Origin of the sequence: Parahaliea maris, assembly GCF_008064665.1 — a bacterium.
Lineage (GTDB): Bacteria > Pseudomonadota > Gammaproteobacteria > Pseudomonadales > Halieaceae > Parahaliea > Parahaliea maris.
This window is the reverse complement of the sequence record NZ_VRZA01000001.1, coordinates 746,629-803,819: the sequence shown is the minus strand read 5'-3', so window position 1 is coordinate 803,819 and position 57,191 is coordinate 746,629. Positions and strand designations below refer to the sequence as shown.

Annotated in this window: 53 protein-coding genes and 2 tRNA genes (1 of these 55 running past the window's edge); 34 read left to right on the top strand and 21 right to left on the bottom strand. The window is 61.9% G+C overall.

Annotated features, from left to right (window positions below; all coding sequences use genetic code 11):
- The first annotated feature begins 273 nt into the window (after window positions 1-273).
- The 16 genes from FV139_RS03565 to queC all read left to right on the top strand — a co-directional run bounded on the left by FV139_RS03565 (window position 274) and on the right by queC (window position 12,839).
- Complete coding sequence (locus FV139_RS03565) at window positions 274-738, top strand: HU family DNA-binding protein (RefSeq protein WP_148066839.1); 465 nt, start codon at window positions 274-276, stop codon at window positions 736-738.
- A gap of 203 nt (window positions 739-941) precedes the next feature.
- Window positions 942-1,229 carry an FmdB family zinc ribbon protein gene (locus FV139_RS03560; protein ID WP_148066838.1) on the top strand — a complete coding sequence of 96 codons (288 nt, stop codon included), beginning with the start codon at window positions 942-944 and terminating at the stop codon, window positions 1,227-1,229.
- Window positions 1,230-1,334: 105 nt separating this feature from the next.
- Window positions 1,335-3,113, top strand: a complete 1,779-nt coding sequence (aspS, locus tag FV139_RS03555; RefSeq protein WP_148066837.1) for an aspartate--tRNA ligase — start codon at window positions 1,335-1,337, stop codon at window positions 3,111-3,113.
- A 76-nt stretch (window positions 3,114-3,189) separates the two neighbouring features.
- Window positions 3,190-3,933: a YebC/PmpR family DNA-binding transcriptional regulator gene (locus tag FV139_RS03550; protein WP_148066836.1), complete on the top strand. Its 744-nt coding sequence runs from the start codon at window positions 3,190-3,192 to the stop codon at window positions 3,931-3,933.
- Between the two features lie 102 nt (window positions 3,934-4,035).
- Window positions 4,036-4,554 (top strand): crossover junction endodeoxyribonuclease RuvC, encoded by a 519-nt coding sequence (gene ruvC, locus FV139_RS03545; RefSeq protein ID WP_148066835.1) that lies wholly within the window; start codon window positions 4,036-4,038, stop codon window positions 4,552-4,554.
- Window positions 4,555-4,589: 35 nt separating this feature from the next.
- Window positions 4,590-5,204, top strand: a complete 615-nt coding sequence (ruvA, locus tag FV139_RS03540; protein WP_148066834.1) for a Holliday junction branch migration protein RuvA — start codon at window positions 4,590-4,592, stop codon at window positions 5,202-5,204.
- A gap of 12 nt (window positions 5,205-5,216) precedes the next feature.
- Window positions 5,217-6,284: a Holliday junction branch migration DNA helicase RuvB gene (gene ruvB / locus FV139_RS03535; protein ID WP_148066833.1), complete on the top strand. Its 1,068-nt coding sequence runs from the start codon at window positions 5,217-5,219 to the stop codon at window positions 6,282-6,284.
- Complete coding sequence (gene ybgC / locus FV139_RS03530) at window positions 6,281-6,712, top strand: tol-pal system-associated acyl-CoA thioesterase (RefSeq protein ID WP_148066832.1); 432 nt, start codon at window positions 6,281-6,283, stop codon at window positions 6,710-6,712. The genes ruvB and ybgC overlap by 4 nt, the downstream gene beginning before the upstream one ends.
- Window positions 6,713-7,423 (top strand): protein TolQ, encoded by a 711-nt coding sequence (gene tolQ, locus FV139_RS03525; protein WP_148066831.1) that lies wholly within the window; start codon window positions 6,713-6,715, stop codon window positions 7,421-7,423. It begins immediately after the preceding gene.
- A 39-nt stretch (window positions 7,424-7,462) separates the two neighbouring features.
- Window positions 7,463-7,861: a protein TolR gene (tolR, locus tag FV139_RS03520; RefSeq protein WP_148067070.1), complete on the top strand. Its 399-nt coding sequence runs from the start codon at window positions 7,463-7,465 to the stop codon at window positions 7,859-7,861.
- Window positions 7,858-8,619: an energy transducer TonB gene (locus FV139_RS03515; RefSeq protein WP_148066830.1), complete on the top strand. Its 762-nt coding sequence runs from the start codon at window positions 7,858-7,860 to the stop codon at window positions 8,617-8,619. The genes tolR and FV139_RS03515 overlap by 4 nt, the downstream gene beginning before the upstream one ends.
- Entirely contained in the window at window positions 8,619-9,905 is a 1,287-nt protein-coding gene (gene tolB / locus FV139_RS03510; RefSeq protein ID WP_148066829.1) for a Tol-Pal system beta propeller repeat protein TolB, read from the top strand. Before FV139_RS03515 ends, tolB begins: the two co-directional genes overlap by 1 nt.
- A gap of 54 nt (window positions 9,906-9,959) precedes the next feature.
- Complete coding sequence (gene pal / locus FV139_RS03505; protein ID WP_148066828.1) at window positions 9,960-10,484, top strand: peptidoglycan-associated lipoprotein Pal; 525 nt, start codon at window positions 9,960-9,962, stop codon at window positions 10,482-10,484.
- Between the two features lie 14 nt (window positions 10,485-10,498).
- Window positions 10,499-11,446 carry a tol-pal system protein YbgF gene (ybgF, locus tag FV139_RS03500; RefSeq protein WP_148066827.1) on the top strand — a complete coding sequence of 316 codons (948 nt, stop codon included), beginning with the start codon at window positions 10,499-10,501 and terminating at the stop codon, window positions 11,444-11,446.
- Window positions 11,447-11,466: 20 nt separating this feature from the next.
- Complete coding sequence (gene queE, locus FV139_RS03495; RefSeq protein WP_187276379.1) at window positions 11,467-12,159, top strand: 7-carboxy-7-deazaguanine synthase QueE; 693 nt, start codon at window positions 11,467-11,469, stop codon at window positions 12,157-12,159.
- Window positions 12,160-12,161: 2 nt separating this feature from the next.
- The gene (gene queC / locus FV139_RS03490) at window positions 12,162-12,839 is read left to right on the top strand and encodes a 7-cyano-7-deazaguanine synthase QueC (protein ID WP_148066826.1); all 678 of its coding nucleotides are present in this window, start codon (window positions 12,162-12,164) and stop codon (window positions 12,837-12,839) included.
- Between the two features lie 34 nt (window positions 12,840-12,873).
- Here the strand turns inward: queC and FV139_RS03485 are convergent, their stop codons facing one another.
- The gene (locus FV139_RS03485) at window positions 12,874-13,428 is read right to left on the bottom strand and encodes a PilZ domain-containing protein (protein ID WP_187276378.1); all 555 of its coding nucleotides are present in this window, start codon (window positions 13,426-13,428) and stop codon (window positions 12,874-12,876) included.
- A 397-nt stretch (window positions 13,429-13,825) separates the two neighbouring features.
- On the opposite strand from FV139_RS03485, the gene FV139_RS03480 reads away from it, so the two are divergent.
- Window positions 13,826-13,901: transfer RNA gene (locus FV139_RS03480), tRNA-Lys, on the top strand.
- A gap of 62 nt (window positions 13,902-13,963) precedes the next feature.
- On the opposite strand, the gene rbsK is transcribed toward FV139_RS03480, so the two are convergent.
- Window positions 13,964-14,896, bottom strand: a complete 933-nt coding sequence (rbsK, locus tag FV139_RS03475) for a ribokinase (RefSeq protein ID WP_235898508.1) — start codon at window positions 14,894-14,896, stop codon at window positions 13,964-13,966.
- Window positions 14,897-14,966: 70 nt separating this feature from the next.
- Between rbsK and deoC the strand changes: the two genes are divergently transcribed.
- Window positions 14,967-15,650, top strand: coding sequence for a deoxyribose-phosphate aldolase (deoC, locus tag FV139_RS03470; RefSeq protein WP_148066823.1), 684 nt, complete (start codon window positions 14,967-14,969; stop codon window positions 15,648-15,650).
- A 54-nt stretch (window positions 15,651-15,704) separates the two neighbouring features.
- Here deoC and FV139_RS03465 read toward each other — a convergent pair whose 3' ends face one another.
- The 8 genes from FV139_RS03465 to FV139_RS03430 form a co-directional block, all read right to left on the bottom strand.
- A complete protein-coding gene (locus FV139_RS03465) occupies window positions 15,705-16,229 on the bottom strand; it encodes a PilZ domain-containing protein (RefSeq protein WP_235898534.1) in 525 nt (174 codons plus the stop codon).
- A gap of 312 nt (window positions 16,230-16,541) precedes the next feature.
- On the bottom strand, window positions 16,542-16,991 hold the full coding sequence (locus FV139_RS03460) for a nuclear transport factor 2 family protein (protein WP_148066821.1): 450 nt from the start codon (window positions 16,989-16,991) through the stop codon (window positions 16,542-16,544).
- Window positions 16,992-17,064: 73 nt separating this feature from the next.
- Window positions 17,065-17,625, bottom strand: a complete 561-nt coding sequence (locus FV139_RS03455) for a lipid-binding SYLF domain-containing protein (RefSeq protein ID WP_148066820.1) — start codon at window positions 17,623-17,625, stop codon at window positions 17,065-17,067.
- Window positions 17,626-17,639: 14 nt separating this feature from the next.
- Window positions 17,640-18,566: an alpha/beta hydrolase family protein gene (locus FV139_RS03450; RefSeq protein ID WP_148066819.1), complete on the bottom strand. Its 927-nt coding sequence runs from the start codon at window positions 18,564-18,566 to the stop codon at window positions 17,640-17,642.
- Window positions 18,567-18,664: 98 nt separating this feature from the next.
- Window positions 18,665-19,117 (bottom strand): RidA family protein, encoded by a 453-nt coding sequence (locus FV139_RS03445; protein ID WP_187276377.1) that lies wholly within the window; start codon window positions 19,115-19,117, stop codon window positions 18,665-18,667.
- A gap of 13 nt (window positions 19,118-19,130) precedes the next feature.
- The gene (locus FV139_RS03440) at window positions 19,131-20,789 is read right to left on the bottom strand and encodes a GMC family oxidoreductase (RefSeq protein ID WP_187276376.1); all 1,659 of its coding nucleotides are present in this window, start codon (window positions 20,787-20,789) and stop codon (window positions 19,131-19,133) included.
- Window positions 20,782-21,366 (bottom strand): gluconate 2-dehydrogenase subunit 3 family protein, encoded by a 585-nt coding sequence (locus FV139_RS03435; RefSeq protein ID WP_148066817.1) that lies wholly within the window; start codon window positions 21,364-21,366, stop codon window positions 20,782-20,784. Before FV139_RS03435 ends, FV139_RS03440 begins: the two co-directional genes overlap by 8 nt.
- A gap of 137 nt (window positions 21,367-21,503) precedes the next feature.
- Window positions 21,504-26,237 (bottom strand): hypothetical protein, encoded by a 4,734-nt coding sequence (locus tag FV139_RS03430; RefSeq protein WP_148066816.1) that lies wholly within the window; start codon window positions 26,235-26,237, stop codon window positions 21,504-21,506.
- A gap of 307 nt (window positions 26,238-26,544) precedes the next feature.
- On the opposite strand from FV139_RS03430, the gene FV139_RS03425 reads away from it, so the two are divergent.
- Window positions 26,545-30,147, top strand: a complete 3,603-nt coding sequence (locus FV139_RS03425; protein WP_148066815.1) for a S8 family serine peptidase — start codon at window positions 26,545-26,547, stop codon at window positions 30,145-30,147.
- Window positions 30,148-30,207: 60 nt separating this feature from the next.
- A complete protein-coding gene (locus FV139_RS03420; RefSeq protein ID WP_148066814.1) occupies window positions 30,208-32,730 on the top strand; it encodes a cation:proton antiporter domain-containing protein in 2,523 nt (840 codons plus the stop codon).
- Here FV139_RS03420 and FV139_RS03415 read toward each other — a convergent pair.
- Window positions 32,727-33,701 carry an AraC family transcriptional regulator gene (locus FV139_RS03415; RefSeq protein ID WP_187276375.1) on the bottom strand — a complete coding sequence of 325 codons (975 nt, stop codon included), beginning with the start codon at window positions 33,699-33,701 and terminating at the stop codon, window positions 32,727-32,729. The two genes, FV139_RS03420 and FV139_RS03415, sit on opposite strands and share 4 nt — an antisense overlap.
- A 231-nt stretch (window positions 33,702-33,932) precedes the next feature.
- Between FV139_RS03415 and FV139_RS03410 the strand changes: the two genes are divergently transcribed.
- On the top strand, window positions 33,933-36,233 hold the full coding sequence (locus tag FV139_RS03410; RefSeq protein ID WP_187276374.1) for a TonB-dependent receptor: 2,301 nt from the start codon (window positions 33,933-33,935) through the stop codon (window positions 36,231-36,233).
- Window positions 36,234-36,294: 61 nt separating this feature from the next.
- Window positions 36,295-37,461, top strand: coding sequence for a dipeptidase (locus FV139_RS03405; RefSeq protein WP_148066811.1), 1,167 nt, complete (start codon window positions 36,295-36,297; stop codon window positions 37,459-37,461).
- 46 nt (window positions 37,462-37,507) lie between these two features.
- On the opposite strand, the gene FV139_RS03400 is transcribed toward FV139_RS03405, so the two are convergent.
- Window positions 37,508-38,878 carry a hypothetical protein gene (locus FV139_RS03400; protein ID WP_148066810.1) on the bottom strand — a complete coding sequence of 457 codons (1,371 nt, stop codon included), beginning with the start codon at window positions 38,876-38,878 and terminating at the stop codon, window positions 37,508-37,510.
- A gap of 165 nt (window positions 38,879-39,043) precedes the next feature.
- On the opposite strand from FV139_RS03400, the gene FV139_RS03395 reads away from it, so the two are divergent.
- Both FV139_RS03395 and fnr read left to right on the top strand, forming a co-directional pair.
- Window positions 39,044-39,772, top strand: a complete 729-nt coding sequence (locus tag FV139_RS03395; RefSeq protein WP_148066809.1) for a hypothetical protein — start codon at window positions 39,044-39,046, stop codon at window positions 39,770-39,772.
- Between the two features lie 83 nt (window positions 39,773-39,855).
- Window positions 39,856-40,599 carry a fumarate/nitrate reduction transcriptional regulator Fnr gene (gene fnr, locus FV139_RS03390; protein WP_148066808.1) on the top strand — a complete coding sequence of 248 codons (744 nt, stop codon included), beginning with the start codon at window positions 39,856-39,858 and terminating at the stop codon, window positions 40,597-40,599.
- A gap of 32 nt (window positions 40,600-40,631) precedes the next feature.
- On the opposite strand, the gene FV139_RS03385 is transcribed toward fnr, so the two are convergent.
- Window positions 40,632-41,318, bottom strand: coding sequence for an OmpW/AlkL family protein (locus tag FV139_RS03385; protein WP_148066807.1), 687 nt, complete (start codon window positions 41,316-41,318; stop codon window positions 40,632-40,634).
- A gap of 202 nt (window positions 41,319-41,520) precedes the next feature.
- Between FV139_RS03385 and FV139_RS03380 the strand changes: the two genes are divergently transcribed.
- Window positions 41,521-43,335 carry a DEAD/DEAH box helicase gene (locus tag FV139_RS03380; protein WP_148066806.1) on the top strand — a complete coding sequence of 605 codons (1,815 nt, stop codon included), beginning with the start codon at window positions 41,521-41,523 and terminating at the stop codon, window positions 43,333-43,335.
- 29 nt (window positions 43,336-43,364) lie between these two features.
- Here FV139_RS03380 and FV139_RS03375 read toward each other — a convergent pair whose 3' ends face one another.
- The 3 genes from FV139_RS03375 to FV139_RS03365 all read right to left on the bottom strand — a co-directional run bounded on the left by FV139_RS03375 (window position 43,365) and on the right by FV139_RS03365 (window position 45,347).
- Complete coding sequence (locus FV139_RS03375; RefSeq protein WP_148066805.1) at window positions 43,365-44,150, bottom strand: cyclase family protein; 786 nt, start codon at window positions 44,148-44,150, stop codon at window positions 43,365-43,367.
- A gap of 69 nt (window positions 44,151-44,219) precedes the next feature.
- Window positions 44,220-44,849, bottom strand: a complete 630-nt coding sequence (locus tag FV139_RS03370; RefSeq protein WP_148066804.1) for a GDSL-type esterase/lipase family protein — start codon at window positions 44,847-44,849, stop codon at window positions 44,220-44,222.
- A gap of 75 nt (window positions 44,850-44,924) precedes the next feature.
- Entirely contained in the window at window positions 44,925-45,347 is a 423-nt protein-coding gene (locus FV139_RS03365) for a YqaA family protein (RefSeq protein WP_148066803.1), read from the bottom strand.
- A 205-nt stretch (window positions 45,348-45,552) separates the two neighbouring features.
- Between FV139_RS03365 and FV139_RS03360 the strand changes: the two genes are divergently transcribed.
- Both FV139_RS03360 and FV139_RS03355 read left to right on the top strand, forming a co-directional pair.
- The gene (locus FV139_RS03360) at window positions 45,553-46,002 is read left to right on the top strand and encodes a 2,4'-dihydroxyacetophenone dioxygenase family protein (RefSeq protein WP_148066802.1); all 450 of its coding nucleotides are present in this window, start codon (window positions 45,553-45,555) and stop codon (window positions 46,000-46,002) included.
- 2 nt (window positions 46,003-46,004) lie between these two features.
- Entirely contained in the window at window positions 46,005-47,207 is a 1,203-nt protein-coding gene (locus FV139_RS03355; RefSeq protein WP_148066801.1) for a cytochrome P450, read from the top strand.
- Window positions 47,208-47,290: 83 nt separating this feature from the next.
- On the opposite strand, the gene FV139_RS03350 is transcribed toward FV139_RS03355, so the two are convergent.
- Complete coding sequence (locus FV139_RS03350) at window positions 47,291-47,761, bottom strand: YbjN domain-containing protein (RefSeq protein WP_148066800.1); 471 nt, start codon at window positions 47,759-47,761, stop codon at window positions 47,291-47,293.
- Window positions 47,762-47,906: 145 nt separating this feature from the next.
- On the opposite strand from FV139_RS03350, the gene FV139_RS03345 reads away from it, so the two are divergent.
- The 5 genes from FV139_RS03345 to FV139_RS03325 all read left to right on the top strand — a co-directional run bounded on the left by FV139_RS03345 (window position 47,907) and on the right by FV139_RS03325 (window position 51,184).
- Window positions 47,907-49,115, top strand: coding sequence for a hypothetical protein (locus FV139_RS03345; RefSeq protein WP_213004009.1), 1,209 nt, complete (start codon window positions 47,907-47,909; stop codon window positions 49,113-49,115).
- Window positions 49,115-49,963, top strand: a complete 849-nt coding sequence (locus FV139_RS03340; protein ID WP_148066798.1) for an oxidoreductase — start codon at window positions 49,115-49,117, stop codon at window positions 49,961-49,963. Before FV139_RS03345 ends, FV139_RS03340 begins: the two co-directional genes overlap by 1 nt.
- 28 nt (window positions 49,964-49,991) lie before the next feature.
- A complete protein-coding gene (locus tag FV139_RS03335) occupies window positions 49,992-50,450 on the top strand; it encodes a nuclear transport factor 2 family protein (RefSeq protein WP_148066797.1) in 459 nt (152 codons plus the stop codon).
- A gap of 92 nt (window positions 50,451-50,542) precedes the next feature.
- Window positions 50,543-50,616 (top strand) — tRNA-Gly (locus tag FV139_RS03330).
- 67 nt (window positions 50,617-50,683) lie between these two features.
- Window positions 50,684-51,184 carry an SRPBCC family protein gene (locus tag FV139_RS03325; protein ID WP_148066796.1) on the top strand — a complete coding sequence of 167 codons (501 nt, stop codon included), beginning with the start codon at window positions 50,684-50,686 and terminating at the stop codon, window positions 51,182-51,184.
- A gap of 40 nt (window positions 51,185-51,224) precedes the next feature.
- Here the strand turns inward: FV139_RS03325 and pepF are convergent, their stop codons facing one another.
- From pepF to FV139_RS03310, 3 genes are read right to left on the bottom strand one after another with little or no spacing between them, the layout of a single operon-like run.
- Window positions 51,225-53,102, bottom strand: coding sequence for an oligoendopeptidase F (pepF, locus tag FV139_RS03320; RefSeq protein WP_148066795.1), 1,878 nt, complete (start codon window positions 53,100-53,102; stop codon window positions 51,225-51,227).
- Window positions 53,103-53,133: 31 nt separating this feature from the next.
- Entirely contained in the window at window positions 53,134-53,994 is an 861-nt protein-coding gene (locus FV139_RS03315; protein WP_148066794.1) for an SDR family NAD(P)-dependent oxidoreductase, read from the bottom strand.
- A 24-nt stretch (window positions 53,995-54,018) separates the two neighbouring features.
- Complete coding sequence (locus FV139_RS03310) at window positions 54,019-54,348, bottom strand: type 1 pili tip component (protein WP_148066793.1); 330 nt, start codon at window positions 54,346-54,348, stop codon at window positions 54,019-54,021.
- Window positions 54,349-54,541: 193 nt separating this feature from the next.
- Here FV139_RS03310 and FV139_RS03305 point away from each other — a divergent pair, with 193 nt between their 5' ends.
- Entirely contained in the window at window positions 54,542-55,453 is a 912-nt protein-coding gene (locus tag FV139_RS03305) for a DUF3014 domain-containing protein (protein ID WP_148066792.1), read from the top strand.
- Window positions 55,454-55,516: 63 nt separating this feature from the next.
- Here the strand turns inward: FV139_RS03305 and FV139_RS03300 are convergent, their stop codons facing one another.
- Complete coding sequence (locus tag FV139_RS03300) at window positions 55,517-56,428, bottom strand: NAD-dependent epimerase/dehydratase family protein (RefSeq protein WP_148066791.1); 912 nt, start codon at window positions 56,426-56,428, stop codon at window positions 55,517-55,519.
- 212 nt (window positions 56,429-56,640) lie between these two features.
- Here FV139_RS03300 and FV139_RS03295 point away from each other — a divergent pair, with 212 nt between their 5' ends.
- On the top strand, window positions 56,641-57,191 hold the 5' end (the start) of the coding sequence (locus FV139_RS03295; protein WP_148066790.1) for a cation:proton antiporter. Its footprint extends 1,255 nt past the window's final position; 551 of the gene's 1,806 nt are visible here — the first part of the coding sequence; it begins with the start codon at window positions 56,641-56,643; its stop codon lies beyond the right edge, outside the window.

The window sequence follows — 57,191 nt, the reverse complement described above, 5'->3', positions numbered from 1 at the left end:
GGGGCGTGTATTCTACGTCTGAACGCGATTTCGGTACAGCGCGGCCAGGTTGGAGTCTGCCGCTGCAGAGGAGTGGTGAGCAATTGAGAAGGTGAAACGGCTCTCACACCTGAAAAAATAGGGTTTATTTACGCAGATTGCTTCTAAAACGCTTGTATTGCAGCTTTTCATGTTTTATACATTTGTGCGTGCCTGGCGTTGGCGCTGTTTCCGCAGTACGGGGGGCGGGGCAGGCATAACACTCACTCTTAACGAAGGAAGGTTGCATACAACATGGCTACCAAGAAAGCAGCAGCTAAGAAAAAGGCTCCGGCCAAAAAAGCAGCGGCCAAAAAAGCTCCGGCCAAGAAGGCAGCAGTGAAAAAAGCTCCGGCTAAAAAAGCCGTAGCCAAGAAAGCCGCGCCGGCTAAAAAGGCCGCTACTGCGCTCAAGGACAAAATGACCAAGAGCCAGATCGTTGCCAATATTGCCGAAACCACCGGGCTGTCCAAGAAGCAGGTGGGCGATGTGTTTGGTGAACTGGAATTGCTGATCGAGCGCAGCATCAAGAAGCGTTCCGTGGGTGAGTTCACTCTGCCTGGCCTGATGAAAATCACCACTGTGAAGAAGCCCGCTCGCAAAGCGCGCAAGGGCATCAACCCCTTCACTGGTGAAGAAACCACCTTCAAGGCCAAGCCGGCCAGCGTCGCGGTTAAAGTGCGTCCGCTGAAGAAAATGAAGGAATTCGCCGCCTCCTGAGGCGCGTTCCCCCCCCCGTTTCCCCGCGGCCCTTGCCCGCGGGGGAGCGAACTCCGGCCCCGCGCAGGTCTCTGGCAGCGCGGCGGGCTGACTCCCCCCTGAAATTCCCTTTCTGCACACTTCTTGGCCTGTTTCCCTCCATGGGGTAAAATCCGCGCCTCGATTTTTCTCTGTTGTCATCGTTCCAGCGGCGAGCAAACCACATGCCTATTTACGAATACCAGTGCCAAGCCTGTGGCAAACCCCACGAGGCGCTGCAAAAAATCAGTGATGCGCCACTGCAGGACTGCCCTGCCTGTGGCAAAGCGGAGCTCAAGAAGAAGATTTCCGCGGCCGGATTCCGGCTCAAGGGCGGTGGCTGGTACGAGACCGACTTCAAGACCGGCAGCAAGAAGAACCTGGCTGGCGGTGGCAGCGACGGGGCGGCCCCTGCCGCCAAGAGCGACAGTGGTAGCAGCAAAAGCAGTGGCGGCGAGAGCAGCCCGGCCTGACGTGGCCCGGCTCGGCTCGGCCTGAAACGGCCAAAAGTGGCCAATCCCGATGATCCTGGGCCTGCAATGACGGGCCTCACCTGACAAGCAATGGAATCCTGAGTTATGCGCAGTCATTATTGTGGCGCCCTTGGCACCGGCAACATCGACGAAACCGTTACCCTCTGCGGGTGGGTGGACCGTCGCCGCGACCACGGGGGTGTCATTTTCCTCGATCTGCGCGACCGTGAAGGTATTGTCCAGGTGGTTTTCGACCCGGACACCGAAGAGCACTTCCAGCGGGCCGACCGTGTTCGCAGTGAATATGTGTTGAAGGTGACCGGCCGGGTGCGTGCCCGCGGCGAGGGTACCGTCAACCCGAATATGGCTACCGGTGAGATCGAGGTGCTCGGCAAAGAGCTGGAAATCCTCAATTCTGCCGCCACACCTCCCTTCCAGCTCGACGAGCACACTGCCGTGGGCGAGGATGTCCGCCTCAAGCATCGCTACATGGACCTGCGCCGCCCGGAGATGCAGAACAAACTGATGCTGCGGGCGCGTATCACCTCCGCGGTACGCCAATTCCTGGACCGTGAGGGTTTCCTCGACATCGAAACCCCGATCCTGACCCGGGCCACTCCGGAAGGCGCCCGCGATTACCTGGTGCCGAGCCGGACCCATCCCGGGCACTTTTTCGCACTGCCCCAGTCGCCCCAGCTGTTCAAGCAGCTGCTGATGGTGTCGGGCTTCGACCGCTACTACCAGGTGGCCAAGTGTTTCCGGGATGAGGACCTGCGTGCCGATCGCCAGCCGGAATTTACCCAGATCGACATCGAGACCTCCTTCCTCGGCGAGGAAGAGATCATGGGGATTACCGAGCGCATGATCCGGGAGCTGTTCCAGAATGTGCTGGACGTCGAACTGGGTGAGTTCCCGCACATGACCTATGCCGAGGCCATGGAGCGCTTTGGTTCCGACAAGCCGGACCTGCGCATCGCAATGGAGCTGGTCAGTATCGACGACCTGATGCAACAAGTGGACTTCAAGGTCTTCCGCGGACCCGCCGACGACCCCAACGGCCGGGTCGCTGCGCTAAAAGTACCGGGCGGTGCCAGCATCAGCCGCAAGGAAATCGACGATTACACCAAGTACGTCTCCATCTTTGGCGCCCGGGGCTTGGCCTGGATCAAGGTCAACGACCTGGCGGCCGGTATCGAGGGCCTGCAGTCCCCCATCCTCAAGTTCATGCCCGACGAGGTCGTGAACCAGATGATGGAGCGCCTGGAAGCCAAAGACGGCGATATTATTTTCTTTGGCGCCGACAAGACCGGCGTGGTCAACGAGTCCCTCGGTGCCCTGCGCCTGAAGGTGGCCGAGGACCAGGGCCTGGTGGCCGAAGGCTGGGCGCCCCTGTGGGTGGTGGACTTCCCGATGTTCGAGGACGATGGCAACGGTGGCTGGACCCCGCTGCACCACCCCTTCACCGCTCCCTCCTGCAGCCCGGAAGAGCTGCAGGCAAACCCCGGCGAGGCACTGTCCCGGGCCTACGACATGGTGCTCAACGGTACCGAGCTGGGTGGCGGCAGTGTCCGTATCCACCAGCGCGACATGCAGGAAGCGGTGTTCACCCTGCTGGGTATTGGCCAGGAGGAGGCCGAAGAGAAATTTGGTTTCCTGCTCAATGCCCTGCAATACGGTGCGCCGCCCCACGGTGGCCTGGCCTTCGGCCTCGACCGCCTGGTGATGCTGATGACCGGGGCAGCGTCCATCCGCGAAGTGATCGCCTTCCCCAAAACCCAGACCGCGGCCTGTGTCATGACCGACGCGCCTGGCGAGGTCGGTGCCCAGCAGCTGCGCGAGCTGAATATCCGCCTGCGCCAGAAGCAGCAGGAGCAGGGCGAGTAGGTCGCGCCGGGAGTGGGCGCGACCGCGGGTGGCCGGGCTGCCCTTCAGTAAACGGTATAAATGAGGAGAGACGCGCATGGCTGGCCATAGCAAGTGGGCCAATATCAAGCACCGCAAGGCGGCTCAGGACGCCAAGCGGGGAAAAGTCTTTACCAAACTGATCCGCGAACTGGTGGTGGCTGCCAAGCAGGGCGGCCCGCTACCGGAAGACAATCCGCGGCTGCGCACGGCCATGGACAAGGCGCTGGGCGCCAATATGACCAAGGACACCATCGAGCGCGCTATCGCTCGCGGTGCCGGCAGCAACGACGCCGACAACATGGACGAGCTTACCTACGAGGGTTATGCCCCCGGCGGTGTGGCGGTGCTGGTGGAGGTGATGACCGATAACCGCAATCGCACGGTGGCGGAGGTGCGACATGCCTTCACCAAGCGCGGCGGCAACCTCGGCACCGACGGTTCCGTTGCCTACCTGTTCACCAAGAAGGGCCAGATCAGCTTTGCCCCCGGGGTCGACGAGGAATCTGTCATGGACGTTGCACTGGATGCCGGCGCCGAGGATATCGAGTCCAATGACGACGGCTCCATCGATGTCACCACGCCCTGGGAGCAGTTCACCGCGGTGAAGGATGCCCTTGAGTCCGCCGACCTGGTTCCCGAGGGGGGTGAAGTCACCATGGTGGCCTCGACCACCGTGCCTCTGGATCTGGACAGCGCCACCTCGGTGCTGGGCCTGGTCGATGCGCTGGAAGACCTGGATGACGTCCAGAACGTCTACACCAACGCCGATATCCCCGACGAAGTTTACGCCAGCCTCTGACGGCTTTTTTGCTGCCAGCAAAGGCTTCGGGTAGTGCGCCCGGAAGCCTGATGCTGTATATATGTACAGAATAAACAGACAGGGCAGCGGGCAGCGCAAACTATGGCGGTCATCCTGGGGATAGACCCCGGCTCACGGAAAACCGGCTTCGGCATCATCCAGTTCGAGGGCGGTCGGGCCGGCTACATTACCTCCGGTGTCATCCGCCTTCCTGCCGGTGAACTGCCCGAGCGCCTGGGTATCATTCACCAGAGCGTCACCGAGCTCATCGAAACTCACTGCCCCCAGCAGCTTGCCATCGAACAGGTGTTCATGGCCAAAAGTGCCGGCTCGGCCCTCAAGTTGGGGCAGGCCCGGGGTGCCGCCATTGTCGCCTGTGTTGCGCAGCAACTGGCAGTGTCAGAGTATTCGGCCCGCCAGATCAAGCAGTCGGTAGTGGGTACCGGCGCCGCTGACAAGGCCCAGGTGCAGCACATGGTGAAGGTGTTATTGCGTCTGCCGGCGGAGCCCCAGGAGGACGCGGCCGACGCCCTGGCGGCGGCCCTGTGTCATGCCCACACGCAACAAAGTATGATCAATATGGCCGGCGCCACCTCGGTGCGCCGGCGACGCCTGCGTTAAGCGCGGCTCACAGCAAGGTAAAAAAGAAGCAGTCTATGATCGGCAGGATTCGCGGCACACTCGTTCACAAGCAACCCCCGGATATCCTCGTGGAGGTGGCCGGCGTGGGTTACGAGCTGCAGGTGCCCATGACCACCCTGTTTCAGTTGCCCTCGCTGGGCACCGAAGTGACGCTGGTGACCCACTTCGCTGTGCGCGAAGACGCACAGCAACTCTATGGTTTTATCGATGAGCGCGACCGCGGCCTGTTCCGGCAACTGATCCGGGTTAGCGGGGTCGGGCCCAAGCTGGCGCTGACCATTCTCTCCGGAATGGATGCCACCAGTTTTGCCCGCTGTGTGCAGCAGGGCGACATCTCGTCCCTGGTGGCCTTGCCTGGCGTTGGCAAGAAAACCGCCGAGCGCCTGCTGGTGGAAATGCGTGACAAGCTCAAGGGCTGGCTGGAGGAGATGGGCGACGACAGCGCCAGCGCGGGGATCGCCCCGACCCCTCGGCCCACGGACAAGATTGCCGACGCCGAGGGCGCACTGATTGCCCTGGGCTACAAGCCCGCAGAGGCCAGCCGGGCGGTGGCAGCTGTCAACGATGACAGCGTGGAGAACAGTGAAGAGCTGATTCGCCGCGCGCTGAAATCCATGGTTGCCGGGTAAAGGTATTCCGACGTGATTGAAACCGACCGCCTTATCGCCCCCGAAGCGCGCGAGCGCGAGGACGCCCAGGATCGCGCCATCCGCCCGAAGACGCTCGCCGAATACGTGGGCCAGCCTACGGTGCGCGACCAGATGTCGATCTTTCTCGAGGCGGCGCGCGGGCGCGGCGAACCGCTGGACCACACCCTGATATTCGGCCCCCCCGGCCTCGGCAAGACCACCCTGGCGACCATTATCGCCAACGAAATGGGTGTGTCCCTCAAGACCACCTCCGGCCCGGTGCTGGAGAAGGCCGGTGACATTGCCGCCCTGATGACCAACCTCGAACCTGGCGACGTGCTGTTTATCGACGAGATTCACCGCCTCAGCCCCTACGTGGAAGAAGTGCTGTATCCGGCGATGGAGGACTACCAGCTCGATATCATGATCGGCGAGGGACCGGCGGCGCGCTCTATCAAGCTGGATCTGCCGCCCTTCACCCTGGTGGGCGCCACGACCCGCGCGGGCCTGCTGACCTCGCCCCTCAGGGATCGATTTGGCATCGTGCAGCGCCTGGAGTTTTACCAGGTGGGGGATCTGGCGCATATCGTTGAGCGCTCCGCCAACATTCTCGGCATTGGCATCGAAGCCGCCGGGGCGGCGGAGATCGCCCGCCGGGCCCGGGGTACGCCGCGGATCGCCAACCGCCTGCTGCGCCGGGTGCGGGATTTTGCCGAGGTAAAGGCCGACGGTACGATCACCGCGGAGGTGGCCGATAAAGCGCTGGATATGCTCAGCGTCGACAACCGCGGTTTCGATCACCAGGACCGGCGCCTGTTGCTGGCGATGATCGAGAAGTTCGATGGCGGCCCGGTGGGCGTGGACAGCCTGGCGGCGGCCATCTCCGAGGAGCGCGGCACCATCGAGGACGTGCTGGAACCCTACCTGATCCAGCAGGGCTACATGGTGCGGACCCCCCGTGGACGCATGGTGACCCGCAATGCCTACCTGCACTTTGGACTGCCGGCACCACGGGCCGGGCAGCAGGATGCCAACCTGGTGCTCGACCTGGGCACAGGTGCGGAGCCAGGCGAGTCGTGAGTGACGCGGAATTTTCCTATAAGCTGCGAGTCTACATAGAAGACACCGATGCCGGCGGCATCGTGTATTACGTAAACTACCTGAAATTCATGGAGCGGGCGCGTACCGAGATGATGCGTTCGCTGGGTTTCGGCAAGGATTATATTTTCAACCACGACCTGATGTTCGTGGTGCGCGATGTAGCGGTAAAGTACTTGCTGCCGGCGCAACTGGATGACGAACTGGAGGCCACCGCCACAATAAGGGAATTGCGGGGGGCCACCATGCGTTTACATCAAAGCGTAAAGCGCGACGGCCGGCCACTGGCCGAGGGCGAAGTGACCATCGCCTGTGTCGATCGCGCGGGAGTGAAGCCGCGGCGCCTGCCGCGGGAGATGCTGGAACGGCTGCGGATACAGCAGGCCGCCGGGACTGAAGGGGAAGTCTGAGTGGAAGAACAACTGAGTTTGATTGACCTGGTGCTGCATGCCAGCCTCACCGTGCAACTGGTGATGGGCATACTGCTGATGGCGTCAATGGTGTCCTGGTACATGATCGTGCAGCGCATCATCTATTTTCGTAACTCGCAGGACGACATGATCCGCTTCGAGGAGCAGTTCTGGTCGGGCATCGACCTCTCCCAGCTCTATCGCGAGGGCAATGAGCGCGCGGCAGAGGGCCACACTATCGTCGGCATGGAGAGCATCTTCCGGGCCGGCTTCAAGGAGTTTTCCCGCCTGGCCCAGCAGCAGGGCATGGACTCGGAGGCGGTGATCGAGGGCTCCCGCCGTGTGATGCGGGTCGCCATGCTGCGTGAAGAGGAGCGTCTCGAGCGGCACCTGCCCTTCCTCGCTTCGGTGGGCTCAACCAGCCCCTATATCGGCCTGTTCGGGACGGTGTGGGGCATCATGCACTCCTTCCGCGGGCTCGCCAATGCCACCCAGGCCACCCTGGCCACGGTCGCCCCCGGGATTTCCGAGGCGCTGGTGGCCACCGCGATGGGCCTGTTTGCCGCGATTCCGGCGGTGATGGCCTACAACCGCTTCGCCGCCAAGGTGGATATGTTCACCAACCGCTACGACACCTTTGTCGACGAGTTCTCCAGCATTCTCTACCGCCAGGCCTACGCCCTGCGGTCCCGCGAGCAGAAGGCGGGATAGGAGCGCATCGTGGGGAGGTCCAATAAAAAGCACCGGCCCATGGCCGAGATCAACGTGGTGCCCTACATCGACGTGATGCTGGTACTGCTGATCATCTTCATGGTGACCGCGCCCATGCTGATGCAGGGAGTGAAAGTCGAACTACCGGAGGCCAGCGCCGAGCCGGTGGAGGACCAGGACAGTGAACCGCTGATCGTCTCCGTGGATGCCAGCGGTCAGCTGTTTCTCAACCTCGGTGACGAAAAACAGGTACTGAGCCTGGCCACCGTTCGCGAGCGGGTCTCCACCGTGATGCGGCGGACACCGGAGAAGCCGGTGCTGGTCTGGGGTGACAAGGCGGTGGCGTACGGTACCGTGGTGACCCTGATGGCGGCCCTGCAGGAAGCGGGTGCGCCCAGCGTCGGCCTGGTGACCGAGAACCCCGAGCCGCCCCAGTGAACACGTCGATCTACGCCAGGCCCGTCCAGCCGCGCATCGTGCTGCGGCCGACCCTGGCCACCCTTTTCCTCCACGGCCTGGTGATCTATCTGTTGACCGCCAATTGGGACCTGTTCGAGGAGAAGGTAATTGTCGCCAAGGTGATCCCCAAGGCGATCGACGCCAAGCTGGTGGATATCAGCGAGATTTCCAAGCCTAAGCCGGTGGAACAGCCGAAGCCGGCCGCGCCCAAGCCCAAGCCCAAGCCCAAGCCGGCACCGAAGCCGAAGCCGGTCGAGACCAAGAAGCCGGCGCCGAAGCCGGTGGAAAAAAAGGTCGAGCCGAAGCCGCAGCCCAAACCCGTAGAGAAAAAGCCTGACCCCGGCCCCAGCCGCGAGGACCTCCTGCGCCAGCAGCGCGAGGACATGGCGCGCACCATGGCCCAGGAGGAGGCGGCCCAGGCTGCGGTGACTGCCGATGAAATGGCGGCCAGCTTCGCCGCCCTGATCCAGCGCACGGTGATCGGCTACTGGAGTCGCCCGCCGAGCGCCCGCAACGGCATGGAAGTCCTGCTACAGTTGCAGCTGATTCCCACCGGGGAAATTGTCAGCGTGACGGTGCTGAAAAGCAGCGGCAACACCGCCTTTGATAACTCAGCCATCAATGCGGTTGAAAAGGCGGGCAGTTTCCCCGAACTGAAAAAGCTGCCGCCGCGTAAATTTGAAGAAACCTTCAGGCGATTCCGCCTGCTGTTCCGACCAGAGGACCTGCGATACTGATGACACGGATAATACTGAGCCTCGTACTTACATTGGTAACCCTGGGCGCCCGGGCGGAGTTGGTGATCGAGATCACCCAGGGTGTCGACAACCCCACCGCCATTGCGGTGTCGCCTTTTGCCTGGCAGGGGGGCGGAACGGCGCCGGAGGATATCGCCCAGGTGGTCCAGGGCGACCTCGCCCGCAGCGGGCAGTTTGCCCCGGTGGATCGCCGGGACATGCTCGGCCGGCCGAGCACGGAAAAGGAAGTGTTCTATCGCGACTGGCGCGCCATCAGCGCCGAGTACCTGTTGATCGGCCGGGTCTCCGGTACCGAGCAGATGCGGATCGAGTACGAGCTGTTTGACGTCAACCGCCAGGCCAAGGTGTTCGACGGCACGGAAACCGGCCCGGCCAGCGAGGCGCGGATGCTGGCTCACCGGGTCAGTGACAAGATCTACGAGAAGCTCACCGGCATCCCCGGCGCATTCGCCACCCGCCTGCTGTATGTGTCTGTGACCCGCAATCCCACCGGCAAGGACTACTATCGCCTGACCCTGGCGGATTCCGACGGCGCCCGGCCGATTGTGCTGCTGGAGTCCCGCGAGCCGATTCTGGCGCCCAGCTGGTCCCCCGACGGCAGCGAGATCGCCTATGTATCGTTCGAGACCACCCGGCCGGCCATCTTTCGCCAGAACCTGGCTACCGGGCAGCGCGAGCAGTTGACCAATTTCAAGGGCCTCAACAGCTCGCCGGCCTGGTCGCCTGACGGCAAAACCATGGCCATGGTGCTGTCCAAGGACGGCAGCCCGGACCTCTACCTGATGGACCTGGCGAGCAAGCGCCTGACCCGGATTACCCGGCACTACGCCATCGATACCGAGCCCACCTGGATGCCCGATGGAAAGTCGTTACTTTTCACATCTGACCGTGGTGGACGGCCGCAAATTTACCGCTATGATCTGCGCAGCGGCACGACCGAGCGGGTAACCTACGAGGGCGCCTATAACGCCCGCGCCAGGGTGGCCCAGGACGGTCGCAACGTGGTGGTAGTGCACCAAAGTAACGGGCGATTCCACATCGCGATCTACGATCTGGTAACCAACCGGATGCAGGTGCTCACCTCCACGGAACTGGACGAAAGTCCGAGTATCGCACCCAATGGCTCTATGGTATTGTACGCAACGAAGTCAGGAGATCGCGGCATTTTGGCCGCGGTTTCTGTAGACGGGGGCGTAAAGTTTCGGCTGCCGGCACGCGAAGGCGATGTCAGGGAGCCGGCGTGGTCACCTTATATGAGCCGCTGATAGCGGTATAAACAGATCATCAGATCAATGACTACATACTGTAAGGATAGGAATATGAAACACATCAATGTTGCCGGAAAGGCGCTTACGCTGCTGTTCACGGCGGCATTCCTGGTGGCTTGTAGCAGCAGCGACACCAAGGAAGCAGACGACGCAGCTGCGGCGGCAGCCGCCGCGGCAGCCGCGGCCGAAGAAGCCGATCGCGCTGCTCGTGCCGAAGCCGAGCGCCAGGCTCGCGTCCTTCAGGACGCAGTAGACGCCGTTGGCAACGTCTTCTACTTCGAGTTCGACAGCTCCAACCTGACCGCGGACGCCCAGCGCATGGTTGATGCGCACATTGCCCTGCTGAGCACCAACGACAAGACTGTCCGTCTGGAAGGTCACACCGACGAGCGCGGTACCCGTGAGTACAACATGGCCCTCGGTGAGCGCCGTGCCAACTCTGTGCGCGACTACATGGTAGCCAACGGCATCGCCAGCTACCGCATCGAGACGGTCAGCTACGGTGAAGAACAGCCCGTGGCCTACGGTTCCGGTGAGTCCAACTGGTCTCAGAACCGTCGCGTTGAGCTGAAGTAACAGCGGTAAACACAATGCGTCAAAGCGTAAGCAGACTGCTTGCCGTGAGCGGGCTGGCCCTGGTGGCCAGCCCGTTCTGCTTTACGGTTCAGGCACAGGATTACATCGACGTCGAGGCGGAGCGTCGTGCCCAGGAGCAGGGCAGCGTCAGCGCCCCGGCCTCCACCACGCCTGCCCGTGATCCCTACAGCAGCCCGCAGCCGGCTCGCTCCTACCCGGCGACGAGTTACGGGGTGAACAGTGCTCCGGCAGGTTCGAGTATCGGTCAGAGTGCCCCGGCCCCTGTGGCGTCCTCCGCCGCGGCCTCCGGTGGCAGCAATAACCTCGGCCAGTTGGTGCTGAAAGTGCAGCAGCTGCAGCAGGAAGTCATGCGCCTGAACGGTATCGTGGAAGAGCAGGCCCACGAATTGCGCACCCTCAAGGAACAGAGCCTTGAACGCTACGTCGACCTCGATCGCCGGGTCAGCTCCCTGACCACCGGCGGTGCAGTGGCCGTTGGCGCTGCCGGCGCGTCGGCGATGGCCGACGATAGCACCCCGACCGTGAGCACCGGCGCTGCCAGTGTGAAGGAACAACCGGGTGAGGCAGACGCCTATCGCAGTGCCTATGCACTGGTGCGTGGCCAGCAGTTCGATGAGGCGGTGACCGCGTTTCGCGGTTTCCTGCGGCAGTACCCTTCGGGCCGCTATGCGCCGAATGCACACTACTGGCTCGGCGAACTCTATCTGGTGGTACAGCCGGCGGACCTGGAGTCCTCCCGCCAGTCGTTTACGTTGCTGCTGGAAGAGTACCCTGACAATGCCAAGGTCCCCGACGCCCTCTACAAGCTGGGCCGGGTGCATTATATGAAGGGCAATCGGGAAAAAGCCCGCGAGTACCTCGATCGCGTGGTCCGTGAGTACGGCGACAGCAACAACGCCGCCGCCCGTTTGGCCCAGGATTTCATCAACGAAAACTACTGATCGCCTCAGTAGCCCCCGCTATGAATGAGCCGTTGCCCGCCAGCGACGGCGCCCCTTCCAATGATGTGGAAGCGGCGCTGCGTATAACTGAAATTTTCTACTCCCTGCAGGGCGAGGCGCGTACCGTGGGCCTGCCGACGGTGTTCGTGCGTCTGACCGGTTGCCCCCTGCGCTGCGTTTACTGCGACACCGCCTACGCCTTCAGTGGTGGCGAGATCATGAGTCTCGACCACATAGCCGGCCGTGTGGCGTCCTATGCACCACGCTACGTTACGGTAACGGGCGGCGAGCCGCTGGCCCAGCCCAACTGCCTGCCGTTACTCCGTCAGCTTTGCGATGCCGGTTACGAGGTGTCGCTGGAAACCAGCGGCGCACTGTCGGTGGCCGGGGTGGACCCGCGGGTAGTCAAGGTGCTGGACCTGAAGACGCCGGCCTCGGAGGAAGTCCATCGCAATGACTACGGCAATATCGCGCACCTGAACCCCCGGGACCAGGTCAAGTTCGTGATCTGTGACCGGGGCGACTATGAGTGGGCGCGCTTCAAGCTCGACGAATACCAGCTTGCCGGCCGGGTCTCTGATGTCTTGTTTTCCCCCAGCCACGGCGCCTTGCCTGGTCGCCAGCTCGCCGAGTGGATTCTGGAAGATAACCTGCCGGTGCGGATGCAGCTCCAGTTGCACAAGTACCTGTGGGAAGATGCGCCGGGGCACTGATCATGAACAATAAACGCGCAGTGATTCTGGTGTCCGGCGGCCTCGATTCAACGACGGTGCTCGCCATGGCCCGCAGTGAGGGTTACCAGTGCTACACCCTCAGTTTTGATTATGGCCAGCGCCACCGGGCGGAACTGGTTGCCGCGGATCGTGTTTCCGAAGCGCTGGGGGATGTCGAACACAAGGTAGTGAAACTCAACCTGGACAGCATCGGCGGTTCAGCCCTGACCGATACCAGCATCGATGTACCGGAAGAGGAAACCGGGGGTATCCCGATTACCTATGTGCCCGCGCGCAACACGGTGTTTCTGTCGATTGCCCTCGGCTGGGCCGAGGTGCTGGGCGCCAACGATATCTTTATCGGGGTCAATGCTGTCGATTACTCGGGTTACCCTGACTGTCGCCCTGAATATGTCGCGGCCTTCGAGGCCATGGCCAATCTCGCCACCCGAGCGGGAGTAGAGGGCAACAAGCTGACCATTCACGCTCCTCTGATGGATATGGGCAAGGATGAGATCATCACGGCCGGCGTCGCGCTCGGTGTCGATTATTCCCTGACCGTATCCTGCTACCAGGCGACAGAAGAGGGTTTGGCCTGCGGCCGCTGTGACAGTTGCCGGCTGCGGCGGGAGGGTTTTGTAGCGGCCGGTGTTGAAGACCCGACCCGCTACCTGCCCTGAACTCGCGGCTCGTCCCGAACGAGCACTGCGTTCGTCACACCCCGGGCTGGCGCCCTTTCACTCCGAGCTCTCTTTCCAGCCACAACGCTTCGAGGGTGGTGAAGATGTCCCGCAGGGCTGCGGGTGGGCACAGCACACCGTTGGGGTCCACGCATTCCGGAAAATGAAGTGCAATCAGTTGTCCGGCTTCTTCCGTTCTCACGACCTGTCCGCGCAGGGTCACTTCCCTGTCCTCGAGTGCGATGATCGCATCCACCATTTCTCCCGGTTTCGCGGGGGGTGTCGGTGCGCTCAGCAGAAGCCCGGTGAGTGAGACGTTAACGACAGGAGTCGCAAATACATAGCCTTCATTGTTGATCAGTGTGACTGACAAGCCGTCCGCGGCAGAGCCCGCCAGTTCGGCGAGATGAATTCTGCCGCTGCTACGGCGGTTGGCACTGTGCTCCAGGTGCCGCCGCAGGAATGCCATCAGCACCGGTACATCGGCGGTGTCGATTTGCGTGACCGCATTGTCGGTCTCGGTCGGCACCAACTGGATGCCCAGTGCAGAGTCGCAGATGCGCAATTTGCCAAATTGTAGGTGTTCCAAGGCGAGAATTCCCGAGGCGGTCTGGTTGAGGGTTAAGCCCAGTGTATTCAGTCGAAAGCCGGGAGCAATGCATTGCCGGGGTGGGAGTGCAAAACTGTCGATTGGGTCACAGTTATTACTCTGAGTTATTAAATTATAAATGTTACAGAACGCTAGCTTATTATTGTCTGCTGCCGGGTATGTACAAATGCTGCTTCTGTAGGGGGTAAGTGCACCGGTGGAACCGTACTGGCCGGGTGCCATCGGGGTCGGTCACTTCCCCTGGATTTGCTCCCTGGGTGAACGAAGAAAATTTTCGTGGCCAACCCGAAAATGGCTTGTTTTTTGCGAACGAATCAGTACTATACGCACCTCGTTCGCGGTGACGGTTCAACGTTGCCCGAAGCGACCCGTTTAGGGGCCGTTAGCTCAGTTGGTAGAGCAGTTGGCTTTTAACCAATTGGTCGATGGTTCGAGCCCATCACGGCCCACCAACATTCCCGAGTCAATCGGGAACGAAAAAGCCCTCCGCGTGAGGGCTTTTTTGTGCCCGTCCTTATCTTTCCGCGCCCACATCCTCAAGCCAGCTATCGAACTGCGCGGCTGTCGCATAGGAGGTTTGTGTGCCCCGGCCGGTCACACTGTGAGAGGCATATTGCACGGCGCGCTGGATGCTACTGTCGATATCGCCTGTGGCAATGTAGTTGGCAGCAAAGCAGCCGACAAAGGCATCGCCGGCGCCGGTGGTGTCCACTGCCTCTACTGCCGGAGCGACCAGGTGCGTCCGTTTATCGCCATGCATATGCAATGCGCCCCGCTCGCCCAGGGTCACCACCAGGTGTTTTAGCCCCCGGTGGAGCAGGCTGGAGGCGGCGGCTTCAATTTGCTCCAGCGAGTGCACCGGCATACCGGTGAGAATTTCCAGTTCGGTCTCATTGGGCATGAAGAAATCGCAACGGCAGGCGTAGCGTAGATCCAGTTCGGTGGTGGCGGGTGCCGGGTTGAGAATCACCGGTATGTTTTCGGCGTTGCCGAATTCAATGGCCCGGTAGATGGTTGCCAGCGGTATCTCGAGTTGCAGGACGATGAGCTTGCACTGCCGCAGGTCATCCGCGGCTGCTTCGATATCCGCTGGCAGCAGGTGCTTGTTGGCGCCGGGGATGATCAGGATGCGGTTCTGTGAGTCGCGGTCTACCATGATCGGTGCCACCCCGCTGGAGACACCGGGTACCTTGCGAACGTGGCGTGTATCCACACCGAACTGCGCCAGGTTCTGAATGGTGTTGTCGGCGAACATATCCTCGCCAACCCGGCTCATCATCAGCACGTCTGCGCCCAGCTTGGCTGCCGCTACTGCCTGGTTGGCTCCCTTGCCCCCACAACCCATGGCAAAGTCATCCGCCTCCAGTGTTTCGCCGGCTTTCGGCATTTTGTCGATGTAGGCGATAAGGTCGACCATATTGGAGCCGATCACAGCGATATCCGTCACGCGCGTGCCCCCCTCAGGGTTTATAATTTTCCGCAGTATAGTCGACACGCTGACATGGGTAGGCAACCTGATGAGCCAATCTCCAAATAGTGATTCCCTGGCCGCGTACATTGACCACACCCTGCTGAAGCCGGAGGCCACGCCCGCGGCCATCCTGGGGCTGTGCAATGAGGCGAAAGAGCACAACTTCAAATCGGTCTGCGTCAACTCCCGCTTTGTTGCCCTCTGCGCATCACCCCTGGACCAGTCCGGGGTATTGGTATGTTCGGTGGTGGGGTTTCCCCTGGGTGCCATGGCCACCGCGGCCAAGGCTGCGGAGACGCGCGGGGCTATTGCTGACGGGGCGGGAGAAATCGATATGGTGGTCCCCATCGGTATGGTCAAGGCCGGGGACTGGGAGGCCGTAGCCGCCGACATCAGTGCGGTCTATGCAGCGTGTGGGAGTATTCCGCTGAAGGTGATATTCGAGACCTGCCTGCTAGAGCGTGAGGAAAAACTGGCACTTTGCCGTATCTGTCGGGACATCGGTGTAGCCTTCGTCAAAACCTCGACCGGATTTGCCGGCGGCGGCGCGACCCTCGAGGACGTGCGGCTGATGCGTGAGGCGGTCGGTGAGGCCGTCGGGGTCAAGGCGTCGGGCGGCGTGCGGGACCGGGCAACGGCGCTGGCGATGATCGATGCCGGCGCGACCCGACTGGGCACCAGCTCGGGTGTCGCCATTGTGTCGGGGAGTGCCGGCGAGGGGGATTACTGAATCACTCTCGAAGCGTCTTGCGGCTGCTCGGGCACATCCTTTCCTGCTGGCGGCTTAGCGCCACTCCAGGGTCAGCTGCTTGTCCAGCCAGACCTGCTCCAGCTTGTAGAAAATATCACTGAGCGCCTCTGGCGGATTGGGCCTGCCTCCCTTGTCGAGACAGTCAGGGAACTGCAGGGCGCACCGGGTCATGGTTTTGTCCTGCCGCACGATGAGCCCGCGCACCTCCACGGCAAGGCCCAGTAGTTCGAGCCGGACGTAGACGTCCTCTCCCCTTTCCCCGAGCGGTTGGCTCGACTCGATGAAGATGCCGGTCAGCGAGATATCAATGGCGGTAACCGCTTGCTCGGTGTCTCCACCAAGGGCGGTAACGCGGAGGTGGTCTGCCTCGGTATTGCGCAGGCCAGTGAGGGGAAGCCGCCAGCTGGAGCGCCGGTTCGCGCTTTCATTCAGGTGCTGCTTCAGGAAGTTGATGAGCAGGGGAATGTCAGAGCTGGAAATATCGGCGCTACTCAGTTGGCCGATACTAAACTCTATGCCTTCTTCATGTTCCGAAATGGCCAGATCGCCGAAATTCATCGTATCCACAAGGTAATCCCCTAATTCAGGTACCGCTGCACCTGACGTCTATCATCTCCCTGGCCGCAACGAACTGGACTGCAGCCGTATCCCGTCTCTTCCCGGCCTGGTCAAACTGCTAGGTAACCGGTGAAAGAAATACTAATGAGAAATTAAAAAATCTGATAGGAACTGAATCACAGAATTACGAATGGTTATATCAGGCTGCTGGATGCGGCTATCAAAAGCGCCTGGGTGCGGGGGAGTTTCGATACCGGGATCGGCAAGCGCGCCATTGCCGCTGGCGCACGCCAGGGAGCGAAAGAGGGCGCGTCAAACGTACGACCCGTCAAGATCAGACACATACCGTTGCAGCCATTCGCCAAAGGGCTGCAGTTCTTCATCGCGATAGATGTCGCGCAGTAGCACGATTTTGCCATCGCTTAATGTGGCCTCTGAGTGTCCGATCAATTCCCCCGGAGGGGAGTCGCCGCGAGCGTAGGTCACTATCCAGTCAAGACGGATGGAATTACCCTCGATGACCGGCGGTGTGGGTACGTCGAGCTGACGGTTGTCCATTTGTCGATCAAAGCCGTCCACGGAGCGTTTGAGGCCGTTCAGTATGGCATCCACGCCGGTGATTCTGCAGGCCATTGGACCTCCCACTACTTCGTATACGGCATCATCCGTAAAGAAGGGTCGCAGCCTGTCCCAGTCATCGTCCTTGAAGGTTTCTTCAAATGCCGCGGCGTAGGCGAAAAACGCGTCCTGTGTCGATGACATTGGCTGCTCCTCCTGTTACTTCGAGTATAGACCCGCTGGAGCAATTGTGAGTAAACGAGAGTCCTTCCCCGGTTCACTGGTCAGGAGAGTAGGGCATTGAATTCATCGCCCGTACGGTCACCGTGGCGGCCGCGCCCTCGTCCGTCAACCGGTAGACCTGGTAACCCTTACCCGTGGCGGTGGGGCCCGCAGTACCTTCGACGGCACTGGCTCCGACATCAGCGCTGCCGGTGTAGCGCCAGCCTCCCGCGATGAATTTATTGACCAAACGCTGTTTTTCCAGCACGACGAGCAGGCGATAGCGCTGGGCGCCGATGCCCCCGCCAGCCTCGAACTGGGTAACCCGGATGTAAGCATGCGAGTTGCTGGCATTGTCGGTCACCACACCGTAGCCCCTGCCAGCGCCAACGCCGGGTATTTTGGTCGACGCCATGGCAATCACCACGTAACCCGCAGCAGACTCCAGTGATGCAGCGAGTTCCGGGTTGTACTCCAGTAGTCTGGAAACTGTCTCTTTACCCATGGCGTCAAGCTCTGCTGCACTGGGGGTGGGTGATTCCGCCGACAGAGTGCACGACATCAACAGCAGCATGGACACCACCAAAGCATGCCAGCGGTAATCAGAAAACTGCATTTGCTGACTCATCTCTAGAACCGTCGGCTCAGTGAGACAAAAGTGGAGCGGCGCGCACCAAAGCCCGCTTCAACCAGGATTTCCCAGTTGCGATTCAGGCTGTACTGGCCGCCGACCACGGTGTTCCAGCGCGAGGTGCCGCTTTGCTCCACCTTGAATTTGCCGTCTGGTGCAATCGCAGCCACCAGGTCTCCGGCGTTGCCAGGGAGCGACAGGTCTGCCAGATCCCCTCTCAAGGTCTGGTCGACCTTCTGGTACATGGCGCCAGCAAAGAGCCGAAGCTCGCTGCCGTCTTCATAGGGCCAGCGGTATCCGGCGCGGGGAGCCGACACCAGGGTCTGGATATTGCCGTCGATAATGGTGAGGTCGGTATAGGTGAAGTTGGTGTCCACCAGGGCGAACCAGTTTCCGATGCCCCCGGCCAGGGTGAATCCTGCGCCGTAGCTGCCGCCTTTCAGTTCGAGCGCAAAAGGTTGGCCCTGTACCAGCTCGCCCAGTTGGTCCACCTGTGAACAGGCCTGGCGATTGATGAGATCCTGCACTGGATTGCCAGTGCCCGGTATGCTTGACGCATCGCAGCTCACGCTCTCGATGGTGGCGACGCTGTCGCCGGAGGTGTAACCCGCGATCCCATAGACATTGAGAAACGGAAATACCCAGAGATCGCCGCGCAAGGTGACGTTGTAACCATCGAAGTCGGCATCGGGCGCGTTAATCTCGAGGGCTTCCAGCACCGGGTGCCCGTCGAGCGCGATGCTCTTGACCTGAATCGGATTGGACAGGTCCATGTACGACAGCGACAGGCCATAGGGTTTCGGCAGGATGTACCCCCTGGCCTCGGCTTCATCCCCCCAAATCGGGAAGCGGGAACCTTCGGCGAACGCGGGACCTGCGATGGCTGCTGCCACAGCCGCCGCAGAGAGTCTGATGAACTGCCCCATGGTCACACTGACTACGTCAACCTCTCACCAATTGTCGGCTCGGTGGCCGTTCGGGTGTCGGGCATCGCGAGCGTGGCTGGTTGGTGCCCGCCCCTGCATCAATCAACCACTGCGATACACTCGATCTCTACCCGGGCGTTAAGCGCCAATCCGCTTGCGCCCAGGGCACTGCGCGCCGGCGGGTTCGGAAAGAACGTCTTGTACACCTCGTTCATCGCACCCCACTCGGCCATGTCGGCGAGAAACACCGTGCATTTCACCACCTTGTCCATTGACGAACCAAACTGCTTCAGCACGCCGGCAATATTTTCCAGGGTTTGCCGGGTTTCGCCCTGGATGCCGCCTTCGGCGAGCTTCATGGAGCCGGGAACGGTGCCCAGGTTGCCGGAGAGGTAGAGCGTATTATCCACGCGCACCGCTGCTGAAAAGGGCAGGTTTCGGTCTTCTGCACCCGGCATCTGCAGGTACTCCACGTCGGGTGAGTCCCCGGCCCGGGCGAAACCCGTCAGTGAGAAGAGGGCGATTACCAGGCACAGAAATTGGCGTGTCATAGGGTGTGTCTCCTTAGATCTGATTGTTTTGTGCTGCGATTTTGATGTGTTCGGCGGCGCGGAATGCCAGCGCCATGATGGTCATGGTCGGCTGGCCGCGGCCGGAAGTCACGAAGCTCGAGCCGTCACACAGGAACAGGTTGGGGACGTCGTGACTGCGGTGGTAGCGGTCGATGACGGAGGTCTTTGGATCATCGCCCATGCGGCATGTGCCCAGCAGATGTTCTCCGCCATCTGTCGGCACCACAGGATGGCGCCAGTATTTGCGGGCGCCGGCCGCATCCATCAGTTCCTCCGAGCGATCGGCGAGGAAGTTGGCCATGGCGAGATCGTCGTCGTGATCGAGATAGGTGGTGCGCAAGGCAGGCCGCCCCCAACGATCCTTGCTGTGGGGATCCAGGGTGATGTTGTTGCGGTCCATGGCAATGGACGTAGAGGCGCAGGCCAGGGTCATCTGGCGGGTAAAATTGTTGGTGATGGCGTCCTTGAATTCACGACCCCAGGAGCGGATGTCGGGGGGCATGCCCACCAGGGCGTGGAAGATGGGGGTGGCGGACCACAGGGCGCGGGCATCGATGCCTCCTCCGCCATAGAACCCCCTGGCTTCGTCCGTGGCGTAGAAGTCGTGGATGACTTTGGATACCTGCACGCTGCGGTATTCATTGAGCGGTTCTTCGAACACGCCGTCTACCGCCGCGTGGGCATTGAACATCAGGTTTCTGCCCACAAAGCCACTCGAGTTACCCAGGCCGTCCGGGTGCCGTTCGCTGGCAGACATCAGCAGCAGGCGGGGCGTTTCTGCGCCGTTGGCGGAGACGATCACCGCCCGGGCCTTCTGCCCCTGGGCCTTGCCGTCGCGATCATAGTACAGCACCTCGCTGGCGCGGCCGTCGGGGCCAGTCTCGATACGGAACACGGCGGACTCCGCTCGTATTTCACAGTGGCCGCTGGCTTCCGCCTCTGGAATCATCGACGCCAGGGTCGAGGATTTGGCACCGACCTCGCAGCCGAAGTACATACAGTGTCCGCACTTGATGCAACCCGCGCGGCCGTTGAATGGCTGGGACAGGATTGCGTGGGGTTCCCACTGGGCATTGAGGCCGAGTTTGTTCGCCGCTTTTTCCAGCAACACCCCGGAGGATTTTATCGGCAGTGGCGGCATCGGGAAGGGTTTCGAACGCCAGGCGTCGTTGGGCCCGGGCGCGCCGGACACGCCAACTTCCCATTCCACCCGGGTGTAATACGGTTCGAGGTCTGCGTAGGTAATGGGCCAGTCGGTAAAGTTGGTGCCGCTCATCGGCCCCAGCAGGCTGCGCTCCTTGAAGTCGAGTTCGCGGAAGCGCCAGAAGTTGGCGGAGAAATGCACGCTGCTGCCGCCGACAGTCTGGGCATAGCGAATTGCTGCCATGCGAGGGGTTGTCGCTACCTGGTCTTCGGTCTGGCGGAAGGTTTCTCCGCTCGATTTGGGGCCGCCTCCGAGTAACTCGTCATTGAACAGGACCGAGTACTCGTCGTGGCTGAAGTCGCCGGCCTGGCGATAGGGGCCCTGCTCGAACAGTACGACATCAAAGCCCGCGGTCGACAACTCCCTCGCCAGGATGCCACCGGCGGACCCGGAACCAATGATGGCGAAGTCGACGGGCCGGGTCTGGGGGAAGCTCACCTTACTCATCGGTCCCGCTCCCCTGTGGGTAGTGGGCATCGTAGTACCCGAAAGGCGGCGCCCAGGCGCCCTGGTGCCCCTTGAACCCGATCAGTTCCCAGCCCACATGGTCCCGGTTGCCACCATAGCTGGGCATGGCAAAGAAACCGAACAGGGTCATGACCCGGCACAGTTCAAACCGTTCGTCCTGTTGATTCAGGATCAGCAGTTCATCCTGTTGCAATGGGTTCAGGCTGGCAAAACGCTGACCGTCGAGTCCGCTGTTGAGATGATCGATAAAGGCGCGCAGGGGCGGTAGCGCATCGCTCAGCTCCTGGGCCAGCGCCCGATCGAAAAAGTGGACTACGCCGGCCTCCCTGGCGCCGGGAGTATCGGTAGTCGGGAGGATGCGGGCGGTGATCGCATCGATGTCTGCCGCCTCATTCGCGCTCAGCGTGGTGAAGCCTGTGTCCGCCGTCATTGCTGCCTGGGCGCTGCTGGCCAGGGCGGCGAGGGCAGGGCTGCCCTGGCGCAACAGGGAGAGGGCCGCGGCTACCGCTGTGGAATGCAGAAACGTACGTCTCGAAACCTCGCTGGTGAAGGCCATTGCGAGTCCCCCGGCTGGATGGCTAAGAGTAATCTAGCACAATCCGTGAAACTGATATCCCTAATTCCGCCCGGGGCGGCGTCGTTCAGGGTTCGGGGGCGCAGAGTGAGGGTGCGCTGGCTGGTCGTGACGGGGATTCATTGACGGCTGTTACCCGTCATAAAGTTCTGGAAGGCCCTCAGGCGCTCGCCAACGCTGGCCAGGGCCGCGGTCGCCGCCCCGAGGGCCGCCAAAAGTGACAGCACGGTACGCAGCTCATCCTGGGCCACGTAGGTGAGGAAGCCCAGCAGGGCCAGCAGCGCCAGCAGAATCGGCCCCCGGAAGGCTTTCCACAGGCTGGTCTGGTAGCCGCTCGCCTGGCGTTTGAATTCGCCCAGCGGCAGGTTGTCGTGCAGGAATTGTCCCCAGTTATACCGGCCCTCCTCATCCAGAAACACGTTGCTGAAGGTCAGGTGGTGGTTCTGTTGCTGGAGCAGACCGCGATTGACCAGGCTTTGCAGGGTGTTGCGATTGCGATAATGAATCAGGCCTTCGTAGTAGATCGACCCGAGGACGAGCCGTTCATCCATGCTGCTGTGTTCCCAGGCGCGGCGGTAATTTGTGGACACCGGCCTTGCCATTTCACCTTCGAAGTAACGGTATACGCTGGGTTGTCTCAGCCATTGTTCCCACTGGGACCGTTCTGCCTCGGGAAGGTCGTCGGCTCCCATCCTGTGTTTGAGCCAGTAGGCGGGATGCATGTAGCTGAATACCACGAGCCGCCAGTCGTCGCCGAACTCGCTTTTGATGCGCTTGGCGACCGACGCCGAAGTGCCGCGGTCCCGGATAATCTCGAAGAAGTCGATAAGCACCAGGGTTTTTGCGGTTTCATACTTCAACAACTTGCCGCCACGCAAGCTGCCCGGGTTCGCCTCGACGCCTGCGCTTTCAGGAAGCAGCTGCCCGCGGGCCGATTCAAAGGCGGACACGATATCAATGTGCGCTGGCACCATTAGCCAGAGTGAATCCCGGCCAGCGAACGGGTGGCCGGCCCGGGGTGAAGTTCCCCGCCCTGTTGTCGGTTCATTTAGCAGCGGAGGTTCCAGTTCGAGCTCCCGGCACAGCAGGGTCCTGCGCATGATGAAGCCCAGCAGGAGTTGGATCAGGGCGGCTGCCACCAGTATTAACACCAGGTAGTACGACACTATCAACAAGGGATCGGCACGCGTGTGAGGGAAGTAGTAGTCGAACAGGAAGTGGGTGCCCCGACGTTCGTCCAGGTGATCCACAAAGTACAGAGAAGCCTGACCGCTGGCACACCCCTCCTGATTGTTGTCATCGTCCTCCCCGGTTAAATCCGGCTGGTAGCGATGGGCATGCTGGTCAACATCGATAAACTGGCTGAGAATCGCTCCAACATTGCTAAAGGCCGGGGAGCTTTTCGCCGCATTTCCCACCCAGAAATTATCGATCCTGTTCCTGAGCTGCGCGATCTCGTGGGGGCCCCTGTTACTGTCGCTGTGGGGGTGGCAGTTTGCCATGACCTGTAGCGACTCAGTGGAAACAGCGCTCCGGATAATCTTGTCTTCGGCTTGAACGAGTTCCCCGTACCTGTCCTTTTCGCGGGAATCCATGAGTGTCTGCTCCGCACCCTCGTGCTGCCGCACCAGCAGTGTACGGGGCAGGTAGATTCCGGAGCTGTCGGTATTGAATAGCTGTTGCTCCAGGTCGAAATTGTGAGCTTGCCTCAGGCCGCCCGCGTAGTCCCGTATGGCTTGACTCCGAACCATGAGCCTGTCGCTCACGGCCCAGCTGTGAAAGTCCAGCCACAGCCGTTCGTGGACATCGTAACTTTCGTTCTGGAGCTGAATCGCTGGCAGCACGGCGACAAGAAGCAGCAGCAGGCAGAGTTGCATGCGATACCAGGAAAGCGCGGCGTAGCTGAATGCGGGTGGAGTAGCGGCCTGGTCCGCGGTGAGCTCCGGCTCAGGAGGTTCTGGGGCGGGCTTCGCTGCTGAACTTGTCAGTGCGGGAAGTGTTTCCGATGTGGTGGCATAAAGCGGTAGCAGCAGTGCCAGCCCGACAAGGCCAACCAGAAACGCGGCGACCAGCGCGAGTGGGACATTAAACAGGCTGGCTCCCGGAGTGAGCCAGGCGAGAACCAGGAAGCAGATAACGGTACTGGTCAGAAACCACCCCGCCAGTGGTTTGTGATCCTGCGCAATCGCAACAAGGTCCTGGCGCAACTCATTCGCCACACCCATCAGTCTGCGCCAGCGATTTCCCGGGGTCGTGGCCTGATAGACCGTGCCAGTATTCGGTGGTGAGGTAGCTCGCGCGCGAACAGTGAACAGATACCAGAGCAGCGGGCTGGCGACGAGTACGAACAGCCACCAGAGGTATCCCGCTCCGAGGTCCAGATAGTATATGACGCCGATATAGAGCCAGAGGAGGAACCCGAAGTAGAGGCTCAGTATGCGGTGGATGTCGGGTCGGTGCGGGTTGGGGTAGGTCCACTCCGGGTAGCGTCGTGAGACATTTCGTTCCCTGATCCGTAACTGATAGGCTGCCCTGACCACCGCCAATATGCAGCCCAGGGTGGCAATCGCCAGCGGGATGCCAATCAGTACCAGCCCGGACAGCCCAAAGGAGGCGGCACTGAAACGGAAGTTCACCACGTCGACCAACGACTTGTCATAGAAGGTGGCCAGCATCCAGTCGGTGGCACGCAATGACGACAGCTTGACGCGAATTTCTTCGCCCTTGTAGGAGAGGTCCAGGTTTGCGTCGAGTCCACTGATCGCCGCGGCCTTGAGTTCGGCGGAATCATCTGTGGCGCGATAGAAGTTTTCCCGGCGACTGCGGCGGTTGTTGCTGTGATAGAGGACATTGCCGGTGTAGCGGTCAAAGACGGCGAAGCCGAATCCGGGCGGCATGGTAGTGTAATCGAAGGATCGGATCTGCGTGGTCCCGACCAGGATTTCAGGCGCAAGGGCCTCGCAGAACGTGCAAAAATCGTGGGCGTCGTCTACATGACAGAATTGGGCAACCGAGGGAATCCGTATCGAAATGCCGGTCTCCAGCGCGCCATCTGAGAGGGTCTCGATACGCTCCATGTAGTAGGGCTGTGATACGCCGCTGACGTCGATTTTCCACGCGCTGTCCTGCTTCAGTGCGGTGTAATACTTGCGGGAGGAAACCTTGAAACCCGGTTTCAGGTTGTAGCTGTCGAAGGTGACAAAACTTCCCAGGTGTTGTGCGTCGCCATCGAGCAGGAACAGGTCGGTAAACAGCGGCAGGGTGTCGGTGTAACACTGTCGGGTCCACGTGGCCGACTTCGTCTTCTTATCGACGCTGTCGTTGTCGACGTCACTGTCAGCAATGGTCACTCCGCTGGTGAAGCATGCTCTGGCGTAGGGCGTATTGTGACCCTCCTTTATCGGATCCTCCGTCGTATTTCCATGGGGCGCGAGCAATTCATATTTCATTTGGGCGATGTCATTGCCCGAGTCTTCCGGTCTGGTGTCGACAATCGCTAGCAGGTACTCAACGAGCTTTTCGCGCTCTTGGTAGAACTGCTTCTGGATATCCCGATGGATGGCCTTGAGGTCTTTCCTGTATATGTCGTCAAATTGATAGGACGCCGTCAGATTGGCCAGAAACACATTGGTGAGCAGGGCCAATCCCACCAGGGACACAAAGCTCAGGATGACGTCATAACGACGAATAACGGCATGTTTCGGTAGCAGCACCAGGCGCAGGAAACTCAGGGAGAGTATTCCGGCCAGGAGAACAACCACCAGCAATAGCACGACATTCAGTGGCAGGTGGTACTTGAGGCGATTGAATTCAGAGGCTTCCATCAGGCCCACGATGACCGGCGCCTGCGACTCCAGAAAAGACAGTGTGAGCGGTTGGCTGAAAGCGATCTTGTCGTCCCTGCCGAGTGGAATACTCAACAGGCGGGACTGGCTGCTCCAGGACTCATCCGAGTCCATGCCGGCACCTTTGACACTGCCATTGGCCGCGAGGTCCGCAAGCTTGAGCTCAGAGATGCGCGTTGCACGGGCGAATGCTCTCAGGCTGCTGAAGCGGGCGTAGTCATGTGTGGCGTTGAACAGGTCGCGGATATTGTCTTCCGGTACTGATGCGGTGGTGGTTGCCGTGTTGTAAAACACTTGCCCACCCTTATCTTCGTAAGTGCCCAGCAGAATGGTATCGAAATACCCCTCTGAGAAGTCGAGGCCGTTGACGAGGCTGAAGTCCTGCTTGATGGAGATTTGAAATACTTTCTCAGCCGTGGCGTCGCTGTTGCCCGAGTCCATTCCCTTGAATGAAAGGATAAAACGGCTGAGGATTCCGCCGGGAACCAGTTCGATACTCCCGCTTTTCATATGTAACGTCAGTGCGGGTTCACGGCGTTTACACCGCTGTTCCCGCGTTGTTGAACTAGCGGCGTCGCTGGAGGATTTCTTCTGCGTCTTCGTTGATGCTGCCTCGCCCCAGGGAAGAGAGGTATCGTCTTGCGGTTTCCCGTTGCGCTTTTCAACAGAGATACTTGAAGCTCCCCGCACCAGAACACTGTTGCCTGCCCAGCGGGTATAGAATGCCTTGACCTTGTTGGCCGTGGCCGACGCGTTATCTGCGAAGTAATCCGGTCCTATCTCTTCCAGCACCTTCTCACACTCAAACAGCACATTGGATTCCAGGCCGGCGTGGACAGTTTCGATATTGGCGGTGATCTGGTTGAGATGGTTGAAGTTGCGCCTGACGATGTGGTCTGCCTGCCGATCTGCCAGCTGCAGGTACCACAGCGCGGCGAGGCCGAGGATCAGGGCAACGGCAAGCAGGTGTTTGCTCGGCAAAAATGCCTTGAGGGCAGATAGCTTCATTGTCGGGTCCCCGACCGGGCGTTCCTGCCCGGTTCCAGTCGCGGTTGGAAAAACCGGTCTCGACACCTTCGCGACACCTTCGCGACACCTTAGAGATATAGCAGTTGGCGCCCGCCCTTACCGGGGCAGTAACAGGTTTTTTGCGCTTTTCTCGATTTTTTTCCGGAATTTTTCTGTCCGCTCGGCCTGGTGGTCTAGACTTTTAGCGGGACGTTTAACTTGTTGTGTGCACAAAAAAACGAAATATATCAACCGGTTAGGGGGTTAAGTCCTCTCTGGGCCAGTGCATGCAGAGGAGGTCGGGACCATGCGGTCAGGCTCGCCATTTGTCTGGATTCTCTCCCTGGTGTTGTGTGGTGCCAGTGCTGCGCTGGCCGCCCCCGGTGACGTGGGTAAAGCAACCCGCAAGGCGCAGTTGCGGAATCTGGTGGAACAATTGCAGGAACGCGACCGGGAGGACCGGCAGCGGGTAGCTGCCCTGGCCCGGCAACTCGGGATTCCACTGCGCCGGGAGCTGCCGCAGGGCGGCGTGCTGGAATTGCGGCGGGTCACGCCCTCGGGTAAACCGGTTTTCTATACGACCTACAACGTCGATGCAGCGGACACCGTATCGACAGACGAGGTCTGGCCCGGTGGTTCTGCAGGCCTGCTGCTCACCGGCAGCGGCATGCGAATTGGCGAGTGGGATGGCGGAGCGGTACTGGGGGAGCACCCCGACCTGTATCCCCGGGTGACCCAGGTCGATGGCTCCTCGGTCATCAGTAATCACTCTACCCACGTCGCCGGCACCTTGATTGGAGCGGGAACCGCCCAGCGGCCTGAAGCCCGGGGTATGGCCTATGAGGCCCTGCTGGACGCCTACGACTGGATTGCCGACAGTACTGAAATGGCTGCGGCCGCAGCCGACGAACTGTTGTTGTCCAACCACTCTTACGGGATTGCCGCCGGCTGGATCTATTGGGGCGGCACCGGACCGGACGAGTGGTGGTGGATTGGCGGCGCCGACCCGGGTGACACCGAGGACGCCAACTTCGGTTATTACGACACCGAGACTGCTCTTTGGGACCAGATTGCCTACGATGCGCCCTATTACCTGATGGTTAAAGCGGCGGGTAATGATCGCTGGGATGTCGGCCCGGACCTGGGGCAGGAATACAGTGTGGTGGATCCCAACGGCCAGTTGCTGTCCTACTCCACTGCGCCCAGGCCTGCGGATTGCGCCCCCGAGGGCTATGACTGCATGCCCACCGTCAGTGGGGCCAAGAACATCCTGACTATCGGTTCGGTGGACGATGTGATTGGCGGCTACCTGCCACTGGCGGGCGCTGCCGGTGTGCAGGTGTCCAGCTTCAGCGGTTTTGGTCCCACCGATGACGGACGCATCAAGCCTGACTTGATGGGCAATGGCTGGCTGTTGATGTCTACCTACGGCCAGGACCCCTACTTTGCCGCGGCCCTGGGCACCTCAATGGCTGCCCCCAATGTGACCGGGTCACTGGCCCTGCTGCAGGAACACTACGAGAACCTCAACGGCAGTGGCCAGTTTATGCGCGCCGCGACCCTGAAAGCCCTGGCCATCCACACTGCGGACGAAACCGGCCCGGCGCCGGGGCCGGATTACCAGTATGGCTGGGGCTTGCTGAATACACGCAAGGCGGCCGCCATGATCAGTGACGCAGGCGGCGGCAGTGAGTATATCGTCGAGAATAACCTCGCCCCCGGTGCAACCGACACGATCCCTGTGGAAGTGACCGCACCTGACGCCATACTCAAGGTGACCCTGGTGTGGACCGACCCACCTGGCACTCCGGTCCCTCCTGCGCTTGACCCGGTGGACCTGATGCTGGTGAACGACCTCGACCTTCGCGTATCGGGGCCTTCCGGCACACTGCTGCCCTGGACCCTCGACCCCGTTAACCCCAACGCGCCGGCGGCACCGGGCGACAATATTCGCGATAATGTCGAGCAGGTGCAGGCGGAGGTCACGGCAGGTTCCTATGCCGTCAGTGTCAGCCACAAGGGCGCTCTACAAGGCGCTCAGCCCCAGGGCTATTCCGTCCTAATCAGCGTGTTACCGCCGCCTCCGGTTTCGAGCGGCTATGCCATCGATGAAGATTTTTCCGGGGGCATGCCGGCGGGCTGGTCGGTGGAGACGACCGCCGGGCGGGACTGGCAGGTTGTGGCAACGGGTGAGAGCCATCCGGAGCACAGTAACAGTACGGGGGGCGGCGGTGGCTTTGCGATTCTGGACAATTGGGTCGGTGGTCAGTACGCCTGGACTGACTCATCTCTGATTACACCTGCGCTGGATCTCTCTGCAAGTACATCGGTTGTACTGACGTTCAATAGCTTCTATATCTACGATATTGTCGAGACGTATAACGTTGAAACCAGTGCTGATGGTGGCCTGAGTTGGATCAATGTCTGGCGACGGCAGGGCTTTGGCAATATTCCGACGGTTGAAACAATCGACGTTAGCGGAACTCTGGCTGGTGCTAGCAACGCCAAGTTCCGTTTCCGTTTCGAGTCCGGCTATCTTGGTCCTGATGGTGAGCAGTGGCAGGTCGACAACGTAAGGCTGGAAACCTATGGCGGGCCGGTGCCTCCACCCGACCCGCCAGACGTTACCCTCCCCGGGCAGGCTATCAACCCTGCACCGGTCAATGGCGCCGTGGATGTGCCTGCCGATACGCTGCTCAGCTGGAGCAGCGGCCAGTACGCGGACGGTCACGAGGTATACCTCGGCACAGCGGCGCCCCTGACCGCAGGCGACTGGCACAGCAGTCAGACCACCAACACCTATGACCCCGACCCGCTGGAAGGCGAAACCACGTATTACTGGCGCGTCGATGAGACCAACACGGACGGAACCACTCTCGGGGTGACCTGGAGCTTTACCACGGCGGTCGCCACTGAGCCGCCGCCGGATCCCGACCCGGACCCTGATCCTCTGTCCATGCACATCGGTGACCTGGATGCGGACCGCGTTGAGCTGTCCCGCAATCGCTGGCAGGCGGTGGCTTACGTTAGTGTGCACGACCAGGACGACCTGCCGCTCGCGGGGGTAAGTGTGCAGGGCAGTTGGGGCGGAGCCGCCTCCGGCAGTGGAACCTGCGACACATTGGGCAATGGCCGCTGTGAAGTGAGCAAGCCCAACCTCAAGGCAAACACCGACAGTGCCAGCTTTACCGTTACCAGCCTGACTCACAGCGACGGCAGAGCCTACCTGCCCGCTGCCAATCACGACCCGGACGGCGACAGTGACGGCGCTGTGCTGTTGATCCCGCGCACACCGGATAGCGGGCCGGTGAATACACCGCCAACGCTTGCGATCACTGCCCCCGCCGCGGGGACCGGCTTCAGCAGTGGAGCCTCGGTCATCTTCAGTGGAACGGCCGGTGACGCGGAAGACGGTGATCTCAGCGCTTTCCTGAGTTGGTCCTCCAGTCTGGATGGTGCCCTGGGCACGGGGAGCACAGTAGTAGCGGCCTCACTCAGTGACGGCTCGCATGTCGTGTCTGCCTCGGTGACCGATAGCGGGGGGGAAACCGCCGTGGAGACGGTGTCGATCTCTGTGGGTACGCCGGCAGCAGGCGCCGTCCACGTGGGTGCGCTGTCGGGTAGTGGTCAAGCGGGGGCCCGTGGTCGCTGGTCGGGAACCGTCAGCGTTACCCTGCACACTGCCAGTCACGGCAACCCTGGCAGTGGCGCGCAGGTGTCCGGCAGCTGGAGCGGCGGCGCCAGTGGCTCGGGTAGTTGTACCACCGATGCCAGCGGCCAGTGCGATGTATCCTTTAGTAACGCCAAGGGATCTGCAGTCACCTTTACGGTCGATGATGTTGCGGGGAGCGGCCTGATTTTCGATGCTTCCGCCAGCCACGTGCTCTCGGTTGAGGTCATAAAGCCCTAGCAGAAGTTCCACATCCAGCTATAACTACTTACTGGATACTGCAAACTCGAAGGGGGTCAGGTGGAACATACCAGCAATGTGATCGACCTGGTGATGGCGGTCACGTTCCTGCTGTTGGTGGCAGCGGGGGTCCTCGCCTTCAGCAAATGGATCAAACTGCCCTTCACCGTCCTGCTGGTGGTGATTGGGATCGCCCTGTCGGAGCTGGCGCACCTGACGCCGGGCTACCTGTCGCCGCTGGTAGAGTTCCATATATCGCCCGACGTCATTCTCTTCGTATTCCTCCCCACCCTGATATTTGAATCGTCCTTGCACCTGGAGGCACGCGAATTGCGCCGCAACCTGCTGCCGGTGCTGACCCTGGCGGTGCCCGGGCTGCTGGTATCGACCGTGATCATCGGCTCTGTGGTATCGCTGCTGACGCCTATCGATTTCAGCGCGGCCCTGGTGCTGGGTGCCATCCTCAGTGCAACCGACCCGGTGGCGGTCATTTCCCTGTTCAAGCAGCTGGGGGCGCCGCGGCGACTGACGATCCTGGTGGAAGGAGAGAGCCTTTTCAATGACGCCACCGCCATTGTCGCTTCCCAGATATTGCTTGCCATCGCCGTGGCAGGTTACGTGTCGACCCAGACCATCGTTGCCGGGGTCGGGGATTTCTTCTTCGTGTTCTTTGGCGGCGCACTGGTAGGCTGGTTGATGGCCCTGGTGACCGGATTTTTTCTCGGCCACGTGGAAGGTGACCCGCTGATAGAGATCTCGCTGACCACCATTCTGGCCTACTTTTCCTTCCTGATTGCCGAGCACACCCTGCATGTGAGCGGCGTAATGGCCACCGTGGCGGCCGCGCTGACCATTGGTGGATGGGGGCGGTCCAAAATCTCCCACTCCGTCAGCGAGTACCTGGAGAACTTCTGGGAGTACCTGGCGTTTGTGGCCAACGCCCTGATTTTTCTCCTGGTGGGTCTGCAGATCGACCTGGCGGCTGTGGCCCAGTCCTGGTCGATGCTGGTCTGGGTGATTATGGCGATGTTGCTGGCACGGGCGGTGGTTATCTTCGCTTTCGTGCCGTTGGTGGGAAAGCTCCCTGGCGCAGAGGTGATCGACCGCAAATTCCAGGCGGTGATGTACTGGGGTGGCTTGCGCGGTGCCATCGCCCTGGCCATTGCCCTCAGTCTCGGTGATTTCCGCCATGCGGAGACGTTTGTCGTGCTGGTGACCGGCGCGGTGCTGTTTACGCTGATTGTGCCGGGGCTCACCATTGAGCGACTGATCAAGGTCCTGGGCCTCAACCGGCCGCCCCTGGCCGACAGGATGGCCCTGGCCGAGGCGCATCTCAACGCCCAGCACAAAGCCCTGTCCAACCTTCCCGCACTGCAACAGGAAATCGATTTTTCCCCGCGTATCGCGGCGGCCCTTGAGGCGCGCTACCAGCTGGCGGTCGACGATGCGGAGGCGCGCTATGAATCCCTGCGTGAAGCGGAGCTCGACCTGGAACAGGAGTGCGACCTGTTGATGCTCCGCTGTTTCTCGGTTCAGAAGGCGCTGTACCACCAGATGTTTGCCCACGGGCATCTCAGCGAGAAGACCTACCGCAACATGGTGTATTCCCTGAATGTCGAAGGCGACAGCCTGCGCTATCACGGGGCGCTGCCCCATATCCCGCCGCGCTCCTACCTCGAACGGTGGAGTCGCAACACCTGGATGCGGTTCATCCAGCGCGCCGGGTTCGGTTTGTTCGACAACTACGCCGAGTCCATTCGCAGCCACTCGACAGCCCGTGATTACGAACTGGCCTGGGCCGGTTACCACGGCTGTCTGCGGGTGCTGGCGAATATCGACGAACTGTCGCAATTCAGTCACACCCGCAGTGCCGCGGTAGACGAGGTCCGGTCCAAGTTCCAGCGCTGGTCGGAAGGGGCCCGGCGCAAGATCGACGCCGTGGTGGAGCAGTTTCCGGAATTTTTCAACGCCAGCCAGCAGCGCCTTGCCGAGCGCACCATGCTGCACAGCCAGCGCAACTTCATCGTGACCCAGCGCCGCAGCGGCGCCATCCCCAACAGTGTTGCCTCCGCCCTGCTGGAAGAACTGGATGAGCAGATTCGCGACCTGCGGGGTTACGACACCACCCATCTGAAGATCGACGCCAACGAGTTGCTGCGCAAGGTGCCGGTGTTTGCCGACCTGCCGGAAGAGGAAGTGCCCCGTATCCTCGCCTGCCTGACCCAGCGCACCGTGCCGGCGCGCCAGGACATTATCCAGGAGGGGGCCTTCGACGAATCCCTCTACCTGATCGCTCGCGGTTCGGTGCGAGTCCTGCGGCGCGATGAAGCGGGCCGGGAAATCGAACTGGCGGTACTGGCCGCCGGGGATTTTGTCGGGGAGTCCGGGTTCCTTACCGGCGAGGCGCGCAGTGCCACCTGTCGAGCGCTTACCCCCTGCGCCATCTACGAGCTCAAGCGCCGCGACCTGAATACATTCCTGGAAACCTGCCCGGGCCTGCAGGTTGCCCTCGAGCGGGCCATGCGTCACCGCACCGGCGACGTGTGTATGTTGGAGGATGGGCCGGGTACCGTGCCGGGCTAGCCGGCAAGGTAATCCACGAACGGCGCCACCTTTGCCCCGGCAGCATGCCGTTGCCGCCAGGCCCGTGGCGACAGGCCGTGGCGCTGCTTGAAAGCCCTGGAAAGGGCGCTGGCACTGCTGTAGCCGAGCATGTCCGCCAGTTGTGCCAGGTCTACCGGGGAGCTGGACAGGTGGTACTCCGCAAGATCCAGCCGGTTCTGTAACAGCAGCGCCTTGAATGAACTCCCTTCCCGACGCAGCGCCCGCTGCAGGGTCTTGGCGTGCCATCCCAGGGCACTGGCCACACTTTCTGCGTTGCAGCCACCGCTGGCCAGTTGCTGGCGGATAATCGTGCTGATCTTGCCCGGCAGACCCTGGTCGACGACCAGGTGGTTGTTATCGAGGTAGTGCTCGATGATGGCCAGCAGCTCGGGATTGTGTCCCGGAACGGGCGTATCCAGCACCTCTATTGGAAGGCGGATGCCTGCGTGTTCCTGCTCGAAGTAGACCGGTGCGCCGAAAAAGCGACGGTAGTGCTGACGCTCCGGCGGGCGGGGGAAGGTGAAGGAGACGGCGGAGGGCGCCCAGGTGGGGCCCAACACCTCCCGCAGCAGCAGGAGGTGCTGTGCCACCGACATGGCCTGGAACTGGCTGGCCCGTCCGTCAATTCCGCGGGGCACGGTGCGTACCAGGGTGACGTGGCTATCGTCGCGCTGCTGACGCCACTGGGTGTCGGTATACAGACTCATCCGAGGGTAACCCGCATCGAGCGCTGAGCCGATCGTGGCGGAGGCCCTCGCGAGGAGGGCCAGCGCTCCCATGCCAAGGGATTCGCCATGGCGGGCAACCACCAGTCCGAGGTGCGGGCAGCGGTATTCATGCGCCAGTTGCTCGAGGCAGTTGCTGAAGGCATGGCGGGAAATAAACCCCTCCGGGCGCGCCACCAGCGTAGGGTCCAGGCCGCACTTGCGCAGCGTAGGGGCCAGGTCCATGCCGAGTTCCTCAGCCGCTTCGCCAAGGCTGGAGAGGAGAGCACTGCGAATCAAGGGGGAGGCGGTGGACGACATGGGGCGCGATTGAGGGGTGTAAGAGTGTCCTCTAATGTCATGTTTGTGTCCCTGAATGTCAAGAAGGAGCCCGGTGAACGCTGCTATTTTCCCCTGTCCGTCCGGTATGGCCTGCGGCCCCGTTGGCACATTCACTTTTTCCTCGAGGATAACAACATGCAACGACATCCCCTGACGCTCTCGCTCGGCCTGCTCACAGCCAGCATGGTGGCCGGCAGCGCCTTCGCCCAGCAGGGGCCGCTGGAAGAGGTGATTGTCACCGCGCAAAAGCGCAGCGAGAGCCTGGAAGACGTGCCGATCTCCATCGCGGTCATGGGCAGCGAGGCGATGAACAAGACCGGTGTACGCCAGATGCGCGAGCTGGCAGAGTTCGTTCCCAATGTGTCCTTCACTTCCGGCAGCGACAGCAACACCGCCGTGCGGGTTCGCGGCGTGGGCGCCAATACCCGGAACATCGGCTTTGACACCCGGGTCGGCCTGTACCTCGATGGGGTCTACCTGGGGCAGTCACCGGCCCAGAACATGGATATCGTAGACCTGGAGCGCGTGGAAATTGCCCGCGGGCCCCAAGGCACCCTGTTCGGCAAGAACACGGTGGCCGGCGCCATCAACCTGATCACCCACAAACCGGACCAGGAGTTCCTGACCGAGGTGCGGGGCGAATACGGCAACCTGGACTCCCATCGCGTATCTGCCATCGTCAATGTGCCCCTGACGGACACCATCGCTACCCGCTTCTCGGTGAGCGACAACCACCGTGACGGTTTCGTCAAGGACATCACCACCGGCACCGATTTCAACGAGCGGGACGGTACGACCTATCGCGGCCAGGTTCGTTACGCGGGTGACCGGGTCGATTTCAACCTGGCGGCGGATTACCTTGAGTCCGAACGCGTCTCGTACATGGGCGAGGCTGTAACGGACTGGTCCGGCTCCATCTCCCCGGACCCCTTCGCGCCGCGGGAGGACGAAATTTCCAACAACGTCGACAACTACGAGAAGCGGGAAGTGTGGGGGATTTCGGCGACGGCCGATATCGACCTGGGCAGCGACTACAGCCTGCGTTCCATCACCGCTTATCGCGAGACCGAATCCGCCCGGATATCGGATTCAGACCATTCGGCCAATGACCTCATCAAGGTCGATTACCCGGACCAGTATGAACAGTGGTCGCAGGAGCTGCAGTTGTTCTCGCCGTCGGGTGAGCGCCTGCAATACGTGGCCGGGCTCTACCTCTACGACCAGACAGGCTCCACCCAGCGGGTTCCCAGCCTGGGGTCCGACATGGACATCCTGTTCGATGCCCTGGGCGTGCCGCTGGCCCCCTTCAGCGACCTGTTCACCGGTGCCGCGCTGAATACCGCCGGCACAGTGGATACCGAAAGCTGGGCCGTATTTATCAACGGTACTTACGAGCTCAGCGATCGCCTGACCCTCGGCTTCGGCGCTCGCTATACCGAGGAAGAGAAAACCGTTGATTACTCGATGATTGGCGATGTGGTCTACCTGGGCGGCGTGTTCCCGGTGACGATTGCCCAGATCTTCGGGGTGGCAGAGGGGCCGATTGTCGACGGCCGCACCACGGCGCTGTACGAGGACAAGCAGTCCTATGACGACTTTTCCCCGACCCTGAGCCTGACCTATGCGATCACGGAAGAGGTCAATGTCTACGCCAAGTATTCGTCCGCCTTCAAGAGCGGCGGCTTCAACGTGGACTTCGTGCCGCAGGCGGTCTTCGATAGCGGCCTGGACTTCGACACCGAAACGGTGGACGCCTACGAACTCGGACTGAAAGGCACCGCCCTGGACGGCAACCTGCGCTTTGCCCTGGCCGCCTTCCAGATGAACTTTGACGACTACCAGTTGAACCAGTTTGTCGACCTCGGCAACAACCTCTCCGCCATTACCATTCGCAATGCGGCAGAGGTGGAGTCGCGCGGGTTCGAGGCGGAGGCCACCTGGTATCCCTCGCCCAACCTGATGTTGATGGGGTCGGTGGGCTACAACGACGCCGAGTTCTCCGATTTCCCCGGCGGCGCGACCAGCCGTAACCCTGAAGGCCTGGGCGCCGACCTGTCCGGCAACAAACTGCCATTGGCACCGGAGTGGAGTACGGCCTTTGCAGCCCAGTACAACGTCCCCGTCGATGCCCTGAACGCCGAGTTGGTGACCCGCCTGGACTGGACCTGGAATGACGGTACCTATACCTCCGAGGACAATATCAAGGTGGCCAATCCCGGCAGCAGCATTCCCTATGGCTATGCAGACAGCTACAGCGTACTGAACGGCCGCATCGGCCTCGAGGCGATGGGACACTGGTCGGTGTACCTGTGGGGTCGCAACCTGCTGGATGAGGAGTATCTGGTGGATACCCCGTCGGATTTCTTTGGCACCGTGCTGGAGTTCAAAGGCGATCCCCGTACCTACGGTATCGAGGTGGCCTACACCTTTGACTGATCAGTTGTCGTCCATAATCCCATTAATAACACTCCTTTAATAAGAGCGAGAAGGGTCCGAAATGAAACGTTTGCTTCTGCTGGCACTCCTGCTTGTCGTTGTCGGCGTCGGCGCTTTCTTCGCGCTGGCGCCGGCCCGAATCGAACGTGGCATGAACGTGGTGGAGCCCCACGAACCCTACGCGGTGTCAGCCGCGGCCAAGGCACTGCACAAGCAGTTGGTGGTGGGTGACTGGCACGCGGACAGCACCCTGTGGCAACGGGACCTGCTGGAGCATGCCGACCGCGGTCAGGTGGATATTCCCCGCTTGCAGGCGGGGAATGTGGCGCTGCAGATGTTTACCTCGGTCACCAAGTCTCCTGCCGGGCAGAACTACGAGGAAAATGCCACCGACAGCCGCGACAATATCACCCTGCTCGCGGTCGCCCAGGCCTGGCCTCCACGCACCTGGGGAAGCCTCGCCGAACGGGCGTTGTACCAGGCCGAAAAACTGGCGGATTTCGCTGCCCGTGCACCCGGCGACCTGCAGCTGGTGCGCAATGTGGCGGAACTGCAGCAGTTGATGGCGCGGCGGGCGCAGGGCGAGAACGTGGTGGGCGGCCTGCTGGGCACCGAGGGTTCACACGCCCTCGACGGCAAGCTCGACAATGTCAAAGTGCTCTATGATGCGGGCTTCCGGATGATGGGGCTCCAGCATTTCTTCGACAACAAACTGGGAGGCTCCCTGCACGGCCAGAGCGGTGCCGGACTCACGACGTTCGGTGAACAGGCGGTGGATGAGATGCTGCGGCTGGGGGTGATGATCGACGTCGCTCACTCGTCGCCACAAGTAGTGAAGGATGTACTGGATCGCAGCGAACGTCCCCTGATCGTCAGCCACACCGGCTTTCACGGCCATTGCCCCGGTCCCCGCAATATCAGCGATGCGCTGATGCAGCGGATCGCCGAGGGTGGCGGCATTATCGGTGTGGGTTACTGGGACGGCGCCGTCTGCGACATTACGCCGGCCAATATCGTCGCGGCCATGCGCTATGGCATCGACCTGGTCGGGGCGGAGCATGTCGCCCTCGGCTCCGACTTCGACGGCTCGGTGACCACCCGCTTCGATACGTCCGAACTGGTGGTGCTGACCGACGAGATGCTCAAGGCCGGCTTCACCGAGGACGAGATCCGCAAGGTGATGGGCGGCAACATGCTGCGTTTCCTGCAGGACAACCTGCCTCGCTGAGGCAGCTTGTGAATACTCCTGAAGCGGGGCCGGATGGGAACGGCGGCTACTCCTGCATGCCGTGGTACAGCAGTCGCACCAGCAGTCGCACCCCGTCGTTGTCCTTCAGCTCCGCATAGCGCGGTCCGTCCCGCTTGCCGATATCGCGGATGTCCGCCATCAACTCGGGATGGAACTGGGAGGTGAAGGAACGCCTGATGCGGTGGGTTTCCCAGTCCTTGTAATAAATACAGGTGGTGGAGACCTCGGTCCAGACATTGGGCGCGACCTCGGTGCGGGACATGATTTCGATCGCGTAGGGCAGGCTCAGTAACCACGACAGGGGGCTGACGGCCACCTCGTAGCGCAGGGGGACGATGGTGTCGTGCAGCAGCTTGTAGGCCCAGTTGGCGAACAGGGCGGCCTCCTCGTTGACCTCGTCGCTGTGGAACATGGCGATGTTCAACTCGCGTTCCTGGGACAGCATGCTGTCGATGACGCCTTCGAGTTCATCGGCGATCAGGGCGTGGGTGTCCAGCAATTCTCCCGGCAGGTGGGCGTCATCGCGACAGAGGTAGGGCTGCAGGCGCCGGGGGCCCACCTCGATCAGTTCGTTGGGGGCCACCGCAAAGCGGGGATGGTGCCAGCCCTGGGCCACGATCTCGCCGTTCTTTTTGACCGGTAACTCGGCGCCGATGGCGGCGATGCGCTGGCAGACCCGCTGCAGCGCACCCAGGGCCCGCCCGCCGGGATCCAGCGGCAGGTAATCCAGTGTCTCCACGGCGGCCACGGCCCGCTGCAGCAGGCGGATATGCGCCACGGCGGCCAGCTGGTGGCCCAGGCAGATAAAGATACAGGGGGCGCTGCCGGTGGAGCGGCGCAACAGCAGCTGTTCGATCAGGCCGAGGATGTCTTCGTAGCCGCCCCGGTGGCCGGCGAAGGTATTCGGGTCATAGGCGGCGGGGTTGCCACCCTGGACCACCGTGGCGAGGCCGGCGCTGAGCACGTTGGCCAGCCGCTGCGGGTTTTCAACCCCGCTCTGCCAGACCGGGTACAGGATCGAGTCGGCGTCGGCCACCTGCTGCAGGATGTAGGCCACATTCTTGGAGGCGCGGACCTCTTCTCCCTGGAGGTTGATGCCCACGTTGGGCCAGGGCTCCACGATGGAGACGCTGTGCCGCTGCACCTCCGGCAAGCCCATCAGCAGCTGTAATTCATCGCCACCGCTGACCACTTTTTCCAGCGGCGGCGCCACTCCCCACTCGAACAGCGAGTTGTCGAACAGCATGTCCCGGCCCGGGAAGGGGGTGGGGGAGTTGCGATCCCGCAGGAAGTACCCCAGCAGGGCGTGTACCGATTGCGGGCTGGAGGGGTAGCGGCCGAGAATGCCGGGGGTGGAACGCCAGCTCAGGTGTTCAGGGCTCAGCGGTATGGGCATAGGCGGCGTTCCTCAATAGTTATTACTATCAAATTACTAGCATTTTACGTGCCATACAGAAGAAAAAATGGCCCTATGCGGTGATGTCGGGTCTGTTAAACTGCGCTGTGCTTGGTGATTCAAGCTGTTGTAACTCCTCTCCACCGCTGCCGGGAACAACGCACTATGGATTGGCGTGTCGCATTTGGGCTGGGGGTCACCGCGTCCTGGATTACCGCGGGCCTGCTGTATCTGCTGGGCATCGTCGGCTGGGACCGCTTCCTGCACCTGCCCACCGCCGATATCGGCAGTTTTCTCGAGGGCGCCTTCGCCCCTCTCGCGTTCTTGTGGCTGGTGATTGGCCATTTCATGCAACAGAAAGAGATCACCGCCAATACCAAGGCCATCAACCTGCAGGAAATGAGCGCCCGGCGGCTGGAACTGCACTCCCGTCGCGACAGCTACTTCAAGCTGCTCAACCTGGTGCAGGATCAGCTGGGCTCCATTGCCGGCTTTCACTATATGTCGGTTTGCGGGCCCACGGGAACCGGGGTGATTACTCAGGAGGAGTTCTCCGAGCAGCGCTCCCTCGCCACCAGTGGCGACCACGCCTGGTTTATACGCAAGATGATTTCCCTGGCCATGAGCCAGCGCGACGACCCGGAGCACATGGAGGAAATCTTTTACGGCACTGAGGTCCGGCGGCGCCACTCCGACAACTTTTGTGCCACCTTCGCCAAATTGCTGCGGGCCGCCGGTGAGGTGGATACCCAGGAAATGGTCACCAACGCACTGCTCTACGGCTCGGCGTCGGGCATGCTGTACCGGATTATCCTCCACGCCCGTGGGGAAGAGGCCATGGACCCTATTACCGGACTGTCCACCGCCCCCCAGGTTGCGGTGTCCGACAGCTGAAGTAGCGGGGCGGCGGCCCGCAGTGGTATCGGAGCCGCCCTGATTGCTATCATAGGGGGATTTTCCGGCAAGCCGAGCACACGATGGACGCCCGATTCATACCCTCCAAGGCATCAGACAATTCCGCAGCCTGCAGTGCTGTTCGCTGTGGCGACTGCCGCCTCAGCGGCATTTGCCTGCCGCTGGCGCTGGAAAGCGACGACATCGACCAGCTCGACAATATCATTCAGCGGGGCCGTCCGCTGCAGCGCAATGCCCACCTCTATCGCGAGGGCGACCCCTTCACCTCGGTGTACGCGGTGCGCGCCGGTGCGCTGAAGGTGTACCACTCCAGCGACGGCGGCCGGGAACACATTACCGGCTTCTACCTGCCGGGAGAGATCGTCGGCCTCGATGGCATTGCCGACAATCGCCACGGCAGTTCAGCGGTTGCCTTGGAAACCTCCGCCATCTGTGAAATTCCCTTCGAGGCGCTGGACAAGCTGACCGACCGGATGCCCAAGCTGCGGCGCCATTTCCTCCAGCTCATGAGCCGTGAAATCAGTGACGACCGGCAACTGGTCTCCCTGCTGGGTCGCAACTCGGCCACCGAGCGCATCGCGGTGCTGCTGCTCAGCCTTTCGAACCGCAGCGCCCGCCGTCATCTCAGTGCTACCCGCCTGCGCCTGCCGATGTCGCGTGGCGACATCGGCAACTACCTCGGCCTCACGGTGGAAACCGTGAGCCGCACCCTGACCCGTTTGCAGCGCGATGGCATCATCGTCGTCGACAACCGCGAGGTCGAACTGTGCGACCCGCAGGCCCTGTCGGACATGCTGGCGGCCTAGGTTAGTACTGGCGGCGGGCATGGCTCCCGGCCCTAGAAACGCCAGGCAATGCCGACGTTGTAGACCCAGGGATCGATATCCACGTCGAATTTCACCTTGCCGACATCGGTGACGATGGTCGCTTCGGTGCCGATATCGATGTACCACACGCCGATGTTCAGCCCGAAATTGTCCCCCAGCGGGATATCCACTCCGGCCTGTGCGGCGGGGCCAATCGAGTCGTCCAGCTTCAGGTCGGCACGACTGGCACCCAGTACGGCGCCGAGGGTTCCCTCGAGTATGCCGCTGACTTCCTCGTCGTAGATAAAGGTGTAGTTGAGGCCGACGCCGAGGTAGGGTTGCCAGCCATTGCTGCCGCCCCTGGGATACCACTGCAGGCTCAGTGTCGGGGGCAGGTGGGTGACGGATCCGCCGTCGATACCCAGTCCCTTGACCTTGAAATCGTGCTCGAAGGGGGTGGCAGCCAGCAGTTCCACGCCCCACTTGTCTGCGAACATCCAGGTGCCGGTAATACCGAGCTGGGTGTCGTTATCAATGGAGATGCCCGGCAGCGAGATCGGTGGCTCGGTGGGCAGATTGATGTTGTCGCTGTCCTCGTTGGGGCTGACGGTGGCGGCTCCCAGCCGGACGATGAAATCACCCGCCTCGTAGGCAGAGGCCTGTCCGGCAACACCACAGGCCAGTGCGGCTGCCACGGCAATACGGGTCATGGTTTTCATGTTGTACTCCTGATGCTCCTGAAAATGATGATCCTTGGAAACGATGTGCAGAATAGGGCAGCGCGGCCCGGGGCATCATGATCTGAATCAAGGAAACGGCCTTTGCCGGCGCGGTGGGGCCGCGGGGCGGGGCGGGGGCCGGGTACTGACGCGGGCACCGTAATCCGCTAGAATAGGCGGCCATTACCCGAGCTCCCCCCCCATGTCTACTGCACCCGACGCGATTACTTTCGCGGACCTTGCCCTTCCCGAAACCCTGCTAAAGGCGATCCGGGAAGTGGGCTACGAAACCCCCTCAGCCATCCAGGCGCGCACCATTCCCGTTCTGCTGTCGGGCGTCGACCTCGTGGGTCAGGCCCAGACCGGTACCGGCAAGACAGCGGCTTTTGCCCTGCCAGCGCTCGCTGGCCTGGACCTGTCCCGGGCCGAGCCCCAGGTGCTGGTGCTGGCGCCCACCCGGGAGCTGGCCATCCAGGTGGCGGAAGCTTTCCAGCAGTACGCCCACCACCTGGACGGTTTCCGCATTCTGCCCCTCTACGGCGGCGCCGATTACCGGGGTCAGCTGCGTCAGTTGCAGCGCGGTGTCCACGTAATTGTGGGCACGCCAGGGCGGGTTATGGACCACATGCGCCGGGGCTCCCTGTCGCTCGACAGCCTGCAGTTGCTGGTGCTGGACGAGGCCGACGAGATGCTGCGGATGGGCTTTATCGACGATGTCGAATGGGTGCTCACCCAGACCCCGCCAGAGCGCCAGGTGGCGCTGTTTTCCGCGACCATGCCCGACGCGATCCGGCGCATCGCCCTGCAGCACCTGAAGGAGCCGCAACAGGTCACGGTGGAAGCAAAGACGGTCACCAACGAATCCATTCGCCAGCGGGTCTGGATGATGGCGGGGGTCCACAAACTCGATGCACTGACCCGCATCCTGGAGGTCGAGGACTTCGACGCCGTTATCATTTTTGTGCGTACTCGCCTGGCCACCAGCGAACTGGCCGACAAATTGGCGGCAAGGGGCTACGCGGCCTCGGCGCTGAACGGCGATGTGCCCCAGGCCCAGCGGGAAAAAACCGTCGACCAGCTGAAAAGCGGACGCATCGATATCCTGGTTGCCACTGATGTGGCGGCCCGCGGGCTCGACGTGGAGCGCATCAGCCACGTTATCAACTACGATATTCCCTACGATGTGGAAGCCTACGTGCACCGCATCGGCCGCACCGGTCGAGCCGGCCGCAGCGGCGAGGCGATTCTGTTTGCGGCCAACCGCGAGCGCCGCCTGCTGCGCGCTATTGAGCGCGCCACCAATACGTCCATCGAGAAGATGGAGCTGCCGAGTGCCGAGCAGGTGGCCGACAAGCGCGCCGACCGCTTCCGCCAGAAGATCACCGAGACCCTGGCCACCCGCGATCTCGCCGCCGCCCGCGCCATGATAGAGAAGTACCAGCATGACGAGGGCATACCGGTGATCGACATTGCCGCCTCACTGGTACTGCTGGCCCAGGACCAACAGGGCCTGGGGCCGACCCGGGCCACGGGCGGCAAGGCCGAGAAGTCCGCCGGGGGAGAGCGCCCCGAACGCGAGTTCCGTGACCGGCCCCGCCCCGGCAGGGACGGCGACGGTCCGGCGAAAAAGCGCCAGGAGCGTCCCCGGGACGAGCGCCCGCCGAAAGGCATGGACCGCTATCGCATCGAGGTAGGCCACAGCCACGGTGTCAAACCGGGCAATATTGTGGGCGCAATTGCCAATGAGGCGGAGATCGACAGCCAGTATATTGGCCACATCGCCATTTTTGACGATCACAGCACCGTCGATCTGCCCGAGGGCATGCCCCGGGAGATTCTCACCCACCTGAAGAATGTCTGGGTCAGCGGGCAGCGCTTGCAGATGAGTCCTGTCGCCGATTCAGGTGGAAAGCCGGGTGGCAAACCTGGCGGCAAGTCGAAAGGCAAACCGGGTGGTAAGCCAGGCGGCAAGCCGGCCAAGGGGGGCAAGCCCGACAGGAAGCCCCGCAAGTCCTGATCCGCAGGTCCTCCCGCCAGGGCTGGACCTCAGTCGCCGGCGATCCGTGCCACGATCCTGAGGGGGGCCCCGCTGCCCCCTGCCAGTTTGGCGGGCAGGGCCACAACGAAGGCACCGGTGGCGGGGAGTTGCTCCAGGCCAGCCACATTTTCAAAGGCGGGAATATCGTCCTTCATCAATCGCACGTGGGTGCTGAAGTCCCTCGACTTGCCATAGTCGATGCTCGCCGTGTCGATACCCACCGCTGCCAGTCCCCGTTCGCTAATCAGCCAGTCGGCGGCGGCGGTGCCTAGCCCCGGGAATGACAGGGCTGCCGCGCCCGCCTCGCCGCGCAGGGCGGTGCCAAGATAGCGTTCCGGATCGGGCCAGAACTGGCCGAAGCCGGTACGTAACAGCACGATACTGCCCCGGGGGATCGTCCCGTGGCTACTTTCCCAGCGTTGCAGATCGGCCACACTGACCCGGTAGTCCCGGTCGGAGGCGACTGCCTCACTGACATCCACCACCACCGCGTCGCCAATCAGCTGCGACAGCGGGATTTCGTCCACCGTCCGTTTGCCCTTGGCAAAGTGCACCGGTGCATCGATATGGGTGCCGCCGTGCTCCGCGGTCTTGAAGACATAGGCGGAGTAAAAGTATCCACCCTCTGTCATGCCCTCGAACACGGTCTCGCGTTGGTAGGGGTCCGCCGTGGGCCAGAACACCGCTTTATCGGACAGGGTGTGGGTAAGGTCGATCCAGCGCTCTGCGGCGGCGGTCTGGGTGACGAGGAGCAGAAGCAGCAGGGTGCTGCTGGCGATGCGTGAGGAGATCATGGTGCTGGGCCTCGGTCAGGGACGGCATAGGCTCAGTATAGAAGCGAAAGACAGGTCCGTACCCTCGCCTCAGGGGGCAATTCCAGCCCCCTGCAGGGCCGCGTGGATACCGCTGGCCAGGGCCTGGTAGCCGGCGGCGTTGGGATGCACGGGATCGGCCTTCCACTCCTCGCGCGAGAGAATGTCCGACAGCAGGTCCGGGATGAGCAGCAGGTCCCTTTCGTCCGCCAGTTCACGGTAAATGGGGGAGTCGTTCAGGGCGCCCATGGTCGCCCGCAAAACGGAAAACTGTGGCACCGAGACCAGCACGGCGGGCACACCGGCGGCGGCTACCCTGGACAGGATCGCCTCGAGATCAACCTTGACCTCGGCAGGGTTGCGGCGACGCAGAAAGTCGTTGCCCCCCAGTTCCACGATGACCAGATCCGGCCGGTGTCTGGAAAGCAGTGGTTCGATCCGTTCCCGTGCCGCCTGGGCGGTATCTCCGGGAATGCCCGCATTGATGATCTCCCAGCCGGTTGCCTGTCCCAACAGCGTCGGGTAGTTCTGTCCGCTACCCGCCCCGGTACCATGGGTGATGCTGTCACCGAAGGCGAGTACCACTGCGCCGGCCTGCAGGGTGGGCAGGTCGGTGGTCTCGCTACAACTCGCAACGCACAGCAGCGAGGCAGACAGTATCAGGGCGCGTAGGTATTTCATGTCTCTGGGTTCCGCGAATAAGTGGTAGCTCCGGGCCGATGTGTAGTGGCCCGGGCCGATAGCCGGGGCCAGTGGTCAGAATAGTGCCATCAAACCCGCCAGTGCCGCATAACGCAGGCTCTTGCCAATGAAGGTCAGCGCGATAAAGACACTGAAGCGAACCCGCATCACACCGGCGATAAAGGTCAGCGCGTCTCCGCCCAGGGGCAGCCATGCCAGCAGCAGGGTCCACACGCCGTAGTGCTGGAACCAGCGCTGGGCGGCGTTCAACTTGTCGCGCTTGAACGGGAACCAGCGCCGGTCCTGGTAGGCCAGCAGGTAGCGCCCCAGTCCCCAGTTGACGGCGGAACCCAGCGTGTTGCCCGCGCTTGCCCACAGCCACAGGGCCCAGGGGTCATAGCCTTCGCTCAGCAGGCCGGCAAACAGGATCTCGGAATAGGCCGGCAGAATGGTGGCCGCGAGAAACGCCGTGGCGAACAGGGTCAGGTAGGCGGTCACGGGAGCGGTTCCCCGGGCTGTGTGCGCGGTAATGGCATGGCGCTATGGTACCGCGAAACTGCACCGCGCGAAGTCCGGAGGTTGTCTCGCTTGCAGAAGGATTGCCGGGCGTTGGCTCAACTATTCAGCCCGCATTTTTGGCCCCGGAACTGCTTGCAGGCTAGGCTGGAACTGGCGATGACATCGACGCATAAGGAGAACAGCGATGACAACCCCGGAAGCCGTGCACTATGGCGCCGGTGACCTGCCCTTCGTGGATATTGGCGATGGCAGCAAGCTCAAGGTGCTGCAGGTGCGCACGGGAGAAGGGCTGTGGGTCATCGAGAATATCTTTCAGGCCGGCTACGAGGTGGAGACCCACCGCCACACCGGGCCGGTCTACGGCTATACCACGTCGGGGGCGTGGAAGTACCGGGAGTACGACTACGTCAATCGGGCGGGCTCATTCCTGTATGAACCGGCGGGCTCCGAGCATACCTTGCAGTGCATCGAGGACGACACCCGGGTCTGGTTCCAGATGTATGGCGCCAATATCAATCTCGATGCCCAGGGCAACATCACTTCGGTGGTGGATGGCGCCCTGACCCTGGCGTTCTATTACGCCATGTGCGAAGAGCGGGGGCTGCCACGTCCCAATGTGCTGGTCACCGACTGAACATGCAGATCGATATCTACAACCCGGATCATTACACGGGTGGCATACCCCATGAGCAGTTCGCCTGGTTGCGCGCCAATGCACCGGTGTACTGGCACGAGCACCCGGACGGCGGGGGTTACTGGGTACTGAGCCGGCACGCGGAAGTTGTCGCGGTGTCGCGGGATTTCAAGACCTTTTCGGCGCAGCAGGGCTTTGTCATGGTGGATGACATGCCGCCGGACATCCTGACGATGGCCCAGTCCCAGTTGCTGGGAATGGACCCGCCCCACCACGGTCCCATCCGTCGGGCGGTCATCTCCCGCTTCACCTCGCGTATGCTGGCCGCCCTCGAGCCGCGGGTGCGGCAAATCGCCCGGGCCGTCATCGACGCTGCGCCGTGCGGCGAGGTGATCAATTTTGTCGACGACCTGGCGGGCGAGCTGCCCACCGCGGTGATTTGCTCCCTGCTGGATATCCCCGAGGCCATGTGGCCGCAAATCCGCCGTTGGTCCGATCTGCAGACCTCGGGTACGGACCCCGACCTTGGGGGTACTCCCGAAGAGGTCAATCAGGCATCGGTGGCGATGGGCACCTACGGCTACGAACTGGCCGCAGAGCGCAAGGGACGGGGCGGTGATGATCTCATCACCCTGCTGATCGACCAGGAGGTGGAGGGCCGGACGGTCTCGGAATTGGAGTTCGCCTCCCTGTTCGTGCAACTGACCGTGGCGGGCAACGAGACCACGCGCAGCCTGATCAGCTCCGGCATGCACGAACTGTTGCAGCGTCCGTCGCTCTACCGGCAGTTGCAGGAGCACCCTGCGGGGCTACCTGCGGCCATTGAAGAGATGTTGCGCTGGACCTGCCCCTTGCACTATTTCCGCCGTACCGCGACCTGCGATACCACCATTGCTGGCCAGCGCATCGCCGAGGGTGACAGGGTGGTGATGCTGTACAGCTCCGCCAACTTTGATGAGTCAGTGTTCAGCAATCCGCTGGAGTTCGACATCAGCCGGGATCCCAACCCCCATCTGGCCTTTGGGCACGGTATCCATCTCTGTCTGGGCGCCAACCTCGCGCGACTCGAGGCGCGGGTCTTCTTTGAGGAGTTTTTCCGTCGCTTCGGGCCCGGCATCGAATCGGTCGGGGCGCCGGTGTTCATCCGCTCCAACCTGATTCACGGCTTCAAGCAGATGCCGGTGCGAGTAAGCGAGGCGGTGTGACCGGGACTCGTCGCCAACACCTGCCATGGCGTGCGAGGCATAGGGGAGGCCTGGGTCGAGGGTGCCGCTCTGCCGTGCCGAGGTCAGTGCAGGGAGCGACTGGGAGAGCCGCGCTGCGGGTCGCCTTCCGGGAACAGGTAATCCAGGCGCAGGCATTCCTCCGCCAACTGTCGGGTGCCTTCCATGGTCATTACCACGAAGGCGGCGAACTGTTCCCGGCTCAGGCCGGCGTGGACCGGCAGGAACCCGGCGATGACCAGTTGCGGGGTGGCGTCATCGATAATGTCGAGAAAAATCTTCAGGTGGGGGAAGTCCATGTTGAGCCGCCCGAGATCTGCGGCCAGCGGCAGCAGCGCCATGGGGCGAACCTCGAGGCCGGTACTGAACACCAGGCCGTAGTGTTCCAGCAACAGGCGGCTGTCCACCACGCCTTCGAGAGCCTGCAGCGCACGCACGTGAAGACCTTCGCACTCCCCGCAGAGTTCGAAGGCGACCTTGGTTTCATCCATCCAGCGCTCCAGCAGGGCGCGGTTGGGTTTGTGCAGTGTGGACATACTATCGGCGGACCTCTGAACGAGCTGCGATTCTACGCCAGGGCGGGGCGGGCTGCCAGCCATTGACGGCGCGCCCTGGACACGAGGAGGACATTTCATGCGGTGTTTCAATCCTGTCGATACAGCGGTGCAGAGAGAGCATGAAATGCTCGCGCTGTATTACTTTCACCTGCCCGAGGTGGTGGCGGAGAAGGAGCGCGTTCGCGCCATGTGGCTGGACCTCGCCGCGCCGGGTGCCGCGATGCACAGTTGCTTCGATCGCGCCTTCGAGGAAGTCATGTTTGGCGCCGTCATCTGGGCGCTGAACCAGGACCCCCTGTATCCGAAAGTCGTCACCATCACCCGCCTGCCACACCGTTTGCGGGGGCGGGATATTCCCGGTAGCCGCTGGGGTATCGATAACCCGGACAGCATCTACCGGGTGATCCCGGTCAGCGGTGAGGAACGCTATGTGATACGGGGGCGGGTGGCGGAACGCCGGCTGGTGGAGAACTACTTCACCCTGTGGAGTCCCACCATGCAGACCGTTGGGCTGCTGGATGGGAAAGACCTGGTGGTCGACAGTGAGGGGTACTTCGAGATTTATGTCGACAGCGACCCCCAGGGCAGCCGTGCCAACCATGTCCGCACTGGCCCCGAGGCCCACGAGTTCTATATTCGCGACGTCATCTTTGACTGGGCGGAAGACCGTGCCAATGAACTCAGCGTCGAGCGTATTGGAGGGCCGCCGTCCCGGCCGCCCCGCAGTGAGGCGGAGAATGTAGCGCTGATCAGGGATTACTTGAACAAGTGGGCGCTCAACACCACTCGCTGGAATGCCCAGGCCATGGATCGCACGCCCAATGAATTCAGCTACACCATTGATCGGGACAGCGATGGCGCACTGCGCAACCAGATTTACATCATGGGCAACTTCGCCCTGCCCGATTCCGATACCGCGCTGGTGCTGGATGTGAACATGGGAGGTGCTGGCTACTTCATTGCACCTATCACCAACGTCTGGGGAACCAGCAACGAGATCGTCGAGCGCACTGGCTGCCTCAACAGCCACCAGGCAATGCCCAACGGCGACGGCACCTACACTTTCGTGTTGTCCCTGCGCGATCCAGGCCTGCACAACTGGCTCGATCCCGATGACCTCGCCGAGGGGATTCTTACCCTGCGCTGGGCCGAATTTGCCGGCGGTCGGCCCGGTGGTGATCTGGGGGTTCGTTCCCGCCTGGTCCCGCTGGGCCAGTTGGCGCAGACCCTGCCTGCGGATACACCGCTGGTAGATCCTGCCGGGCGTCGTCGGCAACTGTCCGCGCGGGGAGCGAGTTATGCCTGGCGCCTCGCCAGCGTGGAGGAAGCGTGATGCAGATAGATGACACCGTCTGGCTCATCAGCGGCTGTTCCAGCGGCTTTGGTCGCGAGATTGCGCTCTGTGCACTCGGCGCCGGGGCCCGGGTCGTCGTGACAGCGCGCCGGGTTGAGTCGGTAGCGGATATCGGCGAGTCCTTTCCCGACACGGCCCTGTGCCTGCCACTGGATGTGACCGATGCCGGCCAGCGCAGGGACGCTGTGGCCCGGAGCATTGCCCACTTTGGCCAGCTCGACGTCCTGGTCAATAACGCGGGCTATGGTTACGTGGCTGCGGTGGAGGAAGGCGAGGAGGTCGCGGTGCGGACAATGTTTGAGGCCAATTTTTTCGGCGCGCTCTACCTGACCCTGGAGGTGTTACCGCATTTTCGCGAGCGCGGCAGCGGGCGGATACTCAACAATTCATCCCAGGCGGGTTTGATGGCGAACCCGGGTACCGGCTATTACAGCGCGTCCAAACACGCGCTGGAGGGGCTGATGGAGGCCCTCGGCAAGGAGGTCGCGCCGCTGGGCATCCGGGTGACGACTGTCCAGCCGGGGGCCTTTCGCACTGATTGGTCCGGGCGCTCCATGCAGCGCAGTTCCCGCAGGCTACCGGCTTACGCCGAGCATGTCGGCAGCCGGCTGGACATGATTGCCGCCATCGACGGTAAGCAGCCGGGCGATCCGCGGCGGGCGGCCCAACTATTTGTACAGCTGGCGACTATGGAAGACCCGCCCCCTACGCTGGTGCTGGGCAGGGGGCTGCTGGCGAGCTACCGTGAAAAACTTGCGGGCATCGGTGCGCGTCTGGATGCCTGGGAGGAGACTTCCCTGTCGGTGGACTACCCGGCCGGGGAGTGAGTGCAGGCAACAGCCAATGGAGTAAACCGTGGACGCCTACCGGGCCATCGAGAACCTGATTTACCGTTACGCTGAGCGCATTGATGCGGGTGACCTCGAAGGTGTGGCGGAGCTGTTCCGTCACGCCGCCATTGTCGCGCCAGCACACGACAGTCGACAGGAGGGCTACGACGAGGTTCTGGCCATGTACCGGGCTTCCTGCCGGATCTACCCGGAGACCGGTACGCCGCGTACGCGCCATGTCACCACCAACGTCGTCATCGAGGTGGAGGGCGACAGCGCTATTTCCCGCAGTACCTTCACCGTGTTCCAGGCCACCGAGTCGCTGCCGCTGCAAGCGATTATCTGTGGCCGTTACGCCGACACTTTTCGCTTGCGCCCCGACGGCCAGTGGGAATTCAGTGAGCGGGCCATGCAGGTCGATATGGTGGGGGACTGTTCCGCCCATCTGCTGTACGACTACCAACAGCCCGCCAAAGGAGTTTGACCGGGATGTCAGCAAGGGCTTTCGTTCCCGGGGGTGCTGTGGTTATTATGTCGGCCTGCGGGCAGACGCTTCCCGGCGCCGCCTTTCAGATTGCGGGTATCGTATAGTGGTATTACCCAAGCTTCCCAAGCTTGAGAGAGGGGTTCGATTCCCCTTACCCGCTCCATTCCTTTCTGTTCCGACGCTTGTCGGCAGCGGGTTCAGGGTGGGTCCCGTTTTTACTGTTTTTGCTGATGAGCCCATCAAGCGCCCCGCGTCTTATAAACCATAACCATAACCATAATCAGGAGGGTCATACCATTTACGCCTTTACTGTAGAAAAAACCCTTGAGGCACCGCTGGAGCAGGTCTGGGCAGTGGTAGCGGATTTCGGCAACCTGGACTGGTTCGATGGCGCAGAGCGCGTGGAACAGGTCGGGGAGGGCGTCGGCCAGGTGCGCCGCGTATTCATGCCGGGGGCCGAACAGCCGGTGGAAGAGAAACTGCTCGCCCTGGACAGCGACCGGCACAGCATTGAGTACGAGGTGCTCGAGGGAGCCGTGAATGTGATGCAGGGCTACCGCGTGGTGGCCAGTCTCGAAGACGCGGGTGAGGGCAAGACCCGGGCTCGCTGGGAGGCGGGTTTTACCGGCATTACGATCGAGGGGCTTGAGCCCGAGACGATGATTGCCGCCATGACCGATATGTACGGCGGCATGCTGGACGCCATTGCCGCCGAGGCAAATACCCGATAGTGCCTGCAGAGCGCCCGGGGAATCCCCGGGCGCTCGGGGACTACATGCTGGCCAGGGTGGTCTCGAGTTCGCTGACCATCTGTTCGAACACCGCCAGTGCCGCGTGGATCGGTTCCGGGGACGTCATGTCAACGCCCGCTTTCCGGAGCAGTTCAATGGGGTAGTCGTTGTTGCCGGAGCGGAGCATCTCCAGGAAGCGCTCACGCGCCGGCTCTCCCTCTTCCAGAATTTTCCGGGCCAGTGCATTGGCTGCCACGAAGGACGTGGCGTACTGATACACGTAGAAGTTGTCGGTGCGCAGGAAGTGGGGAATCCGGCTCCATTCGCTGGCATTCAGTGGGTCAGCTTCGACGGCGTCGCCATAGTAAGTGGCGAACACGTCGGCATAGAGTGCATTCAGGCTTTCCTTGTTCAGTGCCTCACCGGCTTCGACCTTGGCATGGGCCTGCATTTCGAAATCGGCAAATGACGCCTGGCGGAAAAAACCACCGCGGAACTGGTCGAGATAATGCTGCAGCAGGTAGGCTTTCTCGGCCGGGGTCTGCGCTTTGATCAGCATGTTCTGGAACAGGATGGCCTCGTTGGTCATGGAGGCGATTTCGGCAATAAAGATTCGGTAACTGCCGTAGATGTAGGGCTGTGTATTGCGCGTCATATACGAGTGCAGGGAGTGGCCGTACTCGTGTGCCAGTGTGGAGACGTCACCCAGCGTGCCCGCGTAGTTCATCGACAGGTAGGGCTTGGAGTCATACATGCCCCAGGAATAGGCTCCGCCGCGCTTGCCATTGCTCTCGAAGGCATCAACCCAGCCTTCGTCAAAACCCTTCCAGTACAGTGCCAGGTACTCGTCCCCCAGGGGGGAGAGGGCCTCGGCGACGATGCGCTTGGCGTCTTCGAAGTCGATGTTCTCGTAGGTGGAGTCGACCATCGGGGCGTACATATCCCACACCTGTAGTGTGTCATAGCCCAGGTGTTTGCGGCGCAGTTCCAGGTAGCGCTGCAGTGGCTCGGCGCTTTCCCGGGCGACGCTAATCAGGTTGGTGTACACCGATTCCGGAATAGCATTGCTGTAGGTTGCCGCTTGCAGGGCTGAATCAAAGCCTCGTGCCTTCGCTGCGAACACCCGCCCTTTTACGTGGCCTTCATAGTTGGCCGCCAGCATATTGCCGTGCTTTTCGTACTCCGCGAACAGGGATTTCCACGCCCGTTCCCGGTAGGCCCGGTCCTTGCTGGTCAGGGCGGCGCCGTACAGGCCCTTGGTCAGGGACACGGTTTCTCCCTCGTCGTTCTCGATTTCGCCGAATTCGAGGTCGGCGTTATCGAGGGCACCGAAAACGCTGCTGAATTTGCCCAGTGGGTCCGAGGCCATGGCCAGCAGCGTTTCCTCCTTCTCACTGAGGGTGTAGGGTCGCATGCGCGACTCTTCATCGAGATAGTGGCGGTAGATATCCAGGCCGGGGGTGGCCTCCACCATCGCGAGCAACTTGTCTTCGGGGATGGCCACCAGTTCCGGGGTCATGAATGCCGTTGCGGTCTGCAGCTCCGCACTCAGTCCCTGGGCACGGGAAAACCGCGCACTGTCCTCGCCCACGCGCATGTCTTCGAAGGACTTGAGTCCGGCGTAAACGTAAAGCCGGCCCAGCAGGCGTGACAGTTGCTCGGACTCCCGGATGGCCGCCAGCAGGGTTTCCCCGTCATCTGCGAGGTGGCCCTTATACTTCTCAATTGCCGGTATGGCGTCCTGCAGGCGTTTGACGTCAGCCTCCCAGGCTGCGGTACTGGCGTACATGTCGCTCAGGTCCCATTTGTATTTGGCGGGAATGTCGGCGCGCTCCCGGGCCTGGGGGAAGGCTGGCAGGGTGACGGCGCCGAGCGCCAGGGCCAGTACAGACCGGCGCAAAAAGAGTTTCAGCGGCATTGAGCTCTCCGTTGGCTGAAGATGACAGGGGTTATTGATTGAGGTGAGGGGTATTGCCTTTCAGCAGCTCGGCTGCCCAGTCCTCCAGCAGGCGGAATGTGCCTGTCGGGTCCGTGCGCTTGAGATCCAGCAGCTGCATTTCCGGTCCCTCTCCGACGTCGATCTCCTCGACGCCGTTGGCGAAACCGTCAGCGATCACGCGGGCACAGGTGGCGGCATCCATGCCCGCTTCGATGGCCGGGTCCTCCTTGCCGACGGGTTCGCCGGTTGCGGTCAGGGCATTGTGGCCAACCGCGGTGCGGATTGATCCGGGTACGATGGTGGTCACGTTCAGGCCCAGGTGGGCCACTTCCACCCGCAGGGCGTCGAAGAAGCCCATGACCCCGTGCTTGGCGGCAGAGTAGCCCGTGCGCATTGGCGAGCCCACCTTGCCGGCCACGCTGGAGGTGACAGCCAGGGTTCCGCTGCCCTGCTGTACCATGACCGGAAGCACCTGTTTGGTCAGCGCAATCTGCCCCAGCAGGTCTACGGCGATGATCTTGCGGTAGACCGCCATGTCGGTGTCGACACACAGTGAGCGCTGGGACATGCCGGCGTTGTTCAGCAGCAGGTCGATACGTCCAAAATAATCGACCACCCGTCCAACGGCACCGGGCATGGCCGCCTCGTCCTCCACGTCCAGCGGCAGCACCAGTACCTCCTCCATACCAGCACCGGCGTCGATACACTGCTGTTGGACAGCCGCCAGTTGTTCCGGACGCCGGGCCGACAGGACCAGCCTGGCACCCCGGCGGGCGGCCTCGACGGCAAATGCAGCGCCGATGCCGGAGGAAGCTCCAGTCACCCAGACCACGGCGTTGTCGAATTGAAAGGATTTGTTATTGTCTGGCATGTACGGTGTTTCCTGTCGGGGGCGTCAGCCCTGTTGCTTGAGTTTTTCGGCGTGTTGCCGGGTGAGTTCCAGGTAGCGGGGCGTGAGCCCCACGTCTTCATAGATTGGATCGCCTTCTTCGTCGTGGGCGATGACCTTGTTGCCTTCGATATAAGGCAGGTGAGATACCACGTCATCGAGTGCAGCTGACAGCAGTTCGGTGATCAACTGCTCCCGGGTCCGCAGCGGAAACATCTCAGCCAGTGCTTCGACTCTGGCAGCGTCCGCAAGGGGAAGTTGCACACTGTAGCGCTCCTCGGCCATCTCGGCTCCAGCTTCCTGTGCCCAGAGAGATACCAGTTCCCGGATGTCCATCGTTACCTCCAACTGTGTCGCTGGCGGCCTCGCGCCGCCTCTTTTCATCCTAGCACGCCTGCCGCAAGCGGTGGGTAATCCCGGCATCGACTATGCTTGTTGTCTGTGTGTAATGGGGCCGGATTTGCTACTGTTGGGGAACCGGCCCAACCCGGGCGGGGTCTGAATCCCTGAAACAGGCAGGAGATCGTGAATGAGTACAACGGAGCCAGAAAATAACAGTGACGACAGCATGCGTGCCATGCCCGAGGACAAGTACGGAGACGAGTCCCGGGGTGGTAGGGGCGGGTTTCCCGTCAAGCCGCTATTGCTGGTGGTGGTTATCGGTGTCGCGCTCTTTTTGCTGTTTTACCCGGGTGGTGAAAAAGAAACCCCTGAGCCGGTGCCGGAGGCTCCGCCGCCGGTAGCGGCGACGCCTCCCGCGCCGCCAGCGGAAGATATTCCCCCGCGCGAAGTGACGCAGGTTGAAGTTCCCGAAGAGCCCAACATGGTCGTTGCACCGGTACCGGCAGAGCCTCCACTTCCAGAGCCCGGCGACAGTGACCCACTGATGCGGGAGCAACTGCAGGCCGTTGGAACCGCTGGCGAGTTGCAGGGCTTTAATGAGGGCGACCACCTGCTCGACCGACTGGTTGCGCTGGTGGATGGCGGCAGCCGCGGTGTGCTGTTACGCAAGATCCTGCCGATGAAGGCGCCCAGTGAGCCCTTCCCGGTCGAGGTGGTCGATGACACGCTCTTCATGGACCTGGCCGGTTACGAGCGCTACGACAGCTACGTCGACTCGGTGGTCGCACTGGACACCGCGACGATCGTCGACAGTTTTCATAGCCTGCGGCCACTTTACGAAAAGGCCTACGCCCAACTCGGCCTGCCGGCAGGCGACCTGGACAACGCCGTGATTGGCAGCCTCGACCGAATCATTGGCACCCCGGAATTCAGTGAGCCGCTGGAATTGCGACACGACTCGGTGATGTACAGCTTTGCCGATCCGCAACTGGAGGACCTGAGCCCTCTGCAGAAGCAGCTGTTACGAATGGGGCCGGATAATACCCGGCGCCTGAAAGAAAAAGCGCGTGAGATCCGGGCGGGGCTGCTCAACCAATAGTCAGCCGGTAGGCTGAAGCGCGGTACCGCCCGCCTGTTGCCAGGCGGGCGGAGTGTTGGTTCTCTAGAGGTAGGCCTGGACGACCTCGGCAATGGCGGTGTCTATTTGCCCGGTCGCGTAGTTGCCCAGACGCTCGCGTATCTCTGCCGGGGTATCGTAGCTCACCGTGGCGCCGGCGCCCGCAAACATGATCGCGTTGGGCAGCAGGGGGTGATCAATGTCATCCCTGACCTCCAGTTCAGTCGGGTTGCCCGCCGCGGCGAACCAGCGCTCGAGGTATTCCTTCCAGCTCAGGTTCTCATCACCGATAAGGTAGGCCTTGCCCCCCTCGCCGTTCTCGAGGGCGCCGGCGACGGCTTGGGCGACCGACTTCGATGTAATGTGGTTGGTGCCACCCTTCGGCGCAAACACCGGCATGTCCGGAATATTACCCGCCGCATAGTTCACCAGCGCGCCGATGTGCGGTACCTGGGTGCCCGGAATGTGTCCCAGCACGAAGGGCAGGTCCAGGGTGCAGACAGTGAAAGTGTCGCTGTTGAGGGCGCGAACGGCTTTGTCGGTATTGGCCCTGGAGGTGACATAGGGACACTCCCCGATACGGTGTGCGGCAACGTGTGGGTAGAACGTACCGATGTAGACCACCCGGGAGATGCCGGCATCGCGGGCAGCTTCCAGAGCCCGGGGTACGGCGGTATCGTTGGCTTCGCGATAAACCTCCTCAGGCGTTCTGGAGCCGTCCATGGGGACATTGCGGATGTCCGCTGCGGCGGAAAACACCAGGGCGTCGAAACCCGCCAGCCGGCCATCGCCGAGGTCGTCGTTGATGTAGTCGCCAGCGACGAAGGGCAGTTCCGCCAGGGCGGGTGCGACGGGGGGCTTGCGTGACATGATGGTGACGTCGTGGCCCAACTCGGCCAGGTGGAGTGCGGCTTCGCCACCAATCAGGCCGGAGCCCCCGATAACAATAACTTTCACTGTGCTCTCCTTATTCTGTTGTGTGCTATTTCTGCAGGTTGAAAACAGGGAAGGACGAGCTTACCCAGACTGCGTCCCGCCAGATAGGGCCCGCGCGAGCAATCAGTTCACCCACTTGTACCCGACGCCAGCTTGGTGTCGCAGCGGCGCCGGTTGACACCCGATAGGCGGCTGCCACACAGTCTTACCCAGCCTTGCGAACGGAAGCGCCCATGCCCTATCTCGAACTGTCCCTGGCCCTGGTTTTACTCATCGCGACGCTGTGCCAGTGGCTGGCCTGGCGGGTGCGCCTGCCGGCGATTCTCTTTCTGCTGCTGGCGGGCCTGGTACTGGGGCCGGTATCCGGGTGGCTGCAACCGGATGCGGTATTCGGTGACCTGCTGATGCCCATGGTGTCGCTGTCGGTGGCGATCATCCTGTTCGAGGGTAGCCTGACCCTGAACATCGCCGAGATCCGCGGTGTGAGCCAGGTGGTGCAGCGCATGATTTCCGTCGGTGCGCTGGTCACCTGGGTGATCGTGGCGGCGGCCACCCACTATATATTTCGTTTTTCCTGGCAGATCAGCGCGCTGTTCGGGGCTGTGGTGATCGTGACCGGACCGACAGTCATCGTGCCGATGCTGCGCTCGGTCCGCCCCACTCGCAAGGTGGCCAACATCCTGCGCTGGGAGGGCATTGCCATCGACCCCATCGGGGCGTTGATGGCCGTGATGACCTACGAGTTCATTCTCGCCAGCAGCGAGGGCGAGGCCTTCAGCCACGT

Coding starts and splice junctions, on each gene's coding strand:
- queE (WP_187276379.1), top strand. CDS start 11,467: ATGAATGAGCCGTTGCCCGCCAGCGACGGCGCCCCTTCCAATGATGTG.
- deoC (WP_148066823.1), top strand. CDS start 14,967: ATGAGCCAATCTCCAAATAGTGATTCCCTGGCCGCGTACATTGACCAC.
- FV139_RS03360 (WP_148066802.1), top strand. CDS start 45,553: ATGACAACCCCGGAAGCCGTGCACTATGGCGCCGGTGACCTGCCCTTC.
- FV139_RS03350 (WP_148066800.1), bottom strand. CDS start 47,761: ATGTCCACACTGCACAAACCCAACCGCGCCCTGCTGGAGCGCTGGATG.
- ybgF (WP_148066827.1), top strand. CDS start 10,499: ATGCGTCAAAGCGTAAGCAGACTGCTTGCCGTGAGCGGGCTGGCCCTG.
- pepF (WP_148066795.1), bottom strand. CDS start 53,102: ATGCCGCTGAAACTCTTTTTGCGCCGGTCTGTACTGGCCCTGGCGCTC.
- FV139_RS03310 (WP_148066793.1), bottom strand. CDS start 54,348: ATGGACATCCGGGAACTGGTATCTCTCTGGGCACAGGAAGCTGGAGCC.
- FV139_RS03345 (WP_213004009.1), top strand. CDS start 47,907: ATGCTCGCGCTGTATTACTTTCACCTGCCCGAGGTGGTGGCGGAGAAG.
- FV139_RS03325 (WP_148066796.1), top strand. CDS start 50,684: ATGAGCCCATCAAGCGCCCCGCGTCTTATAAACCATAACCATAACCAT.
- FV139_RS03440 (WP_187276376.1), bottom strand. CDS start 20,789: ATGAGTAAGGTGAGCTTCCCCCAGACCCGGCCCGTCGACTTCGCCATC.
- aspS (WP_148066837.1), top strand. CDS start 1,335: ATGCGCAGTCATTATTGTGGCGCCCTTGGCACCGGCAACATCGACGAA.
- FV139_RS03305 (WP_148066792.1), top strand. CDS start 54,542: ATGAGTACAACGGAGCCAGAAAATAACAGTGACGACAGCATGCGTGCC.
- FV139_RS03435 (WP_148066817.1), bottom strand. CDS start 21,366: ATGGCCTTCACCAGCGAGGTTTCGAGACGTACGTTTCTGCATTCCACA.
- FV139_RS03370 (WP_148066804.1), bottom strand. CDS start 44,849: ATGAAATACCTACGCGCCCTGATACTGTCTGCCTCGCTGCTGTGCGTT.
- FV139_RS03400 (WP_148066810.1), bottom strand. CDS start 38,878: ATGCCCATACCGCTGAGCCCTGAACACCTGAGCTGGCGTTCCACCCCC.
- tolR (WP_148067070.1), top strand. CDS start 7,463: ATGGCCGAGATCAACGTGGTGCCCTACATCGACGTGATGCTGGTACTG.
- FV139_RS03375 (WP_148066805.1), bottom strand. CDS start 44,150: ATGATCTCCTCACGCATCGCCAGCAGCACCCTGCTGCTTCTGCTCCTC.
- tolB (WP_148066829.1), top strand. CDS start 8,619: ATGACACGGATAATACTGAGCCTCGTACTTACATTGGTAACCCTGGGC.
- FV139_RS03340 (WP_148066798.1), top strand. CDS start 49,115: ATGCAGATAGATGACACCGTCTGGCTCATCAGCGGCTGTTCCAGCGGC.
- FV139_RS03455 (WP_148066820.1), bottom strand. CDS start 17,625: ATGCAGTTTTCTGATTACCGCTGGCATGCTTTGGTGGTGTCCATGCTG.
- ruvA (WP_148066834.1), top strand. CDS start 4,590: ATGATCGGCAGGATTCGCGGCACACTCGTTCACAAGCAACCCCCGGAT.
- FV139_RS03410 (WP_187276374.1), top strand. CDS start 33,933: ATGCAACGACATCCCCTGACGCTCTCGCTCGGCCTGCTCACAGCCAGC.
- FV139_RS03425 (WP_148066815.1), top strand. CDS start 26,545: ATGCGGTCAGGCTCGCCATTTGTCTGGATTCTCTCCCTGGTGTTGTGT.
- FV139_RS03560 (WP_148066838.1), top strand. CDS start 942: ATGCCTATTTACGAATACCAGTGCCAAGCCTGTGGCAAACCCCACGAG.
- FV139_RS03465 (WP_235898534.1), bottom strand. CDS start 16,229: ATGAATTTCGGCGATCTGGCCATTTCGGAACATGAAGAAGGCATAGAG.
- FV139_RS03380 (WP_148066806.1), top strand. CDS start 41,521: ATGTCTACTGCACCCGACGCGATTACTTTCGCGGACCTTGCCCTTCCC.
- FV139_RS03355 (WP_148066801.1), top strand. CDS start 46,005: ATGCAGATCGATATCTACAACCCGGATCATTACACGGGTGGCATACCC.
- FV139_RS03430 (WP_148066816.1), bottom strand. CDS start 26,237: ATGAAGCTATCTGCCCTCAAGGCATTTTTGCCGAGCAAACACCTGCTT.
- FV139_RS03450 (WP_148066819.1), bottom strand. CDS start 18,566: ATGGGGCAGTTCATCAGACTCTCTGCGGCGGCTGTGGCAGCAGCCATC.
- fnr (WP_148066808.1), top strand. CDS start 39,856: ATGGACGCCCGATTCATACCCTCCAAGGCATCAGACAATTCCGCAGCC.
- FV139_RS03405 (WP_148066811.1), top strand. CDS start 36,295: ATGAAACGTTTGCTTCTGCTGGCACTCCTGCTTGTCGTTGTCGGCGTC.
- FV139_RS03385 (WP_148066807.1), bottom strand. CDS start 41,318: ATGAAAACCATGACCCGTATTGCCGTGGCAGCCGCACTGGCCTGTGGT.
- FV139_RS03415 (WP_187276375.1), bottom strand. CDS start 33,701: ATGGACCTGGCCCCTACGCTGCGCAAGTGCGGCCTGGACCCTACGCTG.
- FV139_RS03565 (WP_148066839.1), top strand. CDS start 274: ATGGCTACCAAGAAAGCAGCAGCTAAGAAAAAGGCTCCGGCCAAAAAA.
- FV139_RS03550 (WP_148066836.1), top strand. CDS start 3,190: ATGGCTGGCCATAGCAAGTGGGCCAATATCAAGCACCGCAAGGCGGCT.
- ruvC (WP_148066835.1), top strand. CDS start 4,036: ATGGCGGTCATCCTGGGGATAGACCCCGGCTCACGGAAAACCGGCTTC.
- FV139_RS03460 (WP_148066821.1), bottom strand. CDS start 16,991: ATGTCATCGACACAGGACGCGTTTTTCGCCTACGCCGCGGCATTTGAA.
- queC (WP_148066826.1), top strand. CDS start 12,162: ATGAACAATAAACGCGCAGTGATTCTGGTGTCCGGCGGCCTCGATTCA.
- FV139_RS03445 (WP_187276377.1), bottom strand. CDS start 19,117: ATGACACGCCAATTTCTGTGCCTGGTAATCGCCCTCTTCTCACTGACG.
- pal (WP_148066828.1), top strand. CDS start 9,960: ATGAAACACATCAATGTTGCCGGAAAGGCGCTTACGCTGCTGTTCACG.
- FV139_RS03315 (WP_148066794.1), bottom strand. CDS start 53,994: ATGCCAGACAATAACAAATCCTTTCAATTCGACAACGCCGTGGTCTGG.
- FV139_RS03395 (WP_148066809.1), top strand. CDS start 39,044: ATGGATTGGCGTGTCGCATTTGGGCTGGGGGTCACCGCGTCCTGGATT.